Annotated in this window: 49 protein-coding genes (2 of these 49 running past the window's edge); 21 read left to right on the top strand and 28 right to left on the bottom strand. The window is 63.3% G+C overall.

Annotated elements, in window-relative coordinates; genetic code table 11:
* The 3 genes from urtC to urtA all read right to left on the bottom strand — a co-directional run.
* Positions 1 to 235: the start of an urea ABC transporter permease subunit UrtC gene (urtC, locus tag FJ546_RS21370; RefSeq protein WP_140891137.1), read on the bottom strand. 1,001 nt of this gene lie to the left of the window's left edge; 235 of the gene's 1,236 nt are visible here — the first part of the coding sequence; its start codon is at positions 233 to 235; its stop codon lies beyond the left edge, outside the window.
* A complete protein-coding gene (gene urtB / locus FJ546_RS21375) occupies positions 232 to 1,848 on the bottom strand; it encodes an urea ABC transporter permease subunit UrtB (RefSeq protein WP_140891138.1) in 1,617 nt (538 codons plus the stop codon). Before urtB ends, urtC begins: the two co-directional genes overlap by 4 nt.
* A gap of 96 nt (positions 1,849 to 1,944) precedes the next feature.
* The gene (urtA, locus tag FJ546_RS21380) at positions 1,945 to 3,255 is read right to left on the bottom strand and encodes an urea ABC transporter substrate-binding protein (protein WP_140891139.1); all 1,311 of its coding nucleotides are present in this window, start codon (positions 3,253 to 3,255) and stop codon (positions 1,945 to 1,947) included.
* 312 nt (positions 3,256 to 3,567) lie between these two features.
* Between urtA and FJ546_RS21385 the strand changes: the two genes are divergently transcribed.
* Complete coding sequence (locus tag FJ546_RS21385; protein WP_140891140.1) at positions 3,568 to 3,975, top strand: hypothetical protein; 408 nt, start codon at positions 3,568 to 3,570, stop codon at positions 3,973 to 3,975.
* 119 nt (positions 3,976 to 4,094) lie between these two features.
* Positions 4,095 to 6,008 (top strand): PhoX family phosphatase, encoded by a 1,914-nt coding sequence (locus FJ546_RS21390; protein ID WP_140891141.1) that lies wholly within the window; start codon positions 4,095 to 4,097, stop codon positions 6,006 to 6,008.
* A gap of 234 nt (positions 6,009 to 6,242) precedes the next feature.
* Here FJ546_RS21390 and FJ546_RS21400 read toward each other — a convergent pair whose 3' ends face one another.
* The gene (locus FJ546_RS21400) at positions 6,243 to 8,819 is read right to left on the bottom strand and encodes a PAS domain-containing sensor histidine kinase (RefSeq protein ID WP_140891142.1); all 2,577 of its coding nucleotides are present in this window, start codon (positions 8,817 to 8,819) and stop codon (positions 6,243 to 6,245) included.
* A gap of 328 nt (positions 8,820 to 9,147) precedes the next feature.
* Here FJ546_RS21400 and FJ546_RS21405 point away from each other — a divergent pair, with 328 nt between their 5' ends.
* On the top strand, positions 9,148 to 9,891 hold the full coding sequence (locus FJ546_RS21405; RefSeq protein WP_140891143.1) for a flagellar biosynthetic protein FliO: 744 nt from the start codon (positions 9,148 to 9,150) through the stop codon (positions 9,889 to 9,891).
* Positions 9,892 to 10,055: 164 nt separating this feature from the next.
* Here FJ546_RS21405 and dksA read toward each other — a convergent pair whose 3' ends face one another.
* Positions 10,056 to 10,472: an RNA polymerase-binding protein DksA gene (dksA, locus tag FJ546_RS21410; protein ID WP_010909647.1), complete on the bottom strand. Its 417-nt coding sequence runs from the start codon at positions 10,470 to 10,472 to the stop codon at positions 10,056 to 10,058.
* Positions 10,473 to 10,748: 276 nt separating this feature from the next.
* On the opposite strand from dksA, the gene FJ546_RS21415 reads away from it, so the two are divergent.
* From FJ546_RS21415 to FJ546_RS21430, 4 genes are all read left to right on the top strand, one after another.
* On the top strand, positions 10,749 to 11,252 hold the full coding sequence (locus tag FJ546_RS21415; RefSeq protein ID WP_140891144.1) for a histidine phosphatase family protein: 504 nt from the start codon (positions 10,749 to 10,751) through the stop codon (positions 11,250 to 11,252).
* A 140-nt stretch (positions 11,253 to 11,392) separates the two neighbouring features.
* Positions 11,393 to 12,868 (top strand): YcjX family protein, encoded by a 1,476-nt coding sequence (locus FJ546_RS21420; protein WP_140891145.1) that lies wholly within the window; start codon positions 11,393 to 11,395, stop codon positions 12,866 to 12,868.
* Entirely contained in the window at positions 12,865 to 13,950 is a 1,086-nt protein-coding gene (locus FJ546_RS21425) for a YcjF family protein (protein WP_140891146.1), read from the top strand. The genes FJ546_RS21420 and FJ546_RS21425 overlap by 4 nt, the downstream gene beginning before the upstream one ends.
* Positions 13,951 to 14,073: 123 nt before the next feature.
* Positions 14,074 to 14,625 (top strand): hypothetical protein, encoded by a 552-nt coding sequence (locus FJ546_RS21430; protein ID WP_140891147.1) that lies wholly within the window; start codon positions 14,074 to 14,076, stop codon positions 14,623 to 14,625.
* Positions 14,626 to 14,715: 90 nt separating this feature from the next.
* Here FJ546_RS21430 and FJ546_RS21435 read toward each other — a convergent pair whose 3' ends face one another.
* From FJ546_RS21435 to FJ546_RS21445, 3 genes are all read right to left on the bottom strand, one after another.
* Positions 14,716 to 14,982: a hypothetical protein gene (locus tag FJ546_RS21435; RefSeq protein ID WP_019858327.1), complete on the bottom strand. Its 267-nt coding sequence runs from the start codon at positions 14,980 to 14,982 to the stop codon at positions 14,716 to 14,718.
* 180 nt (positions 14,983 to 15,162) lie between these two features.
* Complete coding sequence (locus tag FJ546_RS21440; RefSeq protein ID WP_140891148.1) at positions 15,163 to 16,371, bottom strand: MFS transporter; 1,209 nt, start codon at positions 16,369 to 16,371, stop codon at positions 15,163 to 15,165.
* Positions 16,372 to 16,430: 59 nt separating this feature from the next.
* Positions 16,431 to 17,420, bottom strand: a complete 990-nt coding sequence (locus FJ546_RS21445) for an AraC family transcriptional regulator (RefSeq protein WP_181168027.1) — start codon at positions 17,418 to 17,420, stop codon at positions 16,431 to 16,433.
* 161 nt (positions 17,421 to 17,581) lie between these two features.
* On the opposite strand from FJ546_RS21445, the gene FJ546_RS21450 reads away from it, so the two are divergent.
* Together FJ546_RS21450 and FJ546_RS21455 are read left to right on the top strand one after the other, a co-directional pair.
* Positions 17,582 to 19,417, top strand: a complete 1,836-nt coding sequence (locus FJ546_RS21450) for a monovalent cation:proton antiporter-2 (CPA2) family protein (RefSeq protein WP_140891150.1) — start codon at positions 17,582 to 17,584, stop codon at positions 19,415 to 19,417.
* Between the two features lie 15 nt (positions 19,418 to 19,432).
* The gene (locus FJ546_RS21455) at positions 19,433 to 19,978 is read left to right on the top strand and encodes a DUF924 family protein (RefSeq protein WP_140891151.1); all 546 of its coding nucleotides are present in this window, start codon (positions 19,433 to 19,435) and stop codon (positions 19,976 to 19,978) included.
* A 3-nt stretch (positions 19,979 to 19,981) separates the two neighbouring features.
* On the opposite strand, the gene folK is transcribed toward FJ546_RS21455, so the two are convergent.
* The 3 genes from folK to folP are packed head-to-tail and all read right to left on the bottom strand — an operon-like array spanning position 19,982 to position 21,692.
* Positions 19,982 to 20,494 (bottom strand): 2-amino-4-hydroxy-6-hydroxymethyldihydropteridine diphosphokinase, encoded by a 513-nt coding sequence (gene folK, locus FJ546_RS21460; RefSeq protein WP_140891152.1) that lies wholly within the window; start codon positions 20,492 to 20,494, stop codon positions 19,982 to 19,984.
* On the bottom strand, positions 20,478 to 20,837 hold the full coding sequence (folB, locus tag FJ546_RS21465) for a dihydroneopterin aldolase (protein ID WP_140891153.1): 360 nt from the start codon (positions 20,835 to 20,837) through the stop codon (positions 20,478 to 20,480). Before folB ends, folK begins: the two co-directional genes overlap by 17 nt.
* Positions 20,838 to 20,840: 3 nt before the next feature.
* Positions 20,841 to 21,692 carry a dihydropteroate synthase gene (folP, locus tag FJ546_RS21470; protein WP_140891154.1) on the bottom strand — a complete coding sequence of 284 codons (852 nt, stop codon included), beginning with the start codon at positions 21,690 to 21,692 and terminating at the stop codon, positions 20,841 to 20,843.
* A gap of 99 nt (positions 21,693 to 21,791) precedes the next feature.
* Here folP and FJ546_RS21475 point away from each other — a divergent pair, with 99 nt between their 5' ends.
* Positions 21,792 to 22,412 carry a DUF922 domain-containing protein gene (locus FJ546_RS21475; RefSeq protein WP_140891155.1) on the top strand — a complete coding sequence of 207 codons (621 nt, stop codon included), beginning with the start codon at positions 21,792 to 21,794 and terminating at the stop codon, positions 22,410 to 22,412.
* A gap of 229 nt (positions 22,413 to 22,641) precedes the next feature.
* Positions 22,642 to 24,123: an MDR family MFS transporter gene (locus tag FJ546_RS21480; RefSeq protein WP_140891199.1), complete on the top strand. Its 1,482-nt coding sequence runs from the start codon at positions 22,642 to 22,644 to the stop codon at positions 24,121 to 24,123.
* 8 nt (positions 24,124 to 24,131) lie between these two features.
* Here the strand turns inward: FJ546_RS21480 and FJ546_RS21485 are convergent, their stop codons facing one another.
* From FJ546_RS21485 to FJ546_RS21495, 3 genes are all read right to left on the bottom strand, one after another.
* Entirely contained in the window at positions 24,132 to 25,163 is a 1,032-nt protein-coding gene (locus FJ546_RS21485; protein WP_140891156.1) for an NAD(P)/FAD-dependent oxidoreductase, read from the bottom strand.
* 322 nt (positions 25,164 to 25,485) lie between these two features.
* Positions 25,486 to 25,806, bottom strand: a complete 321-nt coding sequence (locus tag FJ546_RS21490) for a 2Fe-2S iron-sulfur cluster-binding protein (protein ID WP_010909663.1) — start codon at positions 25,804 to 25,806, stop codon at positions 25,486 to 25,488.
* A 100-nt stretch (positions 25,807 to 25,906) separates the two neighbouring features.
* The gene (locus FJ546_RS21495) at positions 25,907 to 26,275 is read right to left on the bottom strand and encodes an Hpt domain-containing protein (RefSeq protein WP_140891157.1); all 369 of its coding nucleotides are present in this window, start codon (positions 26,273 to 26,275) and stop codon (positions 25,907 to 25,909) included.
* A gap of 273 nt (positions 26,276 to 26,548) precedes the next feature.
* Here FJ546_RS21495 and FJ546_RS21500 point away from each other — a divergent pair, with 273 nt between their 5' ends.
* Together FJ546_RS21500 and FJ546_RS21505 are read left to right on the top strand one after the other, a co-directional pair.
* Positions 26,549 to 33,061, top strand: a complete 6,513-nt coding sequence (locus FJ546_RS21500; protein ID WP_140891158.1) for a kinesin — start codon at positions 26,549 to 26,551, stop codon at positions 33,059 to 33,061.
* 294 nt (positions 33,062 to 33,355) lie between these two features.
* A complete protein-coding gene (locus tag FJ546_RS21505; RefSeq protein WP_140891159.1) occupies positions 33,356 to 33,970 on the top strand; it encodes a 3'-5' exonuclease in 615 nt (204 codons plus the stop codon).
* 25 nt (positions 33,971 to 33,995) lie between these two features.
* Here the strand turns inward: FJ546_RS21505 and FJ546_RS21510 are convergent, their stop codons facing one another.
* Genes FJ546_RS21510 through FJ546_RS21525 form a run of 4 tightly spaced genes read right to left on the bottom strand, consistent with a single transcriptional unit; the run spans position 33,996 to position 38,073 of the window.
* Complete coding sequence (locus tag FJ546_RS21510; protein ID WP_140891160.1) at positions 33,996 to 34,646, bottom strand: ABC-type transport auxiliary lipoprotein family protein; 651 nt, start codon at positions 34,644 to 34,646, stop codon at positions 33,996 to 33,998.
* A gap of 37 nt (positions 34,647 to 34,683) precedes the next feature.
* The gene (locus tag FJ546_RS21515; protein WP_140891161.1) at positions 34,684 to 36,057 is read right to left on the bottom strand and encodes an MlaD family protein; all 1,374 of its coding nucleotides are present in this window, start codon (positions 36,055 to 36,057) and stop codon (positions 34,684 to 34,686) included.
* Positions 36,058 to 36,071: 14 nt separating this feature from the next.
* Positions 36,072 to 36,881, bottom strand: coding sequence for an ABC transporter ATP-binding protein (locus FJ546_RS21520; protein ID WP_140891162.1), 810 nt, complete (start codon positions 36,879 to 36,881; stop codon positions 36,072 to 36,074).
* A gap of 4 nt (positions 36,882 to 36,885) precedes the next feature.
* Positions 36,886 to 38,073 (bottom strand): ABC transporter permease, encoded by a 1,188-nt coding sequence (locus tag FJ546_RS21525; RefSeq protein ID WP_140891163.1) that lies wholly within the window; start codon positions 38,071 to 38,073, stop codon positions 36,886 to 36,888.
* Between the two features lie 77 nt (positions 38,074 to 38,150).
* Between FJ546_RS21525 and dgcA the strand changes: the two genes are divergently transcribed.
* Positions 38,151 to 39,134, top strand: a complete 984-nt coding sequence (gene dgcA / locus FJ546_RS21530; RefSeq protein WP_140891164.1) for an N-acetyl-D-Glu racemase DgcA — start codon at positions 38,151 to 38,153, stop codon at positions 39,132 to 39,134.
* Here dgcA and FJ546_RS21535 read toward each other — a convergent pair.
* Both FJ546_RS21535 and FJ546_RS21540 read right to left on the bottom strand, forming a co-directional pair.
* On the bottom strand, positions 39,054 to 40,319 hold the full coding sequence (locus tag FJ546_RS21535) for an MFS transporter (RefSeq protein ID WP_140891165.1): 1,266 nt from the start codon (positions 40,317 to 40,319) through the stop codon (positions 39,054 to 39,056). The genes dgcA and FJ546_RS21535 overlap by 81 nt on opposite strands.
* Positions 40,320 to 40,443: 124 nt before the next feature.
* On the bottom strand, positions 40,444 to 41,259 hold the full coding sequence (locus FJ546_RS21540) for a UDP-2,3-diacylglucosamine diphosphatase (protein WP_140891166.1): 816 nt from the start codon (positions 41,257 to 41,259) through the stop codon (positions 40,444 to 40,446).
* Between the two features lie 119 nt (positions 41,260 to 41,378).
* Between FJ546_RS21540 and FJ546_RS21545 the strand changes: the two genes are divergently transcribed.
* From FJ546_RS21545 to FJ546_RS21560, 4 genes are all read left to right on the top strand, one after another.
* Positions 41,379 to 42,158: an SDR family oxidoreductase gene (locus tag FJ546_RS21545; protein ID WP_140891167.1), complete on the top strand. Its 780-nt coding sequence runs from the start codon at positions 41,379 to 41,381 to the stop codon at positions 42,156 to 42,158.
* 176 nt (positions 42,159 to 42,334) lie between these two features.
* Positions 42,335 to 44,659, top strand: coding sequence for an NADP-dependent malic enzyme (locus tag FJ546_RS21550; RefSeq protein ID WP_140891168.1), 2,325 nt, complete (start codon positions 42,335 to 42,337; stop codon positions 44,657 to 44,659).
* 193 nt (positions 44,660 to 44,852) lie between these two features.
* A complete protein-coding gene (locus FJ546_RS21555; protein ID WP_140891169.1) occupies positions 44,853 to 45,533 on the top strand; it encodes an outer membrane protein in 681 nt (226 codons plus the stop codon).
* A 72-nt stretch (positions 45,534 to 45,605) separates the two neighbouring features.
* Positions 45,606 to 46,808 carry a DUF2865 domain-containing protein gene (locus FJ546_RS21560; protein WP_140891170.1) on the top strand — a complete coding sequence of 401 codons (1,203 nt, stop codon included), beginning with the start codon at positions 45,606 to 45,608 and terminating at the stop codon, positions 46,806 to 46,808.
* On the opposite strand, the gene gltX is transcribed toward FJ546_RS21560, so the two are convergent.
* The 6 genes from gltX to FJ546_RS21590 form a co-directional block, all read right to left on the bottom strand.
* A complete protein-coding gene (gene gltX, locus FJ546_RS21565) occupies positions 46,726 to 48,099 on the bottom strand; it encodes a glutamate--tRNA ligase (RefSeq protein WP_140891171.1) in 1,374 nt (457 codons plus the stop codon). The two genes, FJ546_RS21560 and gltX, sit on opposite strands and share 83 nt — an antisense overlap.
* Before the next feature lie 147 nt (positions 48,100 to 48,246).
* On the bottom strand, positions 48,247 to 49,428 hold the full coding sequence (locus tag FJ546_RS21570) for a hypothetical protein (RefSeq protein ID WP_140891172.1): 1,182 nt from the start codon (positions 49,426 to 49,428) through the stop codon (positions 48,247 to 48,249).
* Positions 49,429 to 49,634: 206 nt separating this feature from the next.
* A complete protein-coding gene (locus FJ546_RS21575; RefSeq protein WP_140891173.1) occupies positions 49,635 to 51,440 on the bottom strand; it encodes an ABC transporter ATP-binding protein in 1,806 nt (601 codons plus the stop codon).
* 393 nt (positions 51,441 to 51,833) lie between these two features.
* Positions 51,834 to 52,244, bottom strand: a complete 411-nt coding sequence (locus FJ546_RS21580; RefSeq protein WP_140891174.1) for a GNAT family N-acetyltransferase — start codon at positions 52,242 to 52,244, stop codon at positions 51,834 to 51,836.
* Positions 52,245 to 52,297: 53 nt separating this feature from the next.
* Positions 52,298 to 53,974: an NAD+ synthase gene (locus FJ546_RS21585; protein WP_140891175.1), complete on the bottom strand. Its 1,677-nt coding sequence runs from the start codon at positions 53,972 to 53,974 to the stop codon at positions 52,298 to 52,300.
* 97 nt (positions 53,975 to 54,071) lie between these two features.
* Positions 54,072 to 54,788, bottom strand: coding sequence for a DNA-3-methyladenine glycosylase I (locus FJ546_RS21590; RefSeq protein WP_140891176.1), 717 nt, complete (start codon positions 54,786 to 54,788; stop codon positions 54,072 to 54,074).
* Between the two features lie 86 nt (positions 54,789 to 54,874).
* Here FJ546_RS21590 and FJ546_RS21595 point away from each other — a divergent pair, with 86 nt between their 5' ends.
* Positions 54,875 to 55,438, top strand: coding sequence for a DUF1003 domain-containing protein (locus FJ546_RS21595; RefSeq protein ID WP_140891177.1), 564 nt, complete (start codon positions 54,875 to 54,877; stop codon positions 55,436 to 55,438).
* On the top strand, positions 55,435 to 56,022 hold the full coding sequence (locus tag FJ546_RS21600; protein WP_140891178.1) for a DedA family protein: 588 nt from the start codon (positions 55,435 to 55,437) through the stop codon (positions 56,020 to 56,022). The genes FJ546_RS21595 and FJ546_RS21600 overlap by 4 nt, the downstream gene beginning before the upstream one ends.
* Before the next feature lie 23 nt (positions 56,023 to 56,045).
* Here FJ546_RS21600 and FJ546_RS21605 read toward each other — a convergent pair whose 3' ends face one another.
* Positions 56,046 to 56,405, bottom strand: a complete 360-nt coding sequence (locus FJ546_RS21605) for a diacylglycerol kinase (RefSeq protein ID WP_140891179.1) — start codon at positions 56,403 to 56,405, stop codon at positions 56,046 to 56,048.
* A 78-nt stretch (positions 56,406 to 56,483) separates the two neighbouring features.
* Positions 56,484 to 56,900: a GFA family protein gene (locus FJ546_RS21610; protein ID WP_140891180.1), complete on the bottom strand. Its 417-nt coding sequence runs from the start codon at positions 56,898 to 56,900 to the stop codon at positions 56,484 to 56,486.
* Between the two features lie 404 nt (positions 56,901 to 57,304).
* Between FJ546_RS21610 and FJ546_RS21615 the strand changes: the two genes are divergently transcribed.
* Positions 57,305 to 57,671: the 5' end (the start) of a GGDEF domain-containing protein gene (locus FJ546_RS21615; protein ID WP_140891181.1), read on the top strand. The gene runs 704 nt beyond the window's last position; only the first 367 of its 1,071 coding nucleotides appear in the window; its start codon is at positions 57,305 to 57,307; its stop codon lies off the right edge, out of view.

A 57,671-nucleotide genomic window follows, 5' to 3' on the forward strand; every position in this document is an offset into this window, starting at 1 on the left:
GGCCGAGCGAAAGGATGCCGCAATAGCCCCAGACCAGGTCGAGCGCGAGCGCCAGCAGCGCATAGCAGAGATATTTGCCGGTCAGCGCCACGATATAGGCCGGAACGTAGAAGGCGCTGGTTGGCGACACCGCAAGGTTGAGCAGCGGCATGATAATGGCCGCGGCCAGCAGGATGAAGATGGTGATGGCGATGCGGCGGTCGGCGCCGGCCGCGAAGAAGCGTCCCGTGATCATGCTTCCACCGCCCTGCCCTTGAGCGCGAACAGGCCGCGCGGGCGCTTCTGGATGAACAGGATGATCAGCACCAGCACGACGATCTTGCCGAGCACGGCGCCGGCATAAGGCTCGAGGAACTTGTTGACGATGCCCAGCGAAAAGGCGCCGACCAGTGTGCCCCAGAGATTGCCGACGCCGCCGAAGACGACGACCATGAAGCTGTCGATGATGTAGCCGCGGCCGAGATTGGGCGAGACATTGTCGATCTGGCTGAGCGCGACGCCGGCGATGCCGGCGATGCCGGATCCGAGCGCGAAGGTCAGCGCGTCGACCCATGGCGTCCTGATGCCCATCGAGGCCGCCATGCGGCGGTTGGCGGTGACGGCGCGCATCTGCAGTCCCCAGGGCGTGCGCTTCACCACATAGAGCAGGACGCCGAAGACGGTGAGCGCGAAGACCAGGATCCAGAGGCGGTTCCAGGTGATGGCCAGTTGGCCGATATCGAACGACCCCGACATCCAGGAGGGGTTGCCGACCTCCTGGTTGGTCGGCCCGAAGATCGAGCGCACCGCCTGCTGCAGGATCAGCGACACGCCCCAGGTCGCCAGCAGCGTCTCCAGCGGACGGCCGTAGAGGAAGCGGATGACGCCGCGTTCGATGGCAAGACCAACGAGCGCGGCGACCAGGAAGGCAAGTGGCAGCGCGATGACCAGCGACCAGTCGAATAGGCCGGGAAAGGATGTGCGGATCACTTGCTGGACAACGAAGGTCGTGTAGGCGCCGAGCATGACCATCTCGCCATGCGCCATGTTGATGACGCCCATGACGCCGAAGGTGATGGCGAGCCCGATCGCCGCGAGCAGCAGCACCGAACCCAGCGAAATGCCATACCAGATGTTCTGCCCGGCATCCCAAAGCGCCAATGTCGAATTGATGTTGGCGATCGCGGCTGTCGCGGCTTCCTTCACGGCTCCCGAGGCGTTGGCCTCGACCGAGGTTAGCAATGACACCGCGTCACGGTCGCCGCGCGCGCCGATCAGCCCGATTGCCGCCAGCTTGTCGGCTTCAGGCCGGTCCGAGACGAGAACAGAGGCGGCACGGGCCTGTTCGAGCAGAGCCTTGACGCTGGCAACCGTCTCCTTGGCGATCGCCGCGTCGAGCGGTTCGATATTTGCCGCGTCGGGCGTCTTGAAGATGGTGTCGGCGGCGGCGACGCGGACAGTCGGGTCCTTGGCGCCGAGCGTCAGCGTGCCCAGCGCGTCACGGATGACACGGCGTAGCGAATTGTTGACCTTGATCTTGGTGATGTCGCCCTTGGCCGCCTCGCCGGACGCTTCGCCGCTCAGCGGATCGGAAAGCTGGACGCTTTCGCCCGCTTCCTTGCCGACGAAGACCAGGGAATCGGCCTTGCGTATATAGAGGTTGCCGTCGGCGAGCGCGGCAAGCGGCCGCTCGACCACCGGATCGCCGGTGGCCGCCAGTTCATGGATGGCAGATCCGGTCTCCGAAAAACCCTTGGCCGTCGCGAATTTGGCGATGAGGCCACGCAGGTCGGCTTCCGCCGCGCCCGACAACGACAGCGTCGCCATCAGGAACAGCAGCATCAGGCCAATTGTGCGGAGCAGACTCATCGGCTTCAGGCGACCCTTGGAGGTTGAATTGGGCGTCCGGACGGTGGAGGAAACCGTCCGGACGCGCGCGGTCTGACTAAGTCAGTCCGGGGAGGATCAGTTCGTTCCCTTGCCGCCGCACTTGCCGGTGGCAACGTTGAAGTTGCCGCACGACAGGGGCTTGCGCCAATCGGAGATCAGGTCCTTGGAGTCCGGCAGGTAGTCGGACCATTCGTCGCCCATCACCAGTCCCGGCGTGCGCGAAACCGTCTCGAACTGGCCGTCGGCCTGGATTTCGCCGATCAGCACCGGCTTGGTGATGTGATGGTTCGGCATCATCGTCGAATAGCCGCCGGTCAGGTTCGGAACCGACACACCGACCATGGCGTCGATGACCTTGTCGGGATCGGTGGTGCCGGCCTTCTCGACCGCCTTCACCCACATGTTGAAGCCGATATAGTGGGCTTCCATCGGGTCGTTGGTGGTGCGCTTGTCGTTCTTGATGAACTTGTGCCAGTCGGCGATGAACTTCTTGTTCTCGGGCGTGTCGACGCTTTCAAAGTAGTTCCACGCGGCGAGATGCCCGACCAGCGGCGCGGTGTCGAGACCGGCAAGCTCTTCCTCGCCGACCGAGAAGGCCATGACCGGGATATCCTCGGCCTTGATGCCCTGGTTGCCGAGTTCCTTGTAGAACGGCACGTTGGCGTCGCCGTTGACGGTCGAGACGACGGCGGTCTTCTTGCCGGCCGAGCCGAATTTCTTGATCGCCGAGACTTCGGTCTGCCAGTCGGAAAAACCGAACGGCGTGTAGTTGACCATGATGTCTTCGGCCGCGACGCCCTTCGCCTTCAGATAGGCTTCGAGGATCTTGTTGGTGGTTCGCGGATAGACGTAGTCGGTGCCTTCCAGCCCCCAGCGCTTCACCGAGCCGCCATCCTCGCTCATCAGGTAGTCGACCGCCGGAATGGCCTGCTGGTTGGGCGCGGCACCTGTATAGAACACGTTGCGCTCGCTTTCCTCGCCCTCATACTGGACGGGATAGAACAGGATGTTGTCGAGCTCGGAGAACACCGGCAGCACCGACTTGCGCGACACCGAGGTCCAGCAGCCGAACACCGCCGCGACCTTGTCCTTCGAAATCAGCTCGCGCGCCTTTTCGGCGAACAGCGGCCAGTTGGAAGCCGGATCGACGACGACGGCTTCAAGCTTCTTGCCGAGCAGGCCGCCCTTGGCGTTCTGCTCATCGATGAGCATCAGCATGGCGTCCTTCAGCGTCGTCTCCGAAATCGCCATGGTCCCCGACAGCGAGTGGAGAATACCGACCTTGATCGTATCGTCGGCCGCCCTCGCAGGAGCCGACATCAACAGGCCGGCGGCAACGACGCTCGCCGAAAACATTTTTGTTATTGTCGAGAAATTACCCCTCATACGGAAGTCTCCCAAGCTGGTTGATTGCACCGCAACAATACAATGCAACACCCATGCCAACCGCATCCGGGATGCTGAAAAACAGCAAATAGCCAAACACTATCAAGCATTTATTATATTAGACTGAACAAATCAAAGAGAGCCGGTTAAAAATTCGTTGAGAGAAATTTGCGCAGTGCATATAATATCTGCCTAATTTTTGCCCAATTTCGTCAAATGCCTAGATTTTGACCTCAGCGCGCGAGGCGGGAGCGACAATGTTGCAGCACAGCGCAAAAATAGGGCAAGCTCGCTGCTCAACCGAGCGACGTCATGACATCCCTGATTTCACGCATTTTTGTCGGCATAGCGCTTCTGGCGGCAGCGACCGGCGCCGCACGGGCCGACTTCAGCGACGGCAAGATGCCTGACGGCACCTATCACTGCGAAGTCTACCTGCTCGGCATGTTCCTCGACCTCGGCGACATCACCATCAAGGGGAACGTCTATACAGGCCCCGTAACCTTCGGGACTGCCCCGCAGGCTTACAACTATCAGATGAATGCAAACGGCGAGATCTCCTGGCTGGGCCCACTCGGCGGCTACACCACGGGCGGCAACTCGCTGTCGATGACCCAGGCAACGCTGGATGGCCAGAACCCGCCCTCCTTCGACATCATCATGAAGCAGCCCGACGGCGCCTTCACCGCCTCGACCTGCACCCGGGGGAGCAATCCGTAGGTCTGCCCTCGAGCGGCGCCGCCGCGCAAGCCGTGTCCGCCTTCTCGTGTCATCTGGATGTTGCCGAAGCTGGATAGGCAGCGGTGCGCCGTCACCCATCCACATCGAGAGGCAGACATATGGCCAATTTCCCGTCTTCATCCTCCCCCGTCATTCGCGAAATCATCGCCGAGCGCGTCTCGCGCCGGACCCTCCTGAGAGGCAGCCTGGCATCCGGCGCCCTGATCGCTGGCGGCAGCTTTGTCGGTTCGTTGTTTGCCGGCGAAACGCATGCGGCTGCGACACTTTCCACACTCGGCTTTCCCGAACTGAAGCGCGTCTATGACAAGACCCACGCCGCCGCCGAGGGCTATGAAACCACGATCGTCGCGCGCTGGGGCGATCCGCTTGTCGCCGGCATGCCGGATTTCGACGGCAACAAGGTCGCCGCCGACGATCAGGACAAGCGCTTCGGCTACAATTGCGATTACATCGCCTTCCTGCCGCTGCCCAAAGGTTCGGTGAACTCCGACCACGGTCTGCTTTGCGTCAACAACGAATACATCTCGCCCAATGTGATGTTCCCAGGCATGACCGAGGACGGCGCCGGCAAGGCGATGAGCAAGGAACAGGTCGATCTTGGCCTGGCGGCGATGGGCCACTCGATCGTCGAAATCATGCTCAAGGACGGCAAGTGGCAAACCGTCGTGGACAGCCCGCTCAACCGGCGCATCACGGCGAACACCGAGATGACCGTTTCCGGACCGGTGGCCGGCCATGCCTTGATGAAGACCTCCGCCGATGCGACCGGCACGAAGGTGCTCGGCACCAGTTACAATTGCAGCGGCGGCTTCACCCCCTGGGGTACCGTGCTGACCTGCGAGGAAGGCGTTTCCGACCTGTTCGGCGGTGACCCAAAAAAGGCGCCGACCGCTGACATTCTCGACCGCTACGGCTTCGATGGCTCCGACATCTATGGCCGTGGCCGTTTCCATGACCGCTTCAACATCGACAAGGAGCCGAACGAGCCGAACCGCTTCGACTGGGTGGTCGAGATCGACCCTTATGATCCGCAATCGAAGCCGGTGAAACGCACCGCCCTTGGCCGCATGTCGCATGAGGCCTCTACGGTCGTCCTCAACAAGGACGGGCGCATCGTCGTCTACATGGGCGACGACGACTATTTCGAATACATGTACCGCTACGTCTCGAACAAGGCTTACGACAAGGCGAACCCGGCTTCCGGCAACGGCCTTCTCGATGATGGCGTGCTCTCGGTCGCCCGTTACGACGCCGACGGCTCCATGACATGGCTGCCGCTGCTCCACGGCCAGGGCAAGCTCACCGCCGAGAGCGGCTTTGCCGACCAGGCCGAAGTGCTGTTGAAGACGCGCCTTGCCGCCGACGCGCTCGGTGCGACCCCGATGGACCGGCCGGAGGATATCGAGACCAATCCGGTTACCGGCCGCGTCTACGCCGTCATGACCAAGAACAAGAAGCGCGACGAATCCAAGGTCAATCCGGCCAACACGCGGCCCGAGAACCTCTGGGGTCACATCGTCGAACTGATCCCGCCCGGCGGCCGCGGCATCGAGGCCGACCACACCGCCGACAAATATGCCTGGGACCTGTTCGTGCTCTGCGGCAATCCCAAGGATGCCAAGGTCGGGGCTACCTTCCACCCCGACACCTCGGACAATGGCTGGTTCGTCTGCCCCGACAACATCACCTTCGACCCGGCCGGGCGGCTCTGGGTGGCGACCGACGGCGCCAATGATTTCGACCTGCCGGACGGCGTCTATGGCGTCGACACCGAAGGCCCTGCGCGTGGCTTGCCAAAGCTGCTGTTCACCTGCCCGCATGGCGCGGAGGCCACCGGCCCTTGCTTCACGCCGGATGGCACGACGCTGTTCCTTTCGGTCCAGCATCCGTCCGAGGATGCCGAGACGCTCGACAAGGCACAGTCCTTGTGGCCCGATTTCAAGGACGGCCAGCCGCCGAGGCCGTCAGTGGTCGCCATCCGACGTAAGGACGGCCAGCCGGTCGGCGCCTGACCTATATCCGACAAAATGCGGAGCGCCTGGCGCGCTTCGCAAGCGGTCCGGGAGGACGGCAATCGCCGCCGAGCGCCCCCTGCCGGCCCGGCAACAGCACCGTTTCGGCGTAATCGCCCTTGCCTGCCGCTATGTGTGGCGTCAATCGCCGCTCCCCCAAGCCCGCCTGCCCTCTCGCCCGCAATCATGGCGCTGTCGGGCGTTGTGCAAGGCAGACCGTTGGAGAAAGCTAAATTAGGACTCCAGCATATCCTTGACGATCGTCGCCAGTTGCTTGAGCGAGAACGGCTTCGGCAGGAAGCCGAAATGCGCGTCGGCCGGCAGGTTCCTGGCGAATGCGTCCTCGGCATAACCGGACACGAACACAAACTTGATATCCGGCTGGCGCTTGCGCAACTCGCCAAGCAGGGTCGGCCCGTCCATTTCCGGCATGACGACATCCGAGACGACGATGTCGACCTTGCCGCCCAGGGCTTCGAAGACTTCCAGCGCCTCGACGCCGGAGGATGCCTCGTGCACCGTATAGCCACGCGAGGTCAGCGCCCGCATGCCGCCCATGCGCACGGCATCCTCGTCCTCGACCAGCAGCACCGTGGCTGACCCCGACAGGTCCTTGGTGCTATCGACCGGCTTGACCAGCGCGGCACTCGGGGTTTCCCCGGGTTCGGCCGCCTTTTTCGCTTCCGCGATATGACGCGGTAGGAAGATGCGGAAGGTCGATCCCTTGCCGACCTCGGAATCGCAGAAAATGAAGCCGCCGGTCTGCTTGATGATGCCGTAGACCATGGACAGGCCAAGGCCCGTGCCCTTGCCGACCTCCTTGGTGGTGAAGAACGGCTCGAAGATCTTCTTCAGCACATCCGGCGCGATGCCGCTGCCAGTGTCTTCGACCTCGACCACGACATAGTCGGCCGCGGCGAGTTCGCGATAGGAGAAGGTCTTGCACTCCTCGGCGGTGACGTTGCGGGTGCGCACGGTGAGATCGCCGCCGGCGGGCATCGCGTCGCGCGCATTGACCGCCAGATTGACCACCACCTGCTCGAACTGGCCGATATCGACCCTGACCGGCCACAGGTCCCGGCCGTGGTCGATCTTCAGCTTGATGTCGTTGCCGACCAGGCGGGCAAGCAGCATCCTGAGATCGGCGAGCACGTCGGTGAGGTTCAGCACCTCCGGCCGCAGCGTCTGCTTGCGCGAGAAGGCCAGCAACTGCCTAACCAGTGAAGCCGCCCGATTGGCGTTCTGCTTGATGTTCATGATGTCGGGGAAGGACGGGTCCGACGGCCGGTGATTGGTCAAAAGCAGGTCCGACGCCATGATGATGGCGGTCAGCACATTGTTGAAGTCGTGGGCGATGCCGCCCGCGAGTTGCCCGACCGCCTGCATCTTCTGGCTTTGCGCCATCTGCCCTTCGAGCGCCTTCTGCTCGGTCGTCTCGACGGCGTAGACGATGGCCGATTCCTCTGCGCCCTCGCCGCCGGTGCCGTCGGCGACGGCATTGACGTAGAAACGGATGTGCCGCTCCTCGTTGCCGGGCAGCACGGTGTCGATCGGCTCGATGTCGGCCTGCCGCTGCCGGGCCTTCTCGAATGCGGCGGCAAAGGCCGGACGCTCTCGCTCGTGGATCACCGTATCGAGCCGCACGCGGCGATCCACGGCGTCCCGGTCGACGACCGAGGAAAACAGCGACAGGAAGGGGGCGTTGGTGCGCAGGATGCGCCCGCTGGCATCGACTCCCGCGATCGCCATCGGCGTCGAGTTGAAGAAGCGGGTGAAGCGCACTTCCGAGGCGCGCAGATCGGCCGAGGCATCCTCGCCTTGCGTGCGGTTGAGCACGATCGTGCGTGTCGGACCGCCGACACCTTCGCGACTGGCCGAAACGCGATGCATGAAGCGCACCGGCAGCGCCTCTCCCGTCATCGTCGTCAAATCGAGATCGATGACCGCGTTGCGCGTCGTGCCGGGGTCGGCCTTGACCGAGCGCACCAAAGCCATGCCGTCGCCGGCAACGATATCCGGCAAGGTCACCGCGCCGGGTGTGAAGCTGGCAAGATCGATGCCCAGCCACTCCGCGAGCGTGGCGTTGATGTAGGTGACGCGACCGTCTTGGTCGGCGGAAAAGAAGCCCGCCGGGGCGTGGTCAAGGTGATCTATGGCCTTCTGCAGATCGAGGAAGAAACGCTCCTGCTCGGCCCGCTCTTGCGAAATGTCGGCGAGTTGCCAGGCCAGCATCGGCAAGCGCTGGCCCGGAACGTTGAAGGTGCGGGCGCGCGCCCGGTACCAGCGGGCGCCCGGTTCGGCGCCGGGCCGGATCGACTGCGCCAGCCGAAACTCGCCGTCGCCCGGCTGCCCGTCACGCAGGCCGGAGGCCAGCCGGTAAATCGTCACCGAGGCCTCGGGAACATCCGAAAGCAGCCCTTCGACCGTCTTGAGGTCTGCGGCCGAGGAAGCTCCGGTCATGTCGGCATAGGCGCGGTTGGCGTAGACGACGCGACCCTTGGTGTCCGTCACGAGCAGGCCCTGCGCCATCGAATCGACGAAAGCTTTGGACAGTTCGTCGCCGGTCGAGCGCGGCGTGACCTGCACGAAGCCGATCGCGGTCGCAAACAGGAAGCCGACGCCGATCATCGCCAGGACGCCAAGCATGCCGAGCAGGAAGGGGTCGCCGAGGCGCTCGCGGAACAGGCCGAAGACGATCGCGGCCCCCGTCAGAACGACGATGAAGATGATAAGCCGGGTGACCGCGCCCGGTCGCGTGTTCTGGTCGACGATCGGTACCGGATAGAAATCGCCGCGCACTTCCTTGGCCATATGCCCCCTGCTCGTGAAGTCCGATGTTCCGACACCCGCCCCTAATGCATGTCGCCCAAAAATGACTCCGGTTTTGGGAAAACGACCTGCAAGAATACAAGGACCTGTAGCGCGTCGCATCAATCCGCTTCAGCGCGACGCGCTTTAGCCGGTTGAATCATATTCTCCTAGTCCGGAAAAGGCCCGGGCGGCAAATGTCAGATAAAAATGATGCCGGCCGGCCTTCCCAGTGTTTCAAGCTGTTCACGATGCGTGAAAGGCAACTTGCGGTGGCCAGCCGCAACGGTCTAGTGTCGCGTCACTTTCCAAAACCGATCAGGGGAAACCAATGCAGTGGCTGGATAGCGTGGCGGGTCCTGGTTATGCGGCGGCACTCCTGTGGACCTTCGCGGCGCTGATCCTGCTGGTCATCGTGCTCGTCATCGTCAGGCTCGTCCGCAACCTGACCTTCGGCACGTTCGTCGCCGGTGGCCGGAACCGCAAGACGCGGCTGGCCGTGATGGACGCCACCGCCGTTGACAGCCATCGCCGGCTGGTGCTGGTGCGCCGCGACGACATCGAACATCTGCTGCTGATCGGCGGCCCGACCGACGTCGTCGTCGAACGCGACATACGCCTTGCCGCACCGCGCCGTCCGGCGCTGACCGGAGATGGCGGTCTGCAGCCTGTCCCGGCCACGGCGGCCCCGGCGGCAAAACCGCGGCCGCCTCAGCCGGTTCCCGCACCGGCACGACCTGCGCCGCAGCCGGCGACCGCGGCGCCGCCGCCTGCCCGCCAGCGCCCGGCAGCGCCGCCACCGGCCACAGCCCCCGCACCGAAACCGGCGCAACCCTATCAATCGACCAATGTCACACCGCTGCCTGCCTATGGCTCCGCCAATGCCAATGCCGTCAGGCACGCGCCATCGCCACCGCAGAACAGTATTGACGACGAGCTGATGAAGGATCTGGAGGTTTCGCTCGACCAGCCGCGCTCCGGTGGTCCTGTTGGCAAACCGGTGGCCAAGGCCCCGCAATCGCTCGACGATGAAATGACTAGGCTTCTAGGCGAACTTTCAAGCCAGAAGAGATGATTGGCGCCTGCCGCTGGTTCGCCGGCCGGCGATCTGGCCGGGCTTTGCTTCCGCTTGCAGCAGCGGATTTGCCATGCAACCAACAGAAATGGCCGGAAAAACCGGCCATTTTTGACAATGACTTCACTTATAACTGCCTTGAGATGCAGTCCAGAAGCAATGCGTCAGTCGTCACGATAGACTTTTTCGCGGCGCTCATGCCGTTCCTGCGCTTCGATCGACAAGGTGGCTATCGGACGGGCGTCGAGCCGTTTCAGCGCGATCGGCTCGCCGGTTTCCTCGCAATAGCCGTAAGTGCCTTCGTCGATGCGCTGCAGCGCCGAATCGATCTTCGCAATGAGTTTGCGCTGACGGTCGCGAGCCCTGAGCTCGATGGCGCGGTCTGTCTCGGAAGAGGCGCGGTCGGCGAGGTCGGGGTGGTTGGCGTTTTCCTGCTGCAGGATTTCGAGAGTTTCGCGCGCTTCGCGCAATATGTCATTTTTCCAGGTGACGAGCTTCAGGCGGAAGTAGGATTTCTGCCGTTCGTTCATGAACGGCTCGTCTTCGGAGGGTACGTAATCGGCGGTAACGATGTCGTTCATTCGACTCACCCAAACTGCCCCAAATTTGGCGCCTATATATTCGCCGCCCGACGCCTGCACAAGCGCAATCAGCCACCGACTCACGCAATTGTTAAAGTGCCCCGGCGGCACGTGTTGGAGCGAGATGTCGCTGATTCGATGGAGAAAGTGCCGCAAGCCCTTGCCACCCTATCTCGTGCGTGATTCTTGGCGCGGAACAACACGGGCCATTGTGCGCGGCGCCCTTCTCGTGGCTAATCGTGCTGCGGCTTCGGCTTCGGCATCATCGGAGGTTGGGTGAGCAGGCTCTATCTGTTGCGGCACGCCAAGGCTGGCTGGGCGCTGCCCGGCATGCGCGATTTCGATCGACCGCTCGACGCATCCGGCCGCGCCGATGCCGAGATGATGGGCGCTGCCATGCGCTCCCGTGGCTATGTCCCCGATTTGACATTGTGCTCCAACGCCCGGCGCGCCAAGGAAACGCTCGAAGGACTGGCCGGCCAGACCGACACCGGCAAGGTGCTGTTTTTCGACACGCTCTACAGCGAAGACGCGGCCGCCTATCTCCGCCTCATCCGGGAACATGGCGGGCCGGGGTCACTGCTGGTCATCGGCCACAATCCGATGACGGAGGATCTTGCCATGGCAGTGTCAGGCGATGGTGACGAGACGGCGCGTGCCATGCTCAACCATGGGTTCCCGACCTCGGGCCTGGCGGTCGTGCGTTTCCTCGACGATCTGACGAAAGTGGCCCAGGAAACCGGTTATCTCGAGGCGTTCCTGACACCGGCCGATCTCTAACTCTCTGTTTTGGCGCAATTTCGGACGGAAAAACCGCTCCACATTTTCCTGGCATTGCTTCGGCATCGATTTCCGGCGCCATTTCAAAGCCGGGTTCCAACGCCTATATCGGACGGACCCAAAGCCCGAGAGATCACATTTTGGCATCATCGCTGACCACCTTCACCGACGAGGCAAGAATTGCCCTCGATACGCTGTCGGGACGCGCCACCGGGCTTTTTTCTCCCTCGCTGCGGCTGGGTGTGACGGGCCTTTCGCGCGCGGGCAAAACGGTGTTCATCTCCGCGCTGGTCCACAATCTGATCCACGGCGGACGCCTGCCGCTGTTCGAGGCACAGAAATCCGGACGTATCGCCCGCGCCTTCCTGGAAGAGCAGCCTGACGACGCCGTGCCGCGCTTCCAGTACGAGGATCATATCGCTGCATTGGTCGACGACCGTGCCTGGCCCGATTCCACGCGCGCTATTTCGGAACTGCGGCTGACCATCGAATACGAATCGGCCTCCGGCTGGAGCCGTATGTTCTCATCCGGCAAACTGTCGGTCGACATCGTCGATTATCCCGGCGAATGGCTGCTCGACCTGCCGCTGCTCGGCAAATCCTTCGCCGATTTTTCACGCGAAGCCATGGAGATGGCCAAATTGCCGGTGCGCGAGGACCTTTCGCGCGCCTGGCGGGCAATCTCGGCGGAAATCGACCCGAATGCCGACGCCGACGAGATGACCGCCCGCCGCCTCGCCGAAAGCTTCGCCGCCTATCTCAAGGCCTGCAAGCTCGACGAGCGCGCGCTTTCGACCCTGCCGCCCGGCCGTTTCCTGATGCCTGGCGACCTCGAAGGCTCGCCCGCGCTGACCTTCGCGCCGCTGGCCGGCCTCGACAGGCGTCCGCGCCCGGGATCGCTGCACGCCATGATGGAGAGACGCTACGAGGCCTACAAGACGCATGTCGTCAAACCGTTCTTCCGCGAACACATTACCCGCCTCGATCGCCAGATCGTCCTGATCGACGCAATGCAGGCGCTGAACGCCGGCCCCGGCGCCATGGCCGACCTCGAACGTGCGGTGACCGAAATCCTCGGCTGCTTCCGTCCCGGCCGGGGCAGCTTCCTCACCGACCTCTTTTCGCGGCGCATCGATCGCATCCTGGTCGCCGCGACCAAGGCCGATCACCTGCACCACGAAAGCCATGACCGATTGCAGGCGATCGTGCGGCGGCTGGCCGACCGCGCCGTGGCACGAGCGAACCTCACCGGCGCCGACGTCGACGTGGTCGCCATGGCGGCGGTGCGCGCGACCCGCGAAGGCACGGTCAAGCAAAGCCGCGAGACGTTGCCTGTCATCATCGGCACGCCGATCGCCGGCGAGAAGATCAACGGCGAAACGTTCGACGGAAAGACCGAAACCGCCATATTTCCCGGTGACCTACCGGAGAAGATTGATGCGGTGTTCGACGTCTCCGGACCCGACCACAGGCAGGATTCCACGGACCCGGCAATCCGCTTTGTCCGATTCCGCCCGCCAAAACTCGAACGCACTGCCGAAGGTGTTACGCTGTCTCTGCCGCATATCAGGCTTGACCGTGCCTTGCAGTTCCTGATCGGAGACCATCTGGCATGACCGCGCCCCGCAAACCGGCGGCCTTCCGCATCGAGCCGGAAGACACGCCAACACAAGAGGCGTCAAAGACGCGGCAGGCCGAGCCCCCACGCAAACCCCGCGGGCTGAAGACCGATGTCGCGCTGGTCATACCGGCGGAAGTCGACGTCTTCGACGAACCCGACCTCGTGGCCGCCGAACCGCCACCGGCGGTCGCCCCCAGGAAACGCTCCTTGTTCGGCAGCATCTTCTTCGGCGCGATCGGCGTGCTGGTTTCGCTGGCTGTCGGCCTGTGGACCGACCAGCTGATCCGCGATCTCTTCGCCCGCGCCGAATGGCTGGGTTGGCTGGCCGCCGGCATGGCGGCGATCGCCATATTGGCGCTTGTGGTGATCCTGATTCGCGAATTCCTGGCGATCGCCCGCCTTGCCGAAGTCGAAAAACTGCAAAAACGCGCGCTCGACGCCATCGCGCGCGACGATCCCAAGGCGGCACGATCGGTGGTCGACGAGCTTTCGGCTTTCGTCGCGGCCAAGCCCGAGACCGCGGCCGGCCGGCGCGCCCTGGCCGAACTGCGCGGCGAAATCATCGACGGCGGCAATCTGGTGCGCCTGGCTGAAGCGGAAATCCTCGGCCCCCTCGATGCCAGGGCCAAGGTGATGATTCTCGAAGCCGCCAAACGCGTCTCGCTGGTGACGGCGGTCAGCCCGCGCGCGCTTGTCGATGTCGCTTACGTCGTGTTCGAGGCCGGACGCCTCATTCGCCGTCTCTCGGAACTCTATGGCGGACGCCCGGGAACGCTGGGGTTCTTCCGCCTGGCGCGCAGCGTGCTGGCACATCTGGCGGTCACCGGCTCGATCGCCGTCGGCGACAGTTTCGTCCAGCAGATCGTCGGCCACGGCCTGGCGGCACGGCTTTCGGCCAAGCTTGGCGAGGGCGTCGTCAACGGCATGATGACGGCGCGCATCGGCATCGCGGCGATGGAAACCGCGCGTCCCCTGCCCTTCAGCGCCGCGAAGCGCCCGGGACTGGGCGATTTCCTCTCGGCATTGACATCGTTTGCCGCGAAGAAGGACACCGAAACCACGGGCTCCGGCAAATAGCGTCCTGTTCTTCCTGACGATGAGCGGATTGCCGTTTCGAGGCCCCGCAGTGACGAAGCATTAACCAATCTTCTTCATGGTCAAACCGGTTCCAAACAGCCTCTTTGTTGCCGGGTGTCGTCGATGAAAAGCGTAATTCTGTCCAGCGTCCTGCCCCTGGCCGTTGCGATCACAGCAGTCGTCGGCCTCGCCTCGGAGGCTTCCGCCGCGGAGCCGGACAAGCAGTTCTTCCAGTCGGCCGAAGGCAAATGGGTCGGCCCGGGCGAAATCGTCGCCGGCAAGTACAAGGGCACGAAATTCAACTGCAGCTTCACCGGTTCCACGCCGGACGGCAAGATGGGCATGACTCTGGATGGCGGCTGCCGCGTCGGTATGTTCACCCAACAGATGTCGGCCAAGATCGAGCGCAAGGGCCGCGATTACAAAGGTTCCTTCATGGGGGGCGCTGACGGTGCGGGCCTGGACATCATCGGCGGCAACGTCGTCGATGCCCGCAAGGTGGTCTTCACCATCAACCGCAATCAGCTGCGCGGCGTCATGCAAGCCCGCATTCCCGACGACAATTCGATGACCGTGACGGTTGCCGTGCGTGTCCAGGACCAGCTGGTGCCGGTCATCGGCATGAGCCTGAAGCGCGTCGATGCCGTGGAAGTCGGCTCCATCGCACCGAACTGAGCGCATTATCGCGCCCTACCCCAAAAACATCCGCAAAAGCAAAGAGGCGGCGGCCCATCGCCACCGCCCCTTGAACCAGTCGAAAGGCGCTTAGCCCTTGATGGCGGCCGTCACCTCGTCATACGCCTTGCAGGCGTCGGCGAGTGTCGTGGTGCCCTGGTATTTGGTTGTCACTGCCTGGACCTTGGCGGTCAGGTCAGCCGCCTTGGACGGATCCTTGGTGATCGCTTCCTGCAGTGCGGCGGCCATATCCTGTGCCTTCTTGGTCGCGATCTCGGCCGTGCATTCCGGCGCCTTCGAACAGGCCGAACCGGCAAGCACCGCCAGGCCGACGGCAACAAGCAAAAACTTCTTCATGTCAGTCATCTCCTCAAAAGGGCGCGACTTGATCGTCGCTCACCCTCCAATGGCCGAAGCCGAGCGTCCTTAGCCTTCGATTGTGGCAACAAGCAACGCGTGCATCGCGTAAACTTGTGCAACGCGACTGCAATATTGTCCGGGCCGGATTCGGGCTGCCCGTGTCATCGGCGGCAAAGTTCAGTTGCGCGGCTGTAGCAGCGCCAATACGGCTGTCGATGCTGCGAGGATGGCAGTCACCGTCAAAGGCGCTGTAGGGCCATAGGTGTCCACGACATAGCCGCCGACAACCGCGCCGATGGTGATGGCGACCTGAAAAGAGGCGACCATCAGGCTGCCCGCTGCTTCCAGCGCGTCCGGCGCTGCGCGAGACAGATTTGTCGGCAGCACCACCGGCGCCATGCCGAAGGCGAAGCCCCACAGCGTCGCGAAGCCAAAGGCAACGCCAATGTGCACGCCCCAAAGCACCAATGACAGCGCCGCAAACGCCATCAATGCGGCGGTAACCACGAGAGCCACGCGGATATTGGCGTCGGCCATGCGGCCACCGGCAATATTGCCGATCACCGCGGCGATGCCAAATCCGAGCAACGCCAGGGCAATAGGCCCGGTTCCAAGGAGCGTCACGTGTTCGAGAAAAGGACGCACATAGACCGAGCCGGCAAAATGCCCCGTCATCAGCAAAAGGATGGCAAGCATACCAAGTTGAATGCCACGCCGCCGTGTCAGCCGAAGGACGTCTGCAAGACTATTGCTTGCCGTTGCAGGCAAAGACGGCAGGCTAAGCAATTGCAGCAGCATGGCAAGCAAGGCCAACCCCGCTGTCATGGCCATGGCGCTGCGCCAACCCAGCCAGTCGCTGATCAACGCGCCCATCGACGGTGCGGCAATGGTGGCGAGCGAGACGCCGAGGGTGACGATAGCCATGCCCCGCCCAGTCGCATTGGCGCCAACCAGCCTCGCCACCACGGCGACCGAAAGTGCCCAGAAAGCGCTGAGTGCGATCCCCAGTCCGGCCCGACCCAGCAACAATAACCAGAAATCGGTCGCCAGCGCCGCAAGAATGTTGGAGCCGACTGCCAAGGCGCTGAGACCAACAAGCACTGCCTTGCGGTTCAATCGGCCAATGAGAACATTGCTCAACATGGCCGTCACGGCGCCGACCGAAGCTGTGGCGGTGACGACCTGTCCGGCTGTTCCTTCACTGATACCGAGATCGCGCGCCAGTGGCGTCAGCAGACCTGCCGGCAGAAATTCGGCTGACACCAGAGCAAAGCTGGTGGCGGCCAATGAAATGACCGCGAACCAGGTGGTTGCGCCCCACCTGGCCGGCGCAGCCGCATCAACGTCTATCGCCGCGTCTTCAAGCTGTAATGTTGTGTCTGTCACGGACCTATCTCCAAAGTTTGGAGATCTTCATAACCGAGTCCGGTCGGATGAAATGTATCTTAAAATCCGAAATTCATGTCTATTCGTCCGGGAATTGTGCGGCGCACAACGCCAGGGGAGACATTGGTGATGCGCTTGAAGGCGCGGGCGAACGATGCCTCGGAATCATAGCCCAAGCGGGTAGCAACCTCGGCCACCGACAAACCGTTTTGCCCCAACAACTCGCGGGCAAGCTGCATCCGCAAACGGGCGAGATAGTGTGCCGCGCCTTCTCCCAATACAGCGCTGAACCGCTCGGCGAAAATCGAGCGCGATTGGCCTGCCAGGCTGGCGAGGCTTTCGAGCGTCCAGTTATGGCCGGGGTCTTTGTGCATGGCTGCCAGAGCGCGGCCAATATTGGGGTCGCGGATGGCGGCGAGCCAACCGGTGGTCGAAGCTCCCGTGCAATTGACCCAGCAGCGAATGAGCCGGGCCGTCAGCAAGTCCGCCATACGCGACAAGATGGTGGCGCTGCCCATCTGTGGTTGCGCGGCCTCCGCGGTCATGGCCGCCAGCAAAGGACCAATGACCGGGTCATTGCCGGCCACGTCGCAACCCTTGATGATAGGCGGCATCAGCGTGATCAACGGGTTCAACGCATAGGCGCCCAAGGCCATTGAGCCGCAGAAAAGGGTGCTTGTCGCGCCCGTGCCTTCCCGTACGACTTCGCAGACGTTGCCCCCCAACTTGGTCACCCGACAATCATCGAGCGAGCCGCCTGCAACGTCCGGCGCGCTGGCCAGCCGATGGGTGATGCCTTGTGGCAGCAGCACCAGATCGCCATCGCGCAACTCCTGCCAGCCTTGCGCTTCGGTGTGGATCCAGCATGGACCCTGACCGACAAAGTGAAAACGAAGCAGCGATTGTTGCGGAAATTCTATGCTCCAAGGATGTCGGAGCTCGCAGCGGCCATAATTGACGCCACTCAAGCGAAAGTCTTGCAGGACTTCGCTGAGCGCATCCATCGGAATATGTGGCGCAGGAGACGGCCAGGACGAATGGTCAGTCATCTCGCGGATATATATACCAATCGTCCGGAAGGCAAGTGGAGACCGTTGTGCCGCCAGGGGAAACGCTTCGACGGCACCCTACCCGTCCTGGCAGGCTCCCCGGCCTTGCCTCCCGCTCCAACTGCATGCAAGGAGTGCTGTAGGACATAGGGACAAGAGGCATGGCAGCGGAAACATCAGGCAGCGATCTCATTCAGGTGGTGGCGCTGCTTGCCGCGGGGGTCGTCGCAGTCCCCATCTTCAAACGCATGGGCCTCGGCTCGATCCTAGGCTATCTGGCGGCCGGCGTGGTGATCGGCCCGTTTGGTCTTCGCATCTTTTCCGAATCGGGAGCCATCCTCCACGTCGCCGAACTCGGCGTCGTCATGTTCCTGTTCATCATCGGGCTGGAAATGCAGCCGTCGCGGCTTTGGGGCCTGCGGCGCGAAATCTTCGGGCTCGGTGCACTGCAGGTCGGGGTCTGCGCGGTCCTCTTGACCGGCGTGGGAGTGGCCGGCGGTTTTCCGGTCTCGCAATCCTTCGTCGCCGGCGCCGGGTTCGTGCTGACCTCGACGGCGATCGTCATGCAGCTTCTCGAGGAACGCGGCGAAATCGCCTCGCCGAAAGGCCAGCGCATCGTCTCCATCCTGCTGCTGGAAGATCTGGCCATCGTGCCGCTGCTGGCCCTGATCGCGTTCCTGGCGCCGGGCGGCGCCGACACCAGCCTGTCGGAAAGGCTGACCGAGGTCGGCATCGGCCTTGCCGCGATCGCCGGACTGGTGCTGGCGGGGCGCTATCTGCTCAACCCGTTCTTCCGCATCCTGGCGGATGCCCGTGCCCGCGAGGTGATGACGGCTGCGGCACTGCTGGTGGTGCTCGGATCGGCGCTCGCCATGCAGCTCAGCGGCTTGTCGATGGCGATGGGCGCCTTCCTGGCCGGCGTGCTTCTGTCGGAATCGACCTTCCGCCATCAGCTCGAAGCCGACATCGAACCGTTCCGCGGCATCCTGCTCGGTCTGTTCTTCCTCGCCGTCGGCATGTCGCTCGATTTGCATGTGGTGGCGCAGAACTGGCAGCTGATCGCCATCTATGTCGTCGCCTACATGGTCATGAAGGCTTTTGGCATCTACATCGTCGCCCGCATCCTCAAGACCGGCCATCGCGAAGCCTTGGAACGCGCGGTCTTCATGGCGCAAGGCGGCGAATTCGCCTTCGTCCTCTACTCCGCCGCCGCCGCCGTCGGCATCATCGACAACCAGGCCAACGCGACGCTGACGGCGATCGTCATCATCTCCATGGTGCTGACGCCGCTGGCGATCATCGCCTTGCGCTATGTCACCCCGCGCGACGAGCAGTCGCTCGACGGCGTCGATGTCGCCGACGGACTGACCGGCAGCGTGCTGATCATCGGTTTCGGCCGCTTCGGCCAGATCGCCAGCCAGCCGCTGCTGCTGCGCGGCATCGATGTGTCGATCATCGACAACGATGTCGAGATGATCCAGGCGGCCGCCGACTTCGGCTTCAAGGTCTATTATGGCGACGGCACCCGGCTGGATATCCTGCACGCGGCCGGCGCCGGCCGGGCGCGCGCCGTGCTGATCTGCGTCGACAAGGCCGATGCGGCCGTTCGCATCGCCCAGTTGATCAAGGCCGAATTTCCGCTGCTCACCGTGCTTGCCCGGGCTTTCGACCGCGGCACCGCGCTGCAGCTCATTCGCGCCGGCGTCGACTATCAGCTGCGCGAGACCTTCGAATCGGCACTGGTTTTCGGCGGCTCGGCCCTGGAATCGCTTGGCGTTGATCCCGAAGACGTGGCGGAAACGATCGAGGATGTCAGGCGTCGCGACACCGACCGTTTCGAAACCCAGCTCGCCGAAGGCATTCGCGCCGGCCAGCGCTTCCTGCGGGGCAATATCGGCACGCCGATTCCCACACCCCTCTCCACGCCGCGCCGCCCCGGTCAGGCCCTCAACGAGGAGACGGCCGGCGTTCTGCACAAATCCGAAACCGCCGATTGAACCAAGGAATCATGCATGGAATTGGACAGCAGAGCCCTGTCGGTCACCAAATTCTGGCGCGATGCCGGCGAGGATGCATGGTTCGAGAAGAGCGACGCTTTCGATGCCGATTTCCGCGATCGCTTTCTCGGCCTGCACTATGCCGCGGCACGGCGTGAATGCGACGCCTGGTCAGGCCATGCCGAAGGTTCGCTGGCGCTGATGATCCTGCTCGACCAGTTTCCGCGCAATTGCTTCCGCGGTACCGGCCACATGTATGCCACCGACCCGCTGGCGAAGCATTTTGCCCAAAAAGCGGTCGCCGCCGGGCATGACCTGGCGCTGGAACCGGAAGTCCGCGTGTTCCTGTATTTGCCGTTCGAACATGCGGAAAACCTTGCCGACCAGGACATTTCGGTCGAGCTGCACACCGCCAGGGCCGAGTTCAACCTGAAATACGCACTGGAGCATCGCGACATCATCCGCCGCTTCGGCCGCTTTCCGCATCGCAACAGGATGCTTGGCCGCGAGACGACACCGCAGGAGCAGGCGTTTCTCGACGAAGGCGGATTTTCCGGCTGATCGTTAAGTCAGCCACCAATCCCGGCCGGACGGCAACGGCTCGATTCCAGCGGCGTCGACAGCGCCGAGCCGTTCCGACACGCTTCGCCCGCCGACGGCAAGATCCGGCGCGATTTCGGCCAGCGGTGCCAGCACGAAAGCGCGCTCCAGCATGCGCGGATGAGGCACTTCCAGACCGGTCTCATGGATGACGCGGTCACCGAACACCAGAATGTCGATATCGATCAGGCGCGGCCCCCAGCGCTCCTCGCGCACCCGCTTCAGCGTCCGCTCGGCGTCGAGGCAGAGGTCGAGCAGCGCCCGCGGCGAGAGCCGGGTCGACAGTTCGGCGGCGGCGTTGAGGAAGTCCGGCTGATCGAGCTTGCCCCAGGGCGGTGTGCGGTAGAGCGATGAAACGGCGGTGACGCGCGTGTCCGCATCGGCGTCGAGAATGCGCAGCGCCGCCGCCATCGAGGCCGCCGGATCACCCAGATTGCCGCCGAGGCTGAGGTAGACGGTGTTACTCGGGCCAGACAACGGTCACCTCGACATGATCGAGCACGCCAGGCACCGGCGCGTTCGGCTTGCGCACGGTGATTTCGGCTCTCTTGATCTGCGGAAACCGCTCCGTCAGCGCCTTTGCCACTTCCATGGCCAGGGCCTCGATCAGGAAGCGCCGCTCCCCGGTGATGATCTTCTCGATCACCGTGAAGGCAATGCCGTAGTTGACGGTTTCCTCGATCGCGTCGTCGACAAGCGCGCGCCCGGGTTCGACCGACAGCACCGCGTCGACATAGAAACGCTGGCCAAGCGCCTCCTCCTCGTCGAGCACGCCATGCCGTGCAAAGAAGGCGCAGTTCTTCAGGCGGATGACATACATGGCTCAGCGTTCCGATGCGGCGGTTTCAAGCGCCAGCATAGCATCCGCCACGGCCAGCGCGTCCACGTTGATTGCGACATCATGGACGCGAAACAGATGCGCGCCCTTGAGCCTGAGAATGACGCTGGTCGCCGCCGTTCCGGCAGCCCGGTCTGCCGCGTCGCGACCGGTGACGGTGCCGATGAAGCGTTTTCGCGATGTGCCTGCCATCAGCGGAAAGCCAAGCGCATGGAGCTCGGAAAACCGCGCCATCAGGTCGAGATTTTCCTCAGCCGTCTCCTTGGCGAAGCCGAAACCGGGATCAAGCACGATGCAATCGTCCGCAATCCCACTACGACGGGCGATCTCCAGGGATTTTTCCAGGAACGCAAACTGGTCCGCGATCACGTCGGGCAGCTTCTCGCGATCCCGCCCGGTATGCATGATGATGAGCCCGGCTCCCGTTTCGGCGGCGACCCGCGCGATGTCGGGCTCGCGCTGCAGGCCCCAGACATCGTTGACGATATGCGCGCCGGCAGCCACGGCCAGCCGCGCTGTGTCCGCGCGATAGGTGTCGACCGAAATCAGCGCGTCACCGGCGCGCGCCAGCGCCTCGATCACCGGCAGGATACGCGCCTGTTCCTCGCTGGCCGAGATGGCGGCGGCACCCGGCCGGGTCGATTCTCCACCGACATCGATGATCCGCGCCCCTTCCTCGATCATCCGGCGCGCCTGGGTCAGCGCCGCTTCGGGCGCATCGAACAGTCCGCCGTCGGAAAAGCTGTCGGGGGTGACGTTGAGGATGCCGACGACCACGGCCTTGCCGCCAAGGCCGAGATGACGTCCATGCGCCAGCTGCCATCGCCTCGCCGTCATTGCTCATCAACCATGGGCTCATCAACGATGTGTGATCCGCAAAGGATCAATTCCGTTGCGCCGGCAACGGCCGTAAAGCAAGGTGGGTAAAGAGGCAATATGATGAAACGATCCCTGCTTTGCGTGCTACTGCTTGCCGTGACCGCTGTTCCGGCGGGCGCGGCCAATCTCGTCAAGACATACAGCTATTTTTCCATTGGCGGCAGCACGCTCGAAGACATCGAGACGCAGCTCTCCAAACTTGGGCCGCAGGTCAAGAGCACGGGCTCGCGCCACCCCGGCGCCACACAGATGGCCTTCACCACCCGTATCAGCTACGCCAGGCAGGCTGGCTCCTGCCGGATCGCCGACGCCGCCGTGACGATCAAGGTCAAGGTGATCCTTCCGGAATGGCGCCGCCCGCGAAAGGCGGATCCCGACGTGAAGCTGTTCTGGGACACGCTGTCGGCCGACATCAAGCGCCATGAAGAACGCCATGTCGAGATCGCCAAGAACTATGGCCGCGAGCTGGAAAACGCGCTGAAGGCGACCTACCCGCGGACGGATTGCGCTGCGGCCAAGGCCAAGGCGGCCGAGATCACCGCCGCCATTCTCGCCAGGCACGACCGCGCCCAGGTGCAGTTCGATCGCGTCGAGAGCGTCAATTTCGAAAGCCGTATCCTGCGGCTCATGCGCTACCGCATCCAGCGCATCGAGAACGGCCGGCTGCCGCCGGCCTGAATTTCATCGGCGCACTCGATGGCGCCGGTGCAAGCCAACCGGGCCGAAGCGTAGTGCCAGCGTCGGAAAACTTTCGAACGGCGGTCGAAATCGGCCTAAACGGAACGACATATCACGGGTTGGCAAGGCACAACCCTCAAGGCACGAGCACCACGACCGATCGCGCGGCCAACGCACCAGGCAAGCCCAATCGTCGACCCGGATCGCGCGCAAAGCAATGGACAAGACTATGGACCAGGCTGTCGACAAGCAGACCATCGCGGCCGCCGCCACGCCGCTGAGTGAAAGCGAGAAGAACGCCATCATCGGCGGCGTTCTTCTGTCCATGCTGCTGGCGGCGCTCGACCAGACCATCATCGCACCCGCCATGCCGACCATCGCGCAAGCGCTCGGCCACGCCGAGTATCTCCCCTGGATGGTCACCGGCTATCTCCTGACGGCCACCGCCGTGGCACCGCTCTACGGCAAGATTTCCGACGTCTATGGCCGCCGCCCAACCGTTTACGCGGCGATCCTCATCTTCCTCGCCGGATCGCTGGTCAGCGCCATGGCCCCCAACATGTTCGTGCTGGTGATAGGGCGCGCGATCCAGGGTGCGGGCGGCGGCGGCCTGTTTGCGCTGGCGCAAACCGTCATCGGCGACCTCGTGCCGCCGCGCGAACGCGCACGCTATGCGGCCTGGGTGTCAGGCACCTGGGCCGTCGCCAGCATTGCCGGGCCACTGCTGGGCGGCACCTTTGCCGAGCATCTGCACTGGTCGCTGATCTTCTGGATCAACATTCCGCTTGGGCTTTTGGCCATGGCGATCATCAACAAGCCGCTGAAGAAGCTGCCGATCGCGGCCAAACATCACCGCATCGACGGGTTGGGCGCCGTGCTTCTGGTTATCGCCACGGCACTTCTGCTTCTGGCACTCAACTGGGGTGGCGGCACCTATCCCTGGTTTTCGCGCGAAATCCTCGGGCTGGTGGCTGGTTCGGCCGTGTTCTGGGCCCTGTTCGCACTGAGGCTGATGAGGGCCGCCGAACCGCTGATCTCGCTTGAAGTGCTGGGCAATCCGATCGTGCTCGCCGGTGCGCTGTCGATGTTCCTGCTGCAGGCGGCCAATATCGGCGCTTCGGTCTACTTGCCGGTCTATCTGCAAACCGTCATCGGCCTTTCCGTCAGCGAATCGGGAATGGCCATGCTCGGTCTATTGCTCGGCACGGTCGCCGGTGCCGCCACAAGCGGTCGCCTGATCCCCCGCTTCGCGCACTACAAGCGCATCGCCATGATCGGCATCGCCCTGGCCATTGTCAGCATCGGCGTGCTCAGCGCCATTGCCGGACACGCCTCGCTGCTCGAGGTCGAGATCCTGACAACCCTGATCGGCCTGGGCAGCGGAACGACATTCCCGGTCGCGACCGTCTCTGTCCAGAACGCCGTCGATCGAACCCATCTCGGGGTTGCGACCGGCGTGCTGACCTTCCTGCGTACGCTGGGTGGCGCGCTGGGCGTCGCCCTGCTCGGCGCGGTCGCGCTCGGCTATGGCCTGCCGCTCTCCGCCGAGGGTTCGCAGACACATGTCCAGCTGGCATCAGCCTTGCCGTTCGTGATGATCTTCATCACCGCCGGCATCACCCTGGTGCTGGCGCTCGTCGCCATGATGCTGATGCCGGAAAAGGCGCTGCGCGGCCGCGACGAAGCGGTTGCTCCTGTTCTCGCGGAATAGACGCGCCTTTACTCCACCACGCCGAGCTTCTTCTGCAGGCTGGTCGACGAGGTCGTGTACTGGAACACGATCCGCTCGCCGGGGCTGATGATGCGCTTGGCCGCCTGCGCCATCAGCGCCACCTCGTGGAAGCCCGACAGGATCAGCTTCAGCTTTCCAGGATACCAGTTGATGTCGCCGACTGCGAAAATGCCGGGCACCGAGGACTGAAATTTCTCGGTGTCGACCGGAATCAGGTTCTCGTGAAGATTGAGCCCCCATTCCGCGATCGGCCCGAGCTTCATCGTCAGGCCGAAGAAGGGCAGCATGCGTGTGCATGGCACTTCGATATCGCCTTCCGGACCACCCTTGATGGTGGCCGATGACAGCTGGCCGTCGGCGCCGGTCAGGCCAGTCACCTGGCCGACCTTGAATGCCAGCTGCTTCATCTCTTGCATGGCATACATTTTGTTCACGCTGTCGGGCGCCGCCCGGAATTCAGGGCGCCGGTGGACCAGCGTCACGCTTTTTGCCACCGGCTGCAGGTTCAGTGTCCAGTCGAGCGCCGAGTCGCCGCCGCCGACAATGACAAGGTCGTGGCCGCGAAAATCCTCCATCCGGCGCACCGAATAGAAGACGCTCTTGCCTTCATAGGGCTCGATGCCCGGGATCGGCGGGCGTTTGGGTTGAAACGAGCCGCCGCCTGCGGCGATCACCACCACCTTGGCCTCGAACACCTCGTTCTCGTCGGTGGTGACGCGAAAGCTGCCATCCTCCAGTTTCTCGAGGCTGGAGACCATGCGGTTGTAGGTGAAGTCAGGCTTGAACGGATGGATCTGCTCCAGCAGCTTGTCGACCAGCCCTTGCGCCGAAATCGAGGGCCAGCCGGGAATGTCGTAGATCGGCTTTTCCGGATAGAGTTCCGCGCATTGGCCGCCGGGTTTGTCGAGGATATCGATCAGGTGGCATTTCATGTCGAACAGGCCGAGCTCGAACACGGCGAAAAGGCCGACAGGCCCTGCCCCGACGATGAGAACATCCGTCTTGATTGTTTCGGTCATGCGATGTGGTCCCCTTGGGAATGGGGCGAGACTGCATGAGCCGTGGCCTGCTGCCAAGCAGCCAATGTCAAAGAAATTGGAACGTGGCCGAAGGCGTATTGAGATTCAGGTCAGGCCGAGCCGGAGTCAAAGACGGCGCGAAGCAACCAAACAGGGTTGATACCGAGAACCGGAGCAGAGCGCAGTTTTCGTATGTGAGCACCGGCCTACGCCGGCCGTAGCCCTAGCCGCCACGATCCCTCATCAATGCTTCGGCCGGCGTAGGCCGGAAGCATAGGAAGCCGCCGTTTGCAGGCCGGCATCACCTGAATATCAACACGCCTTAGCCCTGGCGCTCCGGCACCCGCACCACCAGGCCGTCAAGCGCGTCGCGTACCTTGATCTGGCAGGACAGACGCGAGTTCGGCTGGACGTCGTAGGCGAAGTCCAGCATGTCCTCTTCCATCGCTTCCGGCTCGCCCACTTCCGCCGTCCAGGCCTCGTCGACATAGACATGGCAGGTGGCGCAGGCGCAGGCGCCGCCGCACTCCGCCTCGATCCCCGGCACGGCGTTGCGGATGGCGTTTTCCATGACCGTCGAGCCGTTTTCGGCGTCCACGTCGAATTGTGTGCCGTCATGGGCGATGAAGGTCAGCTTGGTCATTTGTCACCTGAAGGGAGTTTCCGCCGAGATAATCACTCCGGCAGACAAGTCAACTGCCGTGCGAAAGCGCCGCTCGGTGACGTTTTTCCACAAACCGGGGTCAGCGATTGATGGCGGCGATGAAATCGCGCACTTCGTCGATCAGTTTGCCGAGCCGCTGGAGGATCTGGCCGTCTTGCGGCTGCCGCTCGATCTCGGTGGCACAATCGGCGATGGCGAAGGCGCCAACGCCGCGAGCAGACCCTTTCAACCCATGCGCCAGCAGGAGCCGGTCCTTGAGATCGGCATCGACAATTTTGTCGCGTACCGACAGCGCCTGCTGTACAAACAGCGCCAGCACCTCTTGCTCGAGGGCGCGGTCGCCCATCGTTTGCCGGGCAAGGTGTGCCAAATCGACCGGTCGGGACTGCCTGGTTCCCGAGACGTCGCCTCCGGGCATTGAAAAGGCAATGCCGCTTTCGCCACGCATGAACTCGAACTCCGTTTTCTTCGGCCGCCTGAAAAACTAGGCGAATCCAATGGACAACGGGTTAATGAATGGCGCGGAAAAATGTTGCGAAAGCGGCGCTCGGATCACGGTTCCGTTAACCTTATATTTAAAGTTTTACGTATCCCGCGGAATGCATGTTTTCTTTACCCCCCTGTGTCATTACGATACGAGGGTCCATTTTCAGCCTCCTGCGCGGGGTACGACAAAAGACAATTATAAGCCCCGCGGCAGCTAGTACAGGGTAGCGAAGGCATGGCAAAGAAACCAACGACGACGACGAGAAATCTCGACAGCGACGTGGCCAGGGAACTGGAAAAAGCGCTCGATCTCGACCTCAGCGGCGACATCGGCAGCGGCGATCTCGATATCGCGGCTTCGATGGAAGATCTGGAAGCGCAGATATCCCAGGCCGCCGACGAGCTGGCACGCGAGGGACGCAACCAGAAGCCGGCACCCGCCGCCAATCAGGCCCCCATTGCCAATCAGCCCGCGAATCCCGCGCCGAAGGCCAAGCCGGCCGAACTGCGCCCCGTGGAGACACGCAATGGCAACGGCGCGCAGCCCGCGGGCTTCGCGCCGGCCAATGATGATCGCCAGAAGGACTACAAAACCCTCCTGCACGGCCTCAACAGGCGCGCCTCCAACACCGTCTACTGGATCGTCGCCTTCGTCTCGCTCGCCTGGATCGCCGGCGCCGGCGGGCTCGCCAACCTGCTGTTCGGACCGAGCATCTGGCGGATCCGCACACTCGACCAGTTCCTTGCCCGTCCCGAGCTGATTGGCCTCGCCGTCGCGGCGATCGTGCCGATCATCCTGTTCTGGGCCTTCGCCGCCATGATTCGCCGCGCCCAGGACATGCGCATCGCCGCCCAGTCGATGACGGAAGTGGCCTTCCGCCTGACCGAGCCGGAAAACATGGCGCAGGATCGCGTCATGATGATCGGCCAGGCCGTTCGCCGCGAAGTGGCGGCCATGGGCGAAGGCATCGAACGCACGCTGGCCCGCGCAGTGGAGCTGGAAACGCTGGTCCATAGCGAAGTCAACCAGATCGAGCGTTCCTATTCGGAAAACGAAACCCGCATCCGTTCGCTCGTCGACGGGCTTGGCAGCGAGCGTGAGGCGGTCGTCGGCCATGCCGAGCGCGTCCGTGCCTCGATTGCCGGTGCGCATGAGACGCTCAGGGATGAAATCGGCGCCGCCAGCGATATCATCCGCGACTCGATCCTCAACGCGTCGACCAAGCTGTCGATGACGATCACCAATTCCGGCGACACGCTCATCGACCGCATCAATGAAAGCTCCATGTCGATCTTTGATTCGGTGGAAGGCCGGCTCGACACCATCACCGACAAGCTTTCGACCTCCGGCGAGGCCTTCGCCAGCCTGCTCGACACGCGCATCGCCAAGCTGACGGATACGACGGACGGCCTGACCCGGTCGCTGACCGATCTGCTCGACGATCGCACCACCGGCATGGTTTCGCTGCTCGGCGGCGCCGCGCGCACCCTCAATTCGGAATTCGAAGCCAGCCTCAACGGCATCGAGCGCACGCTGGCCGAACGCGGTCAGGCCCTGATCAGCGAATTCCAGACCCGCGCCGAAGCGCTGGACACCGGCACGCAGAAGCTCAACGCCGCGCTCGAGGCCCGCGCCCGCCAGATCAACGAGACGCTGGTCGAGCGCGCCCGCGAAATCGCCCACACCTTCGCCGAGAGCAAGGATACGCTGGCCGCGATGATCGATCAGGGCAAGACCCAGATCGGCGCCGACATGGCCGACATCGTCACCTCGACATCGAGCATGCTGGAGGCTCGCGCCAGCGATTTTGCCGGTCGCATGGAAGCGGCGCGTCATGTCGTCTCGCGTTCCTTCGATAGCGACATCCAGCGGCTCGCCGACGCCCGAGTCGGCATCGAGGAAGCCGTCGAAAACCACAGCCGCAAGCTGTCCGAAAGCCGCGAGCGCATGGCGGCCGCCATGCAGGCGGACCTGGAGAAATTCGCCGAAAGCCGCGAGGGCATCGATGCCGCGGTGACCAACCAGGTGCAGAAGCTGGCCGAAGGCCGCAGCCTGATCGCGCGCGCCCTCGAGGAGGATCTGCGCAAGGTCAACGAATCGCGCGCGGCGATCGACGCGTCGCTCGGCAGCCACCTCGAAAGGCTGGAAGAAGGCCGAAACCGGCTTTCGCTGGCTCTCAACGAAGACTCCGGAAAGCTCGTGCAAGCCCGCACGATCATTGATGAAATGGTCGCCGGTCATGTTGGAAAGCTCGCCGAAGGCCGCAACATCCTGTCGCGCGCCCTGGAAGCCGACCTCGGCAAATTGTCCGACAGCCGCGCCAGCATTGACGGGCTGGTCGCTGGTCAGGTCGAGAAGATCGCCGAAGGTCGTGCGGTGCTCGCCAAGGCCTTGGAGAACGATATTGCCGGCATCAAGGGCCTGATCGAGGCGCATTCGGCAAAGCTCGTGGAAGACCGCAGCCAACTCGGCCGCTCGCTCGAGGACGACCTGTCTGGCATCAGGGGCTTGCTAGACGATCATTCGGTCAAACTCGCCAACGACCGCAGCCTGCTGTCGCAGACGCTGGAAGCCGACCTTGCCAAGCTGGCCGAAAGCCGCTCGAGCATTGACGGCCTCGTCGCCGGTCAGGTCGAGAAGCTGGCCGAGGGCCGCGACATTCTCAAGCGCGCGCTGGAATCGGACCTCAACACCATCAAGGGTGTCATATCGAGCCAGTCGGAAAGGCTGGCGGAGGATCGCGGACTGCTTTCGCGGGTCCTGGAAGCCGACTTGCAGAATGTGAACAGTGTCATCGCCGACCACATGAACAGGCTCGTTCAGGATCGTTCGACCTTGTCGAAGGCTCTCGAGGACGATCTCGCCAAGCTGGCCGACAGCCGCTCCAGCATCGACGGGCTGGTCGCTGGTCAGGTCGAGAAGCTGGCCGAAGGCCGCGACATTCTCAAGCGCGCCCTCGAAGCCGACCTCAACACCATCAAGAACACCGTTGCCGACCAGTCGCAGAAGCTGGTCGACGACCGCGCCCAGTTCGCCAGGGCACTCGAAGCCGATCTCGAAAGCGTCAACAGCCTGGTCAGCAGCCATTCCGAGCGGCTCGTCCAGGATCGTTCGACCCTGTCGAAGGCGCTGGAAGTCGACCTCGACAATGTCAACAGCCTGGTCAACAGCCATGCCGAGCGACTCGTCCAAGACCGTTCGACGTTGTCGAAGGCGCTGGAAGCCGACCTCGAAAGCGTCAGCGGCCTGGTCAGCAGCCATGCCGACAGGCTTGTCCAGGAGCGCTCGACCCTGACCAGGGCGCTCGAGGACGACCTTGCCAAGCTGGCCGAGAGCCGTTCGAGCATCGACGGCCTGGTCGCCGGCCAGGTGGAGAAACTGGCCGAAGGCCGCGACGTTCTCAAACGCGCCCTCGAAGCCGATCTCGCCAAGCTCGCCGAAAGCCGCTCCAGCATCGACGGGCTGGTCGCCGGCCAGGTGGAGAAACTGGCCGAAGGCCGCGACGTTCTCAAACGCGCCCTCGAAGCCGACCTCGCCAAGCTCGCCGAAAGCCGCTCCAGCATCGACGGGCTGGTGGCCGGCCAGGTGGAGAAGCTCGCCGAAGGCCGCGACATTCTCAGGCGCGCCCTCGAGGCCGACCTGCAGAAGCTGAGCGAAAGCCGCGGCGAGATCGACGGCGTCATCGCTGGCCATGTCGGCAAGCTGGCCGAAGGCCGCAACATGCTGAGCCGCGCGCTGGAAGACGATCTCGGCAAGCTCGCCGAGACCCGTAAGGACGTCGACCGCTCGCTGTCCGGTCACATCGACCAGATCGCTGCCAGAAGCACCGACATTTCGGCCGCGATCGCCGCCGATGTAGAAAAGATCGAGCAGGCGTTCAGCCGTCAGACCGGGATCATCGAGGAACGCGCCGGAACCATGGAGCGCGCGCTCTCGACCGGCGTCGACAATGTCCGCAGCGTGCTCGAAAAGAGCGCGGTCTTCGTCGCCGGCGCCTTGCGCGAAAAGGTCCTGGAGGTCACCAGTGCGCTGCATGAGCAGGCCGGTGCAGCCTTCAGCGATGCCGACCGCAAGATCGCCGAGCGCGCCGAACAGACGTCCGCCGCCCTTTTGGCGCGGGCCGAAGACATCGCCCGCACCTTCGAGGAAGCCGATCGTCGCCTCCACGCCCGTGCGGAAGATACGTCCAACGCCTTGCTCGCCCGCGCGGACGACACCTCCAGCTCGCTTTTGGCCCGTGCCCACGAAACCGCCGATCAGCTGGCCGCCCGCGCCGGCGAGATCGCCGGCACCTTCGAGCTGGCGGACCAGAAGCTCGCCGCCCGCGCCCAGGAAACGGCCGACCAGCTGGCTACCCGGGCCCAGGATACCGCGGATCATCTGGCGGCCCGCGCAAGCGAGATTGCCGGCACCTTCGACGCAGCCGACCAGAAACTGGTCGCCCGCGCCGTCGAGACGGCACAATCGCTGGCCGCCCGCGCCGGCGACATCCTGCGCAACTTCGAAAGCGCCGACCAGCGGCTCGGCATGCGCATCGGCGAATCCGCCGAGGCGCTCGCCGCCCGCGCAACCGACCTTGGCCGCATCTTCGATGCCGCCGATCAGCAACTGGTCTCGCGCATCGCCGAAGGTTCGGATGCTCTGTCCAGCCGTGCGTCCGAGATCGGCCGCATATTCGATGAGGCGGACCAACGCCTGGTCTCGCGCATCGCCGACAGCTCTTCGACGATCGGCGAGCATGCGCAGACCATCGTCGGGGCTTTCGCCAGCACCGAGCAGAAGGTCGCCGACCGTGCGCGCCAGACCGGCCAGGAACTGGCCGAGCACGCCCGCGAAATCGAGCAGGCACTTGCCGGCGCCGACGAGCGTCTTGCATCGACCGCGGCGGCCGCGGCCGCTCGTGTCGAGGAGCAGATCGCCAGCGTCGAGAACCGCCTCGCCCACACCACCGAAACAATGGGCCAGAGGCTCAATGAACAGGTGTCGAGCGCCGAGGCACAGCTGGTTTCGCGCGCCAATGTGATCGCCGAGACCTTCACCGCTGTTGGCCAGCATATCGGCCAGAGCACCAACGACGCCGCCAAGACGATCGGCGCCAACACCCGCGAACTCAACACCATGCTCGCGGCGCGGTCGGCCGAAATGTCGAAGATCCTCGACGAAACCGCGCGGCCTTTGGTCGAACGCTTCGCCCAGGGTGGCTCGGAACTGCAAAAGAGCATGGAAGAGGTCACCGAACGCGCCACCGAGAAGCTGCGCAGCGAAAATGCCGCCCTGGTCAACGCGCTCGCCAACCGCACTGCCGAGACCTTGTCGGCGGTCGAAGGCGCCCGCTCGTCGCTGTCCGACAGTGTTGCCGATCTCATCGGCCGCATGACCAAGTCCAGCTCGCAGCTCGGTCAGCTGATCGAGCAGGCCGCGGTCAATCTCGGTCAGGTCGACGAACGCCTGACCGGCAGCACGCAGAGCTTCGCGGCGACAACCGAAAAGGCGGCGCAGACTTTTGCCAGCTCAGCGCGCCTGGTCGATTCGAACACCACAAGGCTGACGGAACTGTCGTCGTCGACCTTGCGCGAAGTGGCCTCGATCGCCACCAAGTTCGATGAACACAGCCGCCTGCTGGCCAGCGCCTCGGACCTGTTGAGCTCGGCCCAGAGCAACCTCGAGCACACGCTGGAAAGGCAGTCATCGCTCGAAGACCTCGCCGTCGGCCTAGTCAAGAAGTCGGAGGATCTCGAAAGAGTCATGCGCTCGTTCGAAAACCTCGTCGGCCAGACGCTGCAGAACGCCGAAGGCAAGACGATGGAGTCGGCCGACAAGATCCGCAACGCCATCACCGACGTGGTCGATTCGGCAACCAAGCGCTTCGCCGATGCCACCGATGAGATGCGGCGCACCGCGAGCTCGATCAAGAGCGAACTCGACCTCACCCGCGCCGAACTCAAGAAGGGCGTCATCGAGATGCCGGAAGAGGCAAAGGAATCGACCTCGGCCATCCGCCGCGCCGTTTCCGAGCAGATCAACGCCTTGAAGGAGCTTTCCGACATCGTCGCGAAGTCCGGCCGCGGCGGCGGCGACACCACGGAGCCACGCAATCTGCGCCCGGCGCCGCAAGCGCCGGCGGCACGTCCCGCCGAGCCGCCACGTCGCGCGCCGGCACCGCAGCCGGAGCTTCGCACGCCTCAGGCGCCGTTGGGCGGCACGGCGCTGCGCGGCACGCTCGATCTCGAGCGTCCGGCCGAGCCGCGCCAGCGTCCCGACGCCGGCGCCCGCACGCCACAGGGCGGCTGGGTGCGCGACCTCCTGACAGCGGCGTCGAGCGATGCGGATCTCAGGCCGGCGGCAGCACCCTCGGCGCCCGTGGAAGCGCCGCGCGCGGCTCCTGCCCAGCGCTCGCCGCTGCATGTCGTGGAATCGCTGAACTCGCTGTCCGTCGACATCGCACGGGCAATTGACCACGATGCTTCGATCGAGCTGTGGAACCGCTATCGGCGCGGCGAGCGGGACGTGTTCACGCGCCGGCTCTACACGCTGAAGGGCCAGCAGACGTTCGACGAAATCCGCCGCAAGTATCAGGGCGAGGCCGAATTCCGCGCCGCCGTCGACCGTTACTGCGACGACTTCGAAAAACTGCTCAAGGACGTCTCGCGCAACGACCGCGACAACATCATGGCGCAGACCTACCTGACCTCGGACACCGGCAAGGTCTACACCATGCTGGCCCACGCCAGCGGGCGCCTGCACTAAGGCGTCAGCGGCCAGGCGGCCGAGATCTGCTTGCGGAAACCTCTGCGTTTCCGCAAGCAGGCACCCAAACGCCCGGTTCACCGCCGGCTTTGACCATGCTGATCGAGTGCCACCCCTTCTTCAGGTTGATCGATCTCACAAGAAATAACGGCGGGCCTACCGTGTGAAAGTCACATTCAACGGGATCACTCAGCCATACGAGACCTTCGAAGAGTTCGCCCCAATACAGGTCGGTGGCATGGCAGGACCTGTGACGGACACGGCCCGGCAAACCGCTGGATAAAGGGGCTGACCGTGAAGACGGCAATCATATTCGACTGCGAGTTTCTCTGCCTCGAGGGGTCGCAACGTCGGTTTTGGTGCGCGGCTCACGATCCCGACCCGGTCATCGCGCAGATCGGCGCAGTCAGGCTTGGTCTCGAAGGCGACTTTCCGCTGCTCGGCACGCACAAGACCTATGTCAGACCGATCGACCGGTTTGGCCGGAGATACGAACTCGACCCGTTCTTCACCAGACTGACCGGCATCACCGAGGAAAACATCGAGACCGAAGGGGTGGCGCTCGGAGAAGCGCTTGCAGGGATCGATCGCTTTTCCGATGGCGTTCGGTTCTGGTCCTGGGGCAAGGACGAACTGAACATGATCGCCATCAGTTGCTATGTCGCGGGCATTCAGCCGTCCATCCCCGCCGCCCGGTTCGACAACGCCGTCAAGCTGCTGATCGCGGCCGGGATGCCGATCGAGGATCTGGCACGGACGCCGAGTAACAAGCTTGCGGACTATTATGGCGTCGAACATCCGCCATTGCAGGGACATGACGCGCTCGACGACGCGCTGTCCGTCACCTACACGCTGCAGCACTTGATGAAGACTGGAAAGCTGCAGCCGGAAGCCTTCGACAGCTTGTAGCTTGAAGCGTCTGGCGGGATTGCGCTCAGATCACCGAATCGGTCCAGCGAACGATCTGTTTGGCGGCATCGCCGAACGCGCTGTCGAGTGCGCTGACATAGGCAGGATTGCCGCTGCCCGAAACCGGCGCAGACGCGGTGAAGCTCTTGGAAGCGCGCACCTCGCCGTTGCGATCGTTGAGCAGGCGCACGAACAGGTCGACTTCGGCATGTTCGCCACCGCTGACACTCACTTCGAAGGAACGGATCTCGACGATCACCTGGTAGTCGATCGCCAGGCCCTCGCCCGGCTTGCCGACGCCGGCAAAGCTGCCGGAACGCTGGAAGGTCTCCGCCAGCCGCGCCTGGACAATCACCGGCAGCCGGTCGGCCCATTGCGCGCCCTTCAGATACTGGATCGAGCGGTCGGAGGGTTTGATGACGATGTTCTGGCTGTCCAGAGCCTTGAGCGCCGAGGGCTGGGCGATCAGGATTTGCTTGCGGCTATGGCCATGGGCGTCAACCGACGGCGCCGAAAGCTCGAATGTGTCGAGCGGCGCAGGCTTGCCGCCCAGTACCGCACAGCCGGCAAGCGATAGCGCAAGCAGCGCCGCAGCCGGTGTCAATCCACCCGTTCTCACCCACACCGACTTCACGCGCGATCCCCGTTGTCCCCGGATCGTAAGATCAACCCGCATCCGCGGCTCATGTTCTTGGGGCGAGCAGGCGCCGAAGTCAACGCCGCGCCCTGCCGTCGAATTGCCGAACCTCGCCCTCGCCGCCTGAAAGAATGCGCTGCGGATTGCGGCTGAGATCCGTGACCGCTTCCTCGATACGCGTGATCGAGCGGCGGCTGTCCTGCACCAGCGCCTCGACATTCGACAGGCCTTGGCCCGAGAAGCGCGACAGATTGTCGGTGATGGTGCCAAGGCGCGCATTCAGCGTGTCGGCGACCTGCTTGAACGACTTCAGCGTGGCCCTGGCGTCCGCCATCACGCCGTTGGCCTCGCCGGAGCCGAGCAAATTGTCGACCTTGGCCAGGATGCCGTCGACCCGCACCGAGGCATCGTTGAGGCGCTGCGCAAGTTGTTTGGCGTCCTTGATCGTCTGATTGATATCGTCGGCCCGGTTGGCGAACTTGTCGGTCACCATTGCAATGTCGGCGGCGGCCTTGTTGGCGTTTTCGCTGGCCTTCTGGATGTTGGCCAGAGCCGTACGCACCTGCGCCGGGTCGACACCGTCGAGCACGCCGTCGACCTTGGCCAGCGTGCCTTGCGTCTGCTTGGCGAAATCATTGACGGATCCGACCGCCGTGTCGACATTCTTGATCACGCCGTCGAGCTGCTGCGATGTCTGCTTGAGGTTCGCGGTCACCGCATCGACATTGGCGACGATGCTCTTGATCTTGTCCTTGTCGACGGCATTGAGCAGGCCCTCCGCCGCCTTCAGCGTGCCGTCGAGCTTGCCGGACACGCCCTTCAGTTCTTCGGACAGCGCGCTGACGCTGGACAGGAACTTGTCGATGCCATCGGAATTCTTGGCCAGCGCGTCGGAGAAGGTCTGTACGTTCTTGACCGTCTCGGTCAGCGGTCCGCGCACGTCGTGGGTGAAGCCCTCGAGTTCGGACAGCACCTTGTCGGCGCGGGTGAAGATGTTCTGCGCCGTCTGCAGCAGATTGGTCACGGCGGAAGGGTTGGCTACGATCTCGGCGACCTTGCCTTCCTTCTCGGCCTGATCGAGGAGTTTCACTTCCTTGGGATCGGCACCCTTGAGCTCGATATTGGCCTGCCCGGTGAGGCCGGCAAGCCCGATATCGGCCTGCGTCGACTTGGTGATCGGCGTCATCCGATCGATCTCGGTGTCGGCGATGGCGACCGTCGGATTGTCGACGTCGATATAGACGCGCTTCACGTCACCGACCTTGACGCCGTTGAACAGCACGAAGCTGCCGCGGCCAAGACCGGAAGCCGAACCAGGGATGCGCACGCGCAGCAGCGTCGTCTCGCCCCTGTCACCGATCGCCGCCGTCCAGTAGACGAAGCCGAACGCCGCCAGGATCGCAACCAGCGTAAAGATGCCGACAATGACGTAGTTGGCTCTGGTTTCCATTATTTCACTTATGGCTATGCACGTGCGGCAAGATCAAGTTGGCGGGCGCGTTTTCCGCGGAAATAGGATTTCACCCACGGTTCCTCGCTCTTCAGCATGTCGTCGATGGTGCCCTCGACCAATACTTTCTTCTTGCCGAGCACCGCCACGTGGTCACAAGCGGTAAACAGCGTGTCGAGATCGTGCGTGACCATATAGACGGTCAGGTCCATGGTGTCGCGCAGCTTGACGACGAGTTCGTCGAATTCGGCAGCACTGATGGGATCGAGGCCGGACGTCGGCTCGTCTAGAAAGACGATATCCGGATCGAGCGCCAGGGCGCGCGCAAGTGCTGCGCGCTTGATCATGCCGCCGGAAAGTTCTGCCGGGAATTTCTGCGCCGCGTCCGGCGGCAATCCGACCAGCTCGATCTTGAGCAGCGCCAGCTCGTCCATCAGCTTCCTTGGCAGGTCGAGATATTCGCGCATCGGCACCTGCACATTCTCCTGCACGGTCAGCGCCGAAAACAGCGCGCCATGCTGGAACAGCACGCCAAGCCGCATGTCGATGCGCAGGCGCTCGATATCGCTTGCCTTGTCGACGTCGACGCCAAACAGCCTGATCATTCCGGACTGCTTGGGCATCAGCCCGAGAATGGTGCGCAACAGGACGGACTTGCCGGCGCCCGAAGCGCCGACGAACCCGAGGATCTCGCCGCGCTTGATGTCGAGCGAAAGCTTGTCGAGGATCAGCTTGTCGTCGATGGCGACGGTGACGTCACGCACCGAAAGGACGATCTCGTTCTCGTCCTTTTCCTCCGTCTTGATGCCATTGCCCTTCGCCATTGTGTCAGAACTCGATCGCTGCGTAGAACATGGCGAAAAGCCCATCGAGGATGATGACGACGAAGATCGATTTCACCACGGAGGCAGTCACGTGCTGGCCGAGCGATTCAGCGCTGCCGCCGACCTTCATGCCTTCGACCGAGGCGATCGTGCCGATGATCATGGCCATGAACGGCGCCTTGATCAGCCCGGCGAAAATCGTGCTGAGATCGATGGCGACACGCAAGCGGTCGATGAATGCTGCGGGTGGGATATCGGAGTAAAGCCAGGCCGCGACAATGCCGCCGCCAAGTGCGGCGAAATTGGCAATGATCGTTAGGCACGGCAAGGCGATCACAAGCGCGACCAGGCGCGGAAAGACCAGAACGCCAATCGGATTGAGACCGATGACCTTCAGCGCGTCGACCTCCTCGCGCATCTTCATCGAGCCGATCTCGGCGGTGATCGCGCTGCCGGAGCGGCCGGCGATCATGATTGCCGTCATCAGCACGCCGAGTTCGCGCAGGATCAGCACGCCGACGAGGTCGACGACGAAGATGTCGGCGCCGAAATAGCTGAGCTGGTAGGCGCCCTGCTGGGCAACGATGGCGCCGACGATCGCCGACATCAGCACCACCACAGGAATGGCGCCGACGCCCATGCGGTCGATCTGGTTGAAGATCGCCGCCGGGTTGACGGCGTGGCCGCGGCCGAGCTTCATCTGCGCGCCGCGGATGGTGGCGCCCAGAATATTCATTGAGGCGAGGAAATCGTCACGCATCTCGTAGACGCGCCGGCCAACCGCCTCAAGGGCACGAATGACGATATTGGGCGGCCGCGCCTGGCCGGATTCGGGTTCGCGCCGGACAGCCTCGCCGACCGCGTCGAGCAGGATGGCGGCGATCTCGCTTTGGCCTTGCAGCCGGACCTCGACGTTCTTCTTTTCGAAGGCGCTGATGAGCCGGTCGATTAACCAGGCGCCGGCGGTATCGATCTTCTCGATTTTCGAAAGATCGAGCGCCAAAGTCTTGAAACCGTTTCGTTTCTCGATCTTGCGCATGTCGGCGTCGATCAGCGCCACAGTCCGTGTCGTCCAGATTCCGGAGAACGCGCAGCCGAGCACTCCATCCTCCTCGCCCACCGCGACGCGCGGTTGGTGGTCAGCCTCCGAGGTGGTGGTGCCGCTTGCGTCGCGCTTGCCGATGGTCAACATGGCGTCCTGTTTAGCCTGATGGGTCCGACTTTGTCGATTTGCCGACAACCCTTCTCGCACAGCCGGAGCAGAAAAATATGGCGCGTGTCATTTCGGTCGAGGCCGAGCGTTTTCCAATCGCCGGCACTTTCACCATTTCGCGCGGCTCCAAGACCGAGGCCGAGGTCATTACATGCACGATCAGCCAGGATGGTCATAGCGGGCGCGGCGAGTGCGTTCCCTACAAACGCTATGGGGAAACCATGGACGGCGTACACGCCGCGATTGAGGCCATGCGCGAGCGGATCGCCGGTGGCATCGACCGGACCGCTTTGCTCGACGCTATGCCGGCGGGAGCCGCCCGCAATGCCGTCGACTGCGCGCTGTGGGACCTTGAAGCCAAGATCAGCGGCAGGCCGGCGGCAAATGCAATCTGGCCGGCGCCGCTGCGTCCGCTGGAAACCGCCTATACATTGTCGCTCGGCGAAGCCGAAGCGATGGCGGCACAGGCCCGCGCCAATGCCGACCGGCCGCTGTTGAAGGTCAAGATCGGCGGCGACAACGACATGGCCAGGATTCGCGCCGTGACGGAGGCAGCGCCTCAGAGCCGAATCATCCTCGATGCCAATGAAGGCTGGACCGACGACAACATCGTGGCAAACCTCGCTTTTGCGGCGAAGCGAGGCATTGCGCTGGTCGAACAGCCCCTGCCCGCCGGCCATGACCAGATCCTGCGCCACATCGCCCATCCTGTGCCGATCTGCGCCGACGAAAGCGTGCATGAGGCGAAGAACCTGGAAACGCTGGTCGGCCTCTACGATGCCGTCAACATCAAGCTCGACAAGTCGGGCGGACTGACGGCGGCGCTCATGCTGCGCGACCGCGCCCGTGAACTCGGTTTCGGCGTCATGGTCGGCTGCATGGTCGGCACGTCGCTTGCCATGGCGCCGGCGGTGCTGCTCGCCCAGGACGCCGATTTCGTCGACCTTGACGGTCCGCTGCTACTTGCCCGCGACCGTGTGCCGGGTCTCGTCTACCAGGGATCGCTCGTCTCCCCCCCGGACCGGGCGCTTTGGGGCTGAGCGCGCGGCAAGCCCGATCAGCACCAGGCCGGCGATCGCGATCGGGATCATCACCAGGAAACCATCGACGCCGAGACGGTCATAGAGCGGGCCGGAAGCCAGCGTAACGGCGGCCATGAAGAAGCCGTTGAAGAAATAGGCGATGCCTTGCGCCGCACCCGTGCGCTCTTCGGAGACGGTCTCGGCGATCATTCTCTGCAGGCCGATGAGCACCATGGCGACAGTCACCGAGTGCAGTGACTGCACGGCGAAGAAGCCGGCGATGCCGAGCCCGAGCGGCCAGACCAGTGGAAAGATGATCCAGCGCACGATGGAGCCGATGCCGGCGATCACCATCACCTTGACGACCGACACGGAAGCGAAAATGCGGTTGAACGACAAAAACATGCAGACTTCGGACACCACGCCCCATGCCCACAGCAGGCCGACGACGGAATCGCTGATGCCGATCGATTTCCAGTAGATGGAAACGAAACCGTAGAGGAAGGCGTGGCTGGCGGTGATGATACCGACGCCAAAGGTGAAGTAGAGGAAATAGGCATTGAACAGGCTCGGGGCCGCGTGCTGGATCTCCGCTGCCGACAACGGCGAAGCCTTGCGCGGGCGCCCCATGCGCGGCGCCAGCAGCCCGGCGACGAGCGCCGCGCCAAGGGCAAGGAGTATGATCACCGGAACGGCTTGGGGTCCGGTGGCCGCCAGGATGAAGCCGCCCGCGACATTGGCGCAGAGATAACAGATCGATCCCCATTTGCGCATGCTTGCATAGTTCGAGCCGAAGCGGCGCACGCCCGAAAGCGCCAGCGAATCGGCGATCGGCGAATGCGGCGTCCAGACAACGGTGAGCGCCAGCGACACAGCCAGCACCATCGCATAGGTAGGGGTGAGGAAATAGCCCGCCGAGAGCAGCAGCGAGGCCGCCACCAGCGCGACATAGACATTGGCGCGGTCCCTCGCGCGATCGGCGAGCGTCGTCAGCAGCGGCGTGGTCACCACGCGCAGGAACATCGGCGCGGCCAGGATGACGGCGATCTGCTCGGCGTGAAACCCCTTGGCCTGCAGCCAGAGCGGAAAATAGGGCAGATGCGTGCCGAGCGATATGAACAGTGTGCCGAAGATCAGGCTCATGCGCAGTTCGAAATGGCGCGGCTTGACGAGCTGTTCTGGCGAAAGCGGCGGCAGGGACATGAATCGATCCAATTACGCCGCGCTCGATCGGCCGGCGACGTGGATCGATCCCTTAACATGGCGGAAAAGCAGGCGAAACCGGCTGGACCGATGATTGACGCTTAAAGTCGTCGCGACCTTCGCGTCAGGCCGCCTGCCCGACCCGATCCTCGATGAGCATCGGGATGAAAGGTTCGTCCGGCGACTCCGGCAGCACCTGCGCCCAGGTCAGGATTTCCATCCGGCCATCGAAGTGCTCGACCACGGCCGTGCAGCTCTCCACCCAGTCGCCGGTGTTGATGTAGCGCACGTCGTCGAAATTCTCGATCGCCGCATGGTGGATATGGCCGCAAATGACGCCGTCGACATGCGAGCGGCGGGCTTCCTCGGTCAGCACGGTCTGGAACGAGCCGATGAAGCTGACCGCCTTCTTGACCTTGACCTTGGCCCAGGACGAGAACGACCAGTAAGGCAGGCCGAGCAGTTGGCGCAGCCGCGTCACCACGCGGTTGACGATCATCGCCGCGTCATAGGCGTGATCGCCGAGATAGGCGAGCCAGCGCTGATTGTGGACGACGGTGTCGAACTGGTCGCCATGGATGACGAGCAGGCGCTTGCCGTCGGCGGTTTCATGGATGGCGCGGTCGGCGACGACGATGCCGCCGAAATGCACGCCCTGGAACTGGCGGGCGAATTCGTCGTGATTGCCGGCGATATAGGTGATCGAGGCGCCCTTGCGCGCCTTGCGCAGCAATTTCTGCACGACGTCATTGTGGCTTTGCGGCCAGTGCCAGCTGCGCCGCAGCCGCCAGCCATCGACGATATCGCCCACCAGATAGATGATGTCGGCGTCATGGTAGCGCAGGAAATCGATCAGGAACTCGGCCTTCGCCGCCTTCGAGCCCAAATGGACGTCGGAAATGAACATGCTGCGGAAAGTGCGGGGCTCTTGGCCTGACATCGCGATTTCACCCTTGCTTTCGCGCAGCCTATGCCCCGATTCATGCAACAACCGTATGACGGTTGCGATTGGTCCAGCCTAAGGACTAGCTTGCCGGCCAAATCACAGGAGAAATCGTCATGGATCTTGGTATCCGCGGAAAGAAGGCCATCGTCTGCGCTTCGAGCAAGGGTCTTGGAAAAGGCTGCGCCATGGCGCTGGCCGAGGCCGGTTGCGATATCGTCGTCAATGGGCGCAACGCCGAACTGGTGGCCAGGACCGCCGCGGAACTGCGCGCGCGTTACGGCGTGACGGTGACGGAAGTCGCCGGCGACGTTTCGAAGCCGGAAGTGCAGAAGGCGCTGCTCGCCGCCTGCCCGGAGCCCGACATCCTCGTCAACAACAATGGCGGCCCGCCGCTGCGCGATTTCCGCGAACTCGATCGTGCGAAAATCCTCGAAGGCGTGACCCAGAACATGGTGACGCCGATCGAACTGGTGCAGGCCGTCCTCGACGGCATGGCGAAGCGCGGCTTCGGCCGCATCGTCAACATCACCTCGCTGTCGGTCTATGTCCCAATTCCCGGTCTCGACCTGTCGTCGGGCGCGCGCGCCGGCCTGACCTCCTTCCTCGCCGGCGTGGCGCGAACGGTGATCGACCGCAACGTCACCATCAACAGTCTCTTGCCCGGCAAGCTCGACACCGACCGGCTGCGCGGCCCGCATGAGGCCGGCACCGTCGAGGACCCTGCTGCGGCAGCCGCGCGCAAGACCCGCATCAGCGCCGATGTCCCGGCCAAGCGGCTCGGCACGCCTGAGGAATTCGGCCAGATCTGCGCCTTCCTCTGCTCGGTTCATGCCGGCTATCTCACGGGCCAGAACATACCGGTCGATGGCGGTCTCTACGTCAGCGCGTTTTGATTGCAAGGTCTGCGGAGCGGCGCGACTCATCTGGCATGAAATTGCCATAAACATTTGATATTTATTGATTTTCGACGCGCCGTCACTTAATGCTGCCGGCGCGTCAATTAGCGTCGCGAAAAATCTTGGCCGCATGCTAAAAGGACTCCCGACACAGGTTTCGAGGGAGCGGCCGCATGGAAGGCGAGAACAAGAAAACGGCACGTTCGGACCTCGACGAAGCCGCCCTCTACTTCCACAAGCACCCGACGCCGGGAAAGCTCGAGATCCAGGCAACCAAGCCGCTCGGCAACCAGCGCGACCTGGCGCTCGCCTATTCGCCCGGCGTGGCGGCGCCTTGTCTTGAGATCCGCGACAATCCGGCAACCGCCGCCGATTACACGGCGCGCGCCAACCTCGTCGGCGTCGTCTCCAATGGCTCGGCCGTGCTCGGCCTCGGCAATATCGGCCCGCTGGCCTCCAAGCCGGTCATGGAAGGCAAGGCGGTTCTGTTCAAGAAGTTCGCCGGCATCGACGTCTTCGACATCGAGATCGACGCACCCGAGATCGAGCGCATGGTGGAGACCGTCGCCGCTCTCGAACCCACATTCGGCGGCATCAACCTCGAGGACATCAAGGCGCCGGAGTGTTTTGAAGTCGAGGAACGGCTGAAAGCTCGTATGAGCATACCGGTATTCCACGACGACCAGCATGGCACCGCCATCATCGTCGCCGCCGCCGTGCTCAACGGACTGGAATTCGCCGGCAAGACCATCTCGGACATCAAGGTCGTCACCTCCGGTGCGGGTGCCGCTGCCCTTGCCTGCCTGAACCTTCTGGTCTCGCTTGGCGTGCGCATCGAAAACATCTGGGTCACCGACCGTTTCGGTGTCGCCTACAAGGGCCGCACCGAAGAGATGGACCGCTGGAAAGACCCCTATGTGAAGGAGACCGAGGCGCGCACGCTGGCCGATGTCATCCCGGGCGCCGATGTCTTCCTCGGCCTTTCGGCCGCCGGCGTGCTGAAGCCGGAACTGCTGGAGCACATGGCACCGAAGCCTTTGATCCTGGCGCTGGCCAATCCCAATCCCGAGATCATGCCGGAAGTGGCGCGCGCGGCGCGTCCCGATGCCATGATCTGCACCGGCCGCTCCGATTTTCCCAATCAGGTCAACAATGTCCTGTGCTTCCCCTACATCTTCCGTGGCGCGCTCGACTGCGGCGCGAGCGCCATCAACGAGGAGATGAAGATGGCTGCCGTGCGGGCCATCGCCGCTCTTGCCCGCGAAGAGCCTTCGGACGTCGCCGCACGCGCCTATTCGGGCGAGACGCCGATCTTCGGGCCCGATTTCCTGATCCCCTCGCCCTTCGATCCCAGGCTCATCCTGCGCATCGCGCCGGCCGTAGCCAAGGCGGCCTGCGACACCGGTGTGGCGACACGGCCGATCACCGACTTCGCCGCCTATATCGACAAGCTCAATCGCTTCGTCTTCCGCTCCGGCCTGGTGATGAAGCCGGTATTCTCGTCCGCCAAGGCATCGAGCGCCAAGCGCGTCATCTATGCCGATGGCGAGGACGAGCGCGTGCTGCGCGCCGCCCAGGTGGTGCTTGAGGAAGGCATCGCCGAGCCGATCCTGATCGGCCGCCCGCACGTCATCGAGGTCAGGCTGAAGCGCTACGGGCTGCGCATCAAGCCGGGCGTCGATTTCGGCCTGATCAATCCCGAGGACGATCCGCGCTATCGCCACTATGTCGACCTGCTGATCGAACTCGCCGGCCGGCGCGGCGTCACGACGGAGGCCGCGCGCACCATGGTGCGCACCGACAACACCGTGATCGCAGCGCTGGCGCTGAAGCGCCGCGACGCCGATGCCATGGTCTGCGGCCTCGAAGGGCGCTTCGAGCGGCATCTGCGCAACGTGACGCTGATTATTGGCCCTCGTGCCGGCATCAAGGACTATGACCTGTCGACGCTTTCGATGCTGATTTCGCAGCGCGGCATCATCTTCCTCACCGACACGCACGTCTCCGTCGACCCGACGGCCGAGGAGATCGCCGAGATGACCGTGCTGGCGGCCGAGGAAATCCAGCGCTTCGGCATCGAGCCGAAGGCGGCCCTTCTGTCGCATTCGGATTTCGGTTCGCGCGATTCACCAAGCGCGCTAAAGATGCGTCAGGCGGCGGCAATCCTGGCGCGTATCGCGCCGGAGTTGCAGTGCGACGGCGAAATGCATGCCGATTCCGCACTGTCCGAGCATCTACGCCAGCGCGTCTATCCGCATTCGCGGCTCAAGGGCGAAGCCAATCTGCTGGTGTTCCCCAACCTCGATTCGGCCAACATCACGCTGACGGCGTTGCGCGCCATGATGGATGCGCTCCATGTCGGCCCGATCCTGCTCGGCACCGACATGCCGGCCCACATATTGACGCCCTCTGTCACGTCACGCGGTGTGGTCAACATGACGGCGCTCGCCGTGGTCGAGGCCGCGCACAAGGCCCAGGCCATCGCCAATCTGGACTAGCCGAAGCCGGCTCAGCAGGCACGGCTTGCTCCATCGGGCAGCACCCTCAGGTACCCACGACAAACTCGTTGCAAACCGGGGTGTTGCGCATCAGCAACTTGCGATTGCGGAAATTCGGCCTTGGCTTGAAGCGGATTTCGCAGGGAAGGCCGACCTGATATGGTTGCACATCTGATTTGACGGCGAGGACGTCATGAAGGGCCTGCTGTTGGCATCCGCATTGCTGTCGCTGATCGGCGGACAAGCTCTTGCCGCGGACGCCATCAGTGCCGAGCCCGCTCCCGTCCGTGACTGGTCCGGCGTCTATGTCGGCGGGCAGATCGGCTACGGTTTCGGAAAAACCGACGCGGTTTTCAGTTCGCCCAACACGCCAACGTTTCAGGCAAGCCAGGACTACGACATCGACGGATTCCTGGGTGGTGTTCAAGTCGGCTATAACTCCCAGATCAATTCCCTGGTTCTCGGCGTCAAAGCTGACATTGCTGGCGCGGACATCAAGGGACACTCGGGCGAAATCAATGTCGGCGTCCGCGGCGATACATACGATACCAAGGTGGACTGGTTTGGAACGCTGCGCGCCAGCGCCGGATATGCGTTCGACAACACCTTGATCTATGGAACCGGTGGCCTTGCTTACGGAAGCGTTGAAAACCGTTACCTTGACGGGCCTTTCAATAGCTTTTCAGAAAAGGGCACCAAAACTGGATGGACTCTTGGCGCAGGGCTGGAACAGGCATTTACCGATCATTGGTCGGCGAATGTCGAGTATCTTTATGTCGATCTGCGCGACCAGACCATCGACTACGGCGGCAGCAACACCGAGTTCGATAACAAGTTCAGCACAGTCAAGATAGGCATGAACTACAAGTTCTGACAAACAGCCGAAATAGACGATTAACCGGCAACGGGGTAGCTTGGCGGGCATAGGCCAGCAGGATTGAGGCGGATGACAAGCGGAGGGTTGAAGCGGGCGCATGCTGCCATGCTGCTTGGCCTCTTGCTGTCAGGCGCCACCATCACCGAACCACAGGCCGCCTCGCGGGTCTGCCGTCAATTGGAGGCCGATCTTGCCGCGGCTTCGCGTGGTGGCGGCGGCGGTCCGGCGATGATCCGCAAATTCGATGCCGCGATCGACCGGCAGCGCGAACAGATCTCCAAGGCCCGCAGCCAGGCGGACAGTGCCGGTTGCGGGTTTTCGCTGTTTTCCCGCAACATCAATCGATGCGCCGGGCTCAACGCCACCATCGACCGCATGAACGCCAATCTCGACGGTCTCCAGGCCAAGCGTGCCCAACTCGCCGGTGGCGGCGGCTCGCGTCGCGACCGTGGCCGCATCCTGGCCGCGCTCGACGCCAATGGCTGCCGCGACGACACGGTTGCGCCGCGCCGCGCGCCGCTGCAGGAAGCCGACCGCGAAGAAGACGGCAACGCCAACCTGTTCGATCAGCTTTTCGGCGGCGACAACCAGCCGAGCGACACGCCTGACCAGCCGGACGATCCCGGCGAGGAACGCAATGTCGGCCGCGTCCTGAACCTGCCCGGCGTTCCAGACGCTCCGGGCACCGGCGGCGAGTTCCACACCACCTGCGTGCGCACCTGCGACGGCTATTTCTTCCCGATGTCGAATGCCGCCTCGGTCGGCGATTTCGAGCGAGACCAGAAGAATTGCGAATCCAGCTGCCCCGGCACCGAGATGCAGGTCTTCTATTCGCGCGGCATGGACGACGATTCGGCCTCGATGACCTCGTCGGCCACCGGCAGGCCCTACAGCGAGCTGCCGACCGCCTATCTCTACAAGCAGTCCAACGTGTCGCGGCCGCCGGCCTGCGGCTGCAATGCCGCGCAGAACTTCCAGATCATTGGCGGCAACCCGCCACCGCGACAGTCGCTGCCGCAAACGGAAGCGGCACCGTCGGTCCCCATGCCGGCCTCCAAGCCCGATCCGGGGGCCGACCCGGAAACCCTGGCCAACAGGGACGGCGGGCTCGACCGCGACGCCATCAAGCGGCTTTCCGCCAAGCCGGTGACGTCGCCGGTATCCGCCCTGCCGCCGGAGCAGCGCAAGGTCAGGGTCGTCGGGCCAACGTTCCTTCCCGACCCATCAGCGGCAATAAATCTGCAAGCTCCGGCCCCGAAGGCAGTCCAGTAAGGGCAAGCCTCAGCGGCATGAACAGCCCCTTGCCCTTGCGCCCTGTCGCTTCCCTGATCTTGCCGGTCCAGTCCTTCCAGACCGCTCCGTTCCAGGGCTCTTCGGGCAGGACTTCGAAGGCCTGTCCGAGGAAGTCACGATCGTCGTCGGAGAACTCCGGTCTGTCCTGCGGCCCCTCGCGCAGGATGCGCCACCAGCCCACCGCATCGGCGAGCCGGTCGAGATTGCCGCGCACCGCCAGCCAGAACGGCTCGGCCTGTTCGCCGGAGATGCCAAGCACCATCAGCCTGTCGCGCGCCTCGTCGAACGGCATGTGGTGCATCAGCACGCGGTTGAGCACGAACAGTTCGTCCGGATCGAACTTGGCCGATGATTTCGAGGTCGCGGCCGGGTCGAAATGGCCGGCGAGCTCGGCGAGGTCATGCGCGGCCGCGACATTCTCCGAGGTGCCGACCAGAACGGCGAGCGACGCGACGGCCATCGGCTCGATGCCATCCTCGCGCAGGCTTTCGATGGAGAGTGCGCCGCTGCGCTTAGACAGGCCTTCGCCCGAGACGGTGGTCAAGAGATTGTGGTGGCCGAAGACAGGCGGCTCGGCGCCCAGTGCCTTGAACAGGGCAATCTGCACGCCGGTGTTGGTGACATGGTCGTCGCCGCGGATGACGTGACTGACACCCATCTCGATGTCGTCGACGACGGATGGCAAGGTGTAGAGATAGGTGCCGTCCTCGCGCACCAGCACTGGATCCGAGAGCGAAGCGAGATCGACCGTTTCCTCGCCACGCACCAGATCGTTCCAATGAACCTCCGTGCGTTCGGGCTGCAGCGGATCGCTGGTGAAATTGGGCAGCAGGAAGCGCCAGTGCGGCCGGCGCCCGTCGGCCTGGTATTCGGCCACCTGCTCATGTGTCAGCGCCAGAGCCTCGCGGCCATAGACCGGCGGCAGGCCCCGCGTGCGGCGCACCTTGCGCCTCAGGTCGAGTTCTTCCGGCGTTTCATAGCAGGCGTAGAGAACGCCCGCCGCCTTCAGCCGCTCGACCGCCGCGTCATAGACCTCAAAGCGTCGCGACTGATATTCGGTGGCATCGGGGAAGATGCCCAGCCAATGCAGGTCGTAGAGGATGGCGTCGGCGAATTCCTGCTTCGAACGGCCAATGTCGGTGTCGTCGAAGCGCTGGATGAAGCGGCCCTTGTTGTTCAGGGCAAACAGCCAGTTGAACAGAGCGGTGCGCGCATTGCCGATATGGATGCGGCCGGTCGGTGACGGGGCGAAACGAACGGTAACTGTCATGAGCGGGGCGTACCGGATGCCTTTGTGATTGACAAGATGCGCCCCCGCGCTGGTCGGCACACATAGAACATGATGCGGGCGATGAAAAGACTGAGGCCATGCGAGGCGCATGGCCCTTATCCGATCAGAACAGCTGGTTGAAAGCGATCAACGGCCGAAGTCGTCGGAACTGAGGCGGGTCCAGCGGTCGCCCATCAACCCACCGATAAAGATGTCGCCGGAGCGGACCGCCTGCGCGACCTCGGGGATGCGCGAGCGCACCATCGTCCCCCCGGCATAGCGGAAGAAAACATTCTTGTAGCTGAAGAGTTGCGGCATGAGCCTGCTCTGGGTCTGCCCGATGATGCCCGCGCAGCCCATATTCCACGCGTGCTCCATCACACCATCCAGCGTCGCACCCCAGTGAGGTCCTGAGGACTGGAGTTGCAACAGGTTCGCGATGCCGCCGGCCTGACCGTAGAAAGCGTAGCAACCGAGCATTTTACCGGCTTCGTCGTAGGTCCCACCAAAATGAAGCGGGCCGTCGGCCCGTTTCTCGGCCGCCAAAGCGAGCAGCCGTGGCAGCTCGCCATCCTGCCAGCGCGGCCGCAGCGAGTAATCTGAGACAAGGGTCGGCAGCCGCTCGGCAAATTGCGCGGCATCCATCGGCTCGCGATGGACCCGGTGTGACGAGGAATGCTGGACAGGCGGCTCGAACCTTTTTCTCGTAAAAGCATCGAATGCTCGGGCGCAGGGATCGAGCACGAAGCGCGGCAGGCCCGGCCATTTACCGCGCGCCACGGCGGAGGCCACCGCGGCCGGGCGGAAAATGCGGGTCCATCCCAGACAATGCGTCGGCAGCAACTGGTATTTCATCGGGCGCGCGAAGGCCAGGGATACCCGGTTGGCCGAATCGGTCAGGTGCAGATCGAATTCGCCTTGATGCACGGCACGCAGCAATTGCGGCCCGGCCGAACCGTGATCGGTGCCGGTGTCAGCCATGAGCGGACCGATGATCGCGGCATTCAATGTCGCGCCGTTGAGCTCGTAGCGGGCCTTCAGGACACCGAGGAAGCCACCCAGATCTCCCTGCGGGTTGATCTGGACAAGAGCGTTGCTCGCGCCTGGCTGGCCGGCAGGGTCGAGATAGATCTTTCTCATATACTCGGCCGTTTCAGCGATGGCGCGATCGAGGAGGTGACGTCGCCGACGGCGAAACTTCGTCAGGAAGAGTGCGGCGACCCGCTCGAGATCTTCGGCGGCGAGTGGCCGAACCGAGCCATGGTGAATTGCCAGCACCGGCGGCGCAGCTACTTTTTCCGCACCGGTATCTTCGGAAGCAAGATGCATAGTGAAGCCGAAATCCTGCGCTGACCAGTTTGATCCCAGGGTACGGGCTTACGATCCCTGGGTTGCTTTTGCGTAAACGACATGCAACCAATGGTAGAAAAGGCGTGTTGTACCCCAGCATTATAAAAAAGTATGCCGCGCAGGTCACTCTGGCTGAAAGCACCCGATGGAGATGGCCTCCGGCCGATGGCGGAGGCCATCTCAGATCAGATGACCAGTCCCTTGGTGAGTTCGAGCGCCTGACGCTCGAACAGGCGGCGGTAAATGCCACCCTTCAGCCGGATCAGTTCGTCATGCGAGCCTTCTTCGACGATGTTGCCACGATCGAAGACCAGCAGCCTGTCGAGCGCTCGCACCGTCGACAGCCGGTGCGCGATGACCAGCGTGGTGCGGCCGACCATCAGCCGCTCCATCGCCTGCTGGATCAGCACCTCCGATTCCGAATCGAGGCTCGACGTCGCCTCGTCCAGGATCAGGATGCGCGCATCGGCCAGGAAGGCGCGCGCGATGGCCACGCGCTGCCGCTCGCCGCCCGACAATTTCACGCCGCGCTCGCCGACCAGCGTGCCATAACCCTTCGGCAGGCTGGTGATGAAGTCATGCGCGCTGGCCAGCTTCGCGGCATGCTCGATCTCCTCCTGCGTCGCGTTCGGCCTGGCATAGGCGATGTTTTCGGCCAGCGAGCGATGGAACAGGATGGGTTCCTGCTGGACGATCGCGATCTGCCCGCGCAGCGACGCCTGCGCCACCTGCGAGATGTCCTGGCCGTCGACCAGGATCTTGCCCGCATTGACGTCATAGAGCCGCTGGATCAGCTTGACGAAGGTCGTCTTGCCCGAACCGGAGTGACCGACGAGCCCGACGCGTTCACCCGGCGCGATATCGACCGAAAAGTCGCGATAGAGCGGCGACCGGTGATTGCCGTAGTGAAAAGTGACCTTGTCGAAGCTGATCGACCCTTGCGTGATCCGGATCGGCTTGGCGCCGGGCCGGTCCTCGATGCCGAGCGGTTCGGACTGGAAATCGACCAGTTCCTCCATGTCGTTGATCGAACGCTGCAAATTGCGGATATGCGTGCCGATATCCCTGAGATAGCCCTGCAGCACGAAGAACGAGGTCAGCACGAAGGCGACGTCGCCGGCGCTCGCCTGCCCCCACGACCACAGCAGCAGCGACAGGCCGATCACCGCGGCGCGCATGACCAGCAGCAACGCCCCTTGCGTGGTGCCGTTGACGGTGCCGCGCACCCAGGTGCGCCGCGTGCGCGCCCGCCATTTGGCGACAACCCTGGCGAGGCGGCGCTCTTCGCGCTCCTCGGCGCCAAAGCCCTTGACCACGGCGTTGCAGCTGACAGCGTCGGCAAGCGAACCGCCAAGGCGCGTGTCCCAGGTGTTGGCGAGCCTGGCCGCCGGCGCGACATAGCCAAGCGACAGCATCGCCGTCACCATGATGAACAGCACCGAGCCGGCGGCAACGACCACACCCATCAGCGGCCAGAACCAGCCAAGCAGCAGCGTCGAGCCGACAAGCATGACCACCGATGGCAAGAGCGCGATCAGGATGGTGTCGTTGAGCAGGTCGAGCGCCCACATGCCGCGCGTCACCTTGCGCACGGTCGAGCCGGCAAAGCTGTTGGCGTGCCAGTCGGTGGAGAAGCGCTGGACGCGATGGAAGGCATCGGCGGCAATGTCGGCCATCATCTTCAGCGTCAGTTCGACGATGCCCATGAACGCCAGGTTGCGCAACACGACGCCCGTCAAGGCAAGCGCCATCAATATCGAAAACGCCGTCATAGCGGCATCCCAGGCAATGGCGTCCGCGCCGGCGCTGCTGGCGACGGCGTCGACCAGGCGGCCGGAATAGAGCGGCGTCAGGACGTCGGCCAGCGTCGACAGCAGGAAACCACCCATGATCAGCGAAAGCCGCCAGGGCTGGCGCCGCCAATGGGTAAGCGTGAAACCAAGAACGCTGCGAAAGGCGCTCGCGCGCAAATCGATCTTGAAACGAGCCATGATGTCATCCGGGCGCAAACGAGCCCGATCCCCAGTAAGGTCGAAAATTGAAGAAGCCGCGCAAGGGGCGAATGATTGCCCAGAAGCGGAGTGGCATATTTTGGCGTCACGCCCGTAATCGGGCGGCGACCGGCATCGGCATAAGCCTGTGCTCAATTCGGCTCCGATGCGAAGGACGGTCCTTCGCGCGGCGCCAGATGAGACCTAGGCTTCGCGGCCTTGCATTACCATTTTAAATACTGCCATTCGGACCTCCCGCAAATGAATCGCGGAGTGGTCCTTATAGAGACGCTCTGATGCATCGCCAAGACGGGCCTTGCCCAAAAGCGTATCTGGTGCAACCAGTGCGATTATTTTGCAACAACGGCGGTGGGAGCTTTCGCCGCGTTCCGGTCACTGGGGCGTGCGGTCCAAGCGCATGTATCGGCCGTCGGTCGATGCCTTGAAGCCCAGCTTTTCGTAGATCCCATGCGCGTCGCCGGTCGACAGGCTCCAGTGCGAGACGGTGCCGAGCTCGGGATGATCGATGAGTGCCTGCACCAACCGCTGGCCAATGCCCTGCCCGCGATTCTCGGGCCAGACGATGATGTCGGCGAGATAGGCGAACACCGTGCGGTCGGTGATCGCCCTGCCGAAACCGACCTGCTTGCCATCGATGTAGGCGGCGGCGCAGCACGAATTGACGAAGGCCCGGCGATGAAACTCGTCGCTGCGTCCAGCCCCCCAATAGCTCGCCATCAACAGGTCGGAGGTCGCACGGAAGTCGATTCGCTCGAGGTCGAAGCTGATCTCACAGTCCAGCATAGCTGTCTCGCCTCGCGGCATCGCGTATTTTCGCCCATTGGACGAACTGCGCGTTACCCACGATCCCTGAAACGGTTGGTGATGGGATAGCGGCGGTCGCGGCCGAAATTCTTCCGGGTGATCTTGACACCCGGTGCCGCCTGCCGGCGCTTGTATTCGGCGATGTAGAGCAGGTGTTCGATGCGTGTCACCGTCGCCCGGTCATGGCCGCGCGCGACGATATCGTCGACGCCCAACTCATTCTCGACCAGGCATTCGAGGATGTCGTCCAGCACCGGATAGGGCGGCAGCGAATCCTGATCGGTCTGGTTCTCGCGCAACTCCGCCGACGGCGCCTTGTCGATGATATTCTTCGGGATGACCTCGCCCGACGGCCCGAGCGCGCCCGGCGGCACATGGCTGTTGCGCCAGCGCGACAGCGCGTAGACCTGCATCTTGTAGAGATCCTTGATCGGATTGAAGCCGCCATTCATGTCGCCATAGAGCGTGGCATAGCCGACCGACATCTCGCTCTTGTTGCCTGTCGTGACCACCATCGAGCCGAACTTGTTGGAGATCGCCATCAGGATGGTGCCACGCGCACGGCTCTGCAAATTTTCCTCGGTGATGCCTTCCTTGGTGCCCTCGAAGAGCTGCGTCAGCGCATGCAGGAAACCTTCGACCGGCTCGAAGATCGGCACGATGTCATAGCGGCAGCCGAGCGCGCGGGCGCAATCCTCCGCGTCCTTGAGCGAATCCTTCGAGGTGTAGCGGTAAGGCATCATCACCGCGCGCAACCGCTCTTCGCCGAGCGCGTCGACGGCAAGGGCCGCACAGATCGCCGAATCGATGCCGCCGGACAGACCGAGCACCACATTCTTGAAGCCGTTCTTGTTGACGTAGTCGCGCAGGCCCAGCATGCAGGCGCGATAGTCGGCCTCCTCCCGCTCGGGGATCTTCGACATCGGCCCTTCCGAGCAGAGCCAGCCGTCCTCCCCGCGCTTCCATGTGATGACGTCGACCGCTTCCTCGAACTGGCTCATCTGGAAAGCCAATGTCTTGTCGGCGCCGATGGCAAACGACGCGCCGTCGAAGATCAGCTCATCCTGGCCGCCAAGCTGATTGGCATAGGTGATCGGCAATCCGCATTCGATGACCTGGCGGATGACGACCTGATGGCGGACATCGATCTTGGCGCGATAATAAGGCGAGCCGTTCGGCACCAGCAGGATTTCTGCCCCGCTTTCCGCCAGCGATTCGCAGATGCCGACATCGCCCCAGATGTCCTCGCAAATCGGAATGCCGATGCGCACGCCACGGAAATTGACAGGTCCCTGGATCTCGGGTCCTGCCTGGAACACGCGCTTCTCATCGAACTCGCCATAATTCGGCAGGTCGAGCTTGTAGCGTTCGGCGATGATCTTGCCACCATCGGCGATGACGATCGAATTGTGGGTGCCGCTCTTGCGCTTCAGCGGCGTGCCGATGATGACGCCGGGGCCGCCATCCGATGTATCGGCGGCAAACTCCTGCGCCGCCTTTTCGCAGGCCTTCAGGAAGGCCGGCTTCAGCACCAGGTCCTCGGGGGGATAACCGGCGAGGAAAAGCTCTGTGTAGAGCACGAGATCAGCGCCCTGGCGCGCCGCATCCGCCCTCGCCTCGCGGGCCTTGGCGAGATTGCCGGCGACGTCGCCGACGGTCGGGTTGAGCTGGGCAACGGCGATGCGCAGGATGTCGGGCTTCTTGGTCATGCCTGCTGACTTAGCGCGGCAAAATTCGCCTCGCAATGGCGTTCGCTTGGACCAACCCCGACCGAATGACAGACGTCATTCGTGTCGGGACCGTCGATCAGTCGTCGCCCATATATTCGCGCAGCGACTGCGGAGAATGGTTCTCGCCGATCGACATCGCCAGGATGCGCGAAATGTGCCGGCGCGGCAGGCTGGTGTCCGCCACCCATTGATTGATCTGGGCCTGGATCTTGTCGAGGTCCCTCTTCGAAGTCGGGCTTTCGGCGATGTCGAGGCCGGCGTCACGAAGCGCTGCCGCCATGTCGGCCGAGATGACGAAGGCATCCCAGCCCAGCCAGCGCAGGAAATACTGGCCCGTATTGCCGCCCAGCCGGCTGCCATGCTTGCCGAGATAGGCCATCAGCCCGACCTGGTCGTCGGCAGGCCAGTTGGCGAGGAATTCGCCGAAGCCGCCATGCTCCTTCGACACGCGTTCGACGAAGGCAGCGTTGTCGCGCACGGATTTGATTTTCTGCGGGTTGCGCACAATGCGCTGGTCGGAAGCCAGATCGTGCCAGAAATCGTCAGGCTGGAACAACAGCCGCTTCGGCTCGAAGCGCAGAAACGCCTCTTCGAAACCGGGCCATTTCTGCTCGATGACGCGCCAGACGAAACCGGCGGCAAAGATTCGCTCGGCCATGGTCGAGAGAATGCGGTCGTCCGGGATATCGGCGACCGCGGCATTGTCGGGCACAGGCCCGAGCAGCGTTGCAAGCTCGACTTCGCCGCCCTTGCGTTTTGCCGCGCGCAGGCGAATTTTCTGGAAATCGGCCATGGGTCCCTCGCTGTTGGCTTGAATGTAACACTTCCCGCGAGAGGCGGCAGCCTCTACGTCTATCTCCACTGACGACGGAGACGGCCATGTACAAGACAATCGACGACCTGGCGAACCGCTGGCTCAAGCGACGGCCGGGCGGCCTCAGCCAGTTGGAGAGCCGGGTGCTGCAATCGACGCTCGAGCGCACCACGATCTCCAGGGACACCAACAAGGCCGTCGCTTTCCACCAGACCTTTGGCGACCGCCTTGCCGATACGATCGCCCGCATCGGCGGCTCCTGGTCCTTCATCCTGGGCTTCATCGCTTTCCTTGTTGTCTGGACAGTTGGCAATGTCTGGCTTTTGACGCGCGATGCCTTCGACCCCTACCCGTTCATCTTCCTCAACCTGGTGCTGTCGATGGTCGCCGCCTTGCAGGCACCGGTGATCATGATGGCGCAGAACCGCCAGACCGAACGCGACCGCATCGACGCCGCCCATGATTATGAGGTCAATCTGAAGGCCGAGATCGAGATCATGGCGCTGCACGAGAAACTCGATGAACTGCGCCACAGCCAGATCATCGGCATGCGCGACGAGATCGTGCGGCTGGCGGAAGCGGTCAAGCGCATCGACGAGAGGCTGGCGCGACAGCAGTCGGCCTCATGACCGAAGCGATCCATCCTTTCATCGAACAATATGGGCTGCTTGCCGTCTTTCTCGGCTGCGTCGCCGAAGGGGAAAGTGCTGCCATCCTCGGAGGTTTCTTCGCCCACCAGAATGTTTTCGTGCTGTGGCATGCTGTTGTCGCGGCAGCGCTCGGCGCCTTCGCCGGCGACACCTGCTTCTTCATCCTGGGCAGAAGTTTCGCCGATAACCGCCATGTCGTCGGGCTGCGCAGGCGGCCGGGCTTCCGCCGCGCCTACCGCCTGCTCAACACCCATCCCAACATCTTCGTGCTGTCGAATCGCTATGTCTACGGCATGCGGCTGGTTGGTGGCATCGCGGCCGGCCTGTCGACCATAGCAGCACCCCGCTTCGTCATCCTCAACGCCATCTCGTCGACGATCTGGGCGGTGCTGTTCAGTACGATCGGCTATGTCTTCGGGCTGGGCGCCGAGCATTTCGTCGGCCAGGCGCTGATGCGCCACGAGCGGCTGTTCATCGGGCTCGGCATTGGCCTCACCGTGGCCGTGCTGGCCTGGCTTGCCGCCCGCCACATCGCCAAGCGAGAAAGTCGCCGGGAGCAGTGATGCCACCGGGCTCGCTCGGAAGGTCAGATCGGAAAGCCGGCGATCCGCTCGATGAGCGCGATACCCCAGACGCCGGCGACGATGATCACCGAGATCAGCACCGCCAGCGAGCCGCAATCCTTGGCCAGCTGGATGTCGACATTGAACTCGCGGCTGAAGGCATCGCACGCCGCCTCGATGCCGGTGTTCAGCACTTCGACCATGATCAGCAACAGCACCGCCCCTATCAGCAGGGCATAACCACGCCAGGAGACCGAAACGAACCACGCAGCGGGCAAGGCGAGCACCAGCAGCATCAGTTCCTGCTGGAAAGCCTTCTCGCTGGCGGCCAGCTTGCGAAACGCCCGCACCGAATTGAAAAAAGCGTCGATCAGCCGCTGCATGCCCAAACCTCTTTCCGAGTTACCGGCACGAGATAAAGCAACGGCCCGATCAAGGGAATAAGGCGTCTTGTCCAAAATTCATTCAGCGACCGCTATCGAAGGCGTCGACTTTTCAAACTGCGGCAACCCGTCGTCGATCGAATAATAGTCGCCCTTGTCACCAACGAAGATATGACAGTCGCCCTTGAGACCTGTCGGCTTGTCGAACGCTCCCGCCATGACCGAAATATAATCTTGAGCTCTTGGCTTCCAGAACAGCACGGAGCCGCAAGTCTTGCAGAAGCCGCGCCCGGCGAAAGCGGACGCTTCATACCATGTGATGCTATCCGTGCCTTCGATCACGATGTCGGCGTCGGCGACATTGGTCGCGGCATAGAAATGCCCGCTTTGCTTCCTGCATTGCGAGCAATGACAGTAGACGACGCCGCGCAATGCTCCCCTTGTCCGGAAGCGGACCGCTCCGCACAGGCATGATCCCTGGTGACTGTCGCTCATTTCGGCACTCCTGGAGAAACTCCGCCCAGCATCGTTTGCCAGGATTCCAGCTTTGCGGTGGTTGCGCGCAAGCAAATGCGACATCGATTGGCATGACAGATTCGAAATTCCATCGGCACAACACGCGGATTTCGAAGTCAAAGCCTTCAAAACCGGACGCTTTCCCGCGATGATGGTATAAAACTTATGCTCCTACAGCCATAGGTAGCGAAAAACCCGTGGAGGTCGTGCGGATTAAGGAAACTTTAGCGCTGCCGCATCTATGGTCACACCAAGCGAAGGTTGCGGGTGGGGACACGTCTCTTCGCAAGATATTCTGGACTATCGGGTCGCTCTCCCCAGGTCGGCGATCAATGGAGCCCGCAAATTCCGCGTTGGGATCCGAGGGGAAGAGTGGATCAGACATGCAGCAGGCAGCCGCCACGACCGAACGAAGCACCGACATCGCAGCCACCGTTGTTGCCACCATGCGCCAGCTTGCCGTCCTCGGCCTGCCACGCAACTACGAAATCTTCTACGAGGCATTGAGCGGCACCAACCGCGAGCTCAGTCTCGCCGTCGTGTCGCTGAGCAGCCGGCCGACGCAAGATGAATTGGATAAGATCGGACGCGCCTTCTTTGCCCAGAACCACGGCCCCGGCATCGTCGAGCATGCGCGGGACGTCATCGCCCGGGAACTCGAGGAAGTCGCGGCGCTGTTGCGGAGCGAGCGCAGCCACATCGAAAAATACGGCAGGATCCTCGACGAGACATCGAACGGCCTGAGTGGCC

The sequence above is a fragment of the Mesorhizobium sp. B2-4-19 genome (assembly GCF_006441315.1).
Taxonomy (GTDB): Bacteria; Pseudomonadota; Alphaproteobacteria; order Rhizobiales; family Rhizobiaceae; genus Mesorhizobium.

Coding starts and splice junctions, on each gene's coding strand:
- FJ546_RS21390 (WP_140891141.1), top strand. CDS start 4,095: ATGGCCAATTTCCCGTCTTCATCCTCCCCCGTCATTCGCGAAATCATC.
- FJ546_RS21555 (WP_140891169.1), top strand. CDS start 44,853: ATGAAGGGCCTGCTGTTGGCATCCGCATTGCTGTCGCTGATCGGCGGA.
- FJ546_RS21510 (WP_140891160.1), bottom strand. CDS start 34,646: ATGCGGGTTGATCTTACGATCCGGGGACAACGGGGATCGCGCGTGAAG.
- FJ546_RS21525 (WP_140891163.1), bottom strand. CDS start 38,073: ATGTTGACCATCGGCAAGCGCGACGCAAGCGGCACCACCACCTCGGAG.
- FJ546_RS21385 (WP_140891140.1), top strand. CDS start 3,568: ATGACATCCCTGATTTCACGCATTTTTGTCGGCATAGCGCTTCTGGCG.
- FJ546_RS21610 (WP_140891180.1), bottom strand. CDS start 56,900: ATGAGCGACAGTCACCAGGGATCATGCCTGTGCGGAGCGGTCCGCTTC.
- FJ546_RS21405 (WP_140891143.1), top strand. CDS start 9,148: ATGCAGTGGCTGGATAGCGTGGCGGGTCCTGGTTATGCGGCGGCACTC.
- FJ546_RS21515 (WP_140891161.1), bottom strand. CDS start 36,057: ATGGAAACCAGAGCCAACTACGTCATTGTCGGCATCTTTACGCTGGTT.
- FJ546_RS21540 (WP_140891166.1), bottom strand. CDS start 41,259: ATGTCAGGCCAAGAGCCCCGCACTTTCCGCAGCATGTTCATTTCCGAC.
- urtA (WP_140891139.1), bottom strand. CDS start 3,255: ATGAGGGGTAATTTCTCGACAATAACAAAAATGTTTTCGGCGAGCGTC.
- FJ546_RS21490 (WP_010909663.1), bottom strand. CDS start 25,806: ATGACCAAGCTGACCTTCATCGCCCATGACGGCACACAATTCGACGTG.
- FJ546_RS21580 (WP_140891174.1), bottom strand. CDS start 52,244: ATGCTGGACTGTGAGATCAGCTTCGACCTCGAGCGAATCGACTTCCGT.
- FJ546_RS21560 (WP_140891170.1), top strand. CDS start 45,606: ATGACAAGCGGAGGGTTGAAGCGGGCGCATGCTGCCATGCTGCTTGGC.
- folB (WP_140891153.1), bottom strand. CDS start 20,837: ATGTATGTCATCCGCCTGAAGAACTGCGCCTTCTTTGCACGGCATGGC.
- FJ546_RS21450 (WP_140891150.1), top strand. CDS start 17,582: ATGGCAGCGGAAACATCAGGCAGCGATCTCATTCAGGTGGTGGCGCTG.
- FJ546_RS21425 (WP_140891146.1), top strand. CDS start 12,865: ATGACCGCGCCCCGCAAACCGGCGGCCTTCCGCATCGAGCCGGAAGAC.
- FJ546_RS21480 (WP_140891199.1), top strand. CDS start 22,642: ATGGACCAGGCTGTCGACAAGCAGACCATCGCGGCCGCCGCCACGCCG.
- FJ546_RS21595 (WP_140891177.1), top strand. CDS start 54,875: ATGTACAAGACAATCGACGACCTGGCGAACCGCTGGCTCAAGCGACGG.
- FJ546_RS21570 (WP_140891172.1), bottom strand. CDS start 49,428: ATGCATCTTGCTTCCGAAGATACCGGTGCGGAAAAAGTAGCTGCGCCG.
- FJ546_RS21520 (WP_140891162.1), bottom strand. CDS start 36,881: ATGGCGAAGGGCAATGGCATCAAGACGGAGGAAAAGGACGAGAACGAG.
- gltX (WP_140891171.1), bottom strand. CDS start 48,099: ATGACAGTTACCGTTCGTTTCGCCCCGTCACCGACCGGCCGCATCCAT.
- FJ546_RS21430 (WP_140891147.1), top strand. CDS start 14,074: ATGAAAAGCGTAATTCTGTCCAGCGTCCTGCCCCTGGCCGTTGCGATC.
- FJ546_RS21485 (WP_140891156.1), bottom strand. CDS start 25,163: ATGACCGAAACAATCAAGACGGATGTTCTCATCGTCGGGGCAGGGCCT.
- urtB (WP_140891138.1), bottom strand. CDS start 1,848: ATGAGTCTGCTCCGCACAATTGGCCTGATGCTGCTGTTCCTGATGGCG.
- FJ546_RS21475 (WP_140891155.1), top strand. CDS start 21,792: ATGATGAAACGATCCCTGCTTTGCGTGCTACTGCTTGCCGTGACCGCT.
- FJ546_RS21590 (WP_140891176.1), bottom strand. CDS start 54,788: ATGGCCGATTTCCAGAAAATTCGCCTGCGCGCGGCAAAACGCAAGGGC.
- FJ546_RS21550 (WP_140891168.1), top strand. CDS start 42,335: ATGGAAGGCGAGAACAAGAAAACGGCACGTTCGGACCTCGACGAAGCC.
- FJ546_RS21435 (WP_019858327.1), bottom strand. CDS start 14,982: ATGAAGAAGTTTTTGCTTGTTGCCGTCGGCCTGGCGGTGCTTGCCGGT.
- FJ546_RS21600 (WP_140891178.1), top strand. CDS start 55,435: ATGACCGAAGCGATCCATCCTTTCATCGAACAATATGGGCTGCTTGCC.
- FJ546_RS21545 (WP_140891167.1), top strand. CDS start 41,379: ATGGATCTTGGTATCCGCGGAAAGAAGGCCATCGTCTGCGCTTCGAGC.
- FJ546_RS21455 (WP_140891151.1), top strand. CDS start 19,433: ATGGAATTGGACAGCAGAGCCCTGTCGGTCACCAAATTCTGGCGCGAT.
- folP (WP_140891154.1), bottom strand. CDS start 21,692: ATGACGGCGAGGCGATGGCAGCTGGCGCATGGACGTCATCTCGGCCTT.
- FJ546_RS21400 (WP_140891142.1), bottom strand. CDS start 8,819: ATGGCCAAGGAAGTGCGCGGCGATTTCTATCCGGTACCGATCGTCGAC.
- dgcA (WP_140891164.1), top strand. CDS start 38,151: ATGGCGCGTGTCATTTCGGTCGAGGCCGAGCGTTTTCCAATCGCCGGC.
- dksA (WP_010909647.1), bottom strand. CDS start 10,472: ATGAACGACATCGTTACCGCCGATTACGTACCCTCCGAAGACGAGCCG.
- FJ546_RS21535 (WP_140891165.1), bottom strand. CDS start 40,319: ATGTCCCTGCCGCCGCTTTCGCCAGAACAGCTCGTCAAGCCGCGCCAT.
- FJ546_RS21605 (WP_140891179.1), bottom strand. CDS start 56,405: ATGCAGCGGCTGATCGACGCTTTTTTCAATTCGGTGCGGGCGTTTCGC.
- FJ546_RS21495 (WP_140891157.1), bottom strand. CDS start 26,275: ATGCGTGGCGAAAGCGGCATTGCCTTTTCAATGCCCGGAGGCGACGTC.
- FJ546_RS21585 (WP_140891175.1), bottom strand. CDS start 53,974: ATGACCAAGAAGCCCGACATCCTGCGCATCGCCGTTGCCCAGCTCAAC.
- FJ546_RS21500 (WP_140891158.1), top strand. CDS start 26,549: ATGGCAAAGAAACCAACGACGACGACGAGAAATCTCGACAGCGACGTG.
- FJ546_RS21445 (WP_181168027.1), bottom strand. CDS start 17,420: ATGACTGACCATTCGTCCTGGCCGTCTCCTGCGCCACATATTCCGATG.
- FJ546_RS21575 (WP_140891173.1), bottom strand. CDS start 51,440: ATGGCTCGTTTCAAGATCGATTTGCGCGCGAGCGCCTTTCGCAGCGTT.